The 55,862-nt window shown below is 33.2% G+C and carries 44 protein-coding genes and 5 tRNA genes (1 of these 49 only partly in view); 42 read left to right on the forward strand and 7 right to left on the reverse strand.

Annotated features, from left to right (window positions below; genetic code table 11):
• Both B8965_RS04815 and B8965_RS04820 read left to right on the forward strand, forming a co-directional pair.
• Positions 1–396 carry the final stretch of a mechanosensitive ion channel family protein gene (locus tag B8965_RS04815; protein WP_084052724.1) on the forward strand. It extends 495 nt beyond the left edge of the window, so only the last 396 of its 891 coding nucleotides appear in the window; its start codon lies beyond the left edge, outside the window; the stop codon is at positions 394–396.
• A 1-nt stretch (position 397) separates the two neighbouring features.
• A complete protein-coding gene (locus B8965_RS04820) occupies positions 398–583 on the forward strand; it encodes a DUF951 domain-containing protein (RefSeq protein WP_084052725.1) in 186 nt (61 codons plus the stop codon).
• Between the two features lie 107 nt (positions 584–690).
• Here the strand turns inward: B8965_RS04820 and B8965_RS04825 are convergent, their stop codons facing one another.
• Positions 691–1,401, reverse strand: coding sequence for a PilZ domain-containing protein (locus B8965_RS04825; RefSeq protein WP_084052726.1), 711 nt, complete (start codon positions 1,399–1,401; stop codon positions 691–693).
• Positions 1,402–1,645: 244 nt separating this feature from the next.
• Between B8965_RS04825 and rpsF the strand changes: the two genes are divergently transcribed.
• The 8 genes from rpsF (at position 1,646) to B8965_RS04865 (ending at position 10,569) form a co-directional block, all read left to right on the forward strand.
• The gene (gene rpsF / locus B8965_RS04830) at positions 1,646–1,936 is read left to right on the forward strand and encodes a 30S ribosomal protein S6 (RefSeq protein WP_084052727.1); all 291 of its coding nucleotides are present in this window, start codon (positions 1,646–1,648) and stop codon (positions 1,934–1,936) included.
• Between the two features lie 34 nt (positions 1,937–1,970).
• The gene (locus tag B8965_RS04835; RefSeq protein WP_084052728.1) at positions 1,971–2,390 is read left to right on the forward strand and encodes a single-stranded DNA-binding protein; all 420 of its coding nucleotides are present in this window, start codon (positions 1,971–1,973) and stop codon (positions 2,388–2,390) included.
• Positions 2,391–2,409: 19 nt separating this feature from the next.
• On the forward strand, positions 2,410–2,643 hold the full coding sequence (rpsR, locus tag B8965_RS04840; protein ID WP_084052729.1) for a 30S ribosomal protein S18: 234 nt from the start codon (positions 2,410–2,412) through the stop codon (positions 2,641–2,643).
• A 75-nt stretch (positions 2,644–2,718) separates the two neighbouring features.
• A complete protein-coding gene (locus B8965_RS04845; protein ID WP_084052730.1) occupies positions 2,719–3,702 on the forward strand; it encodes a YybS family protein in 984 nt (327 codons plus the stop codon).
• A 43-nt stretch (positions 3,703–3,745) separates the two neighbouring features.
• Entirely contained in the window at positions 3,746–4,192 is a 447-nt protein-coding gene (rplI, locus tag B8965_RS04850; protein WP_084052731.1) for a 50S ribosomal protein L9, read from the forward strand.
• A gap of 24 nt (positions 4,193–4,216) precedes the next feature.
• Positions 4,217–5,554 (forward strand): replicative DNA helicase, encoded by a 1,338-nt coding sequence (gene dnaB, locus B8965_RS04855; protein ID WP_084052732.1) that lies wholly within the window; start codon positions 4,217–4,219, stop codon positions 5,552–5,554.
• Between the two features lie 177 nt (positions 5,555–5,731).
• The gene (locus B8965_RS04860) at positions 5,732–7,138 is read left to right on the forward strand and encodes an NAD(P)/FAD-dependent oxidoreductase (RefSeq protein ID WP_084052733.1); all 1,407 of its coding nucleotides are present in this window, start codon (positions 5,732–5,734) and stop codon (positions 7,136–7,138) included.
• 374 nt (positions 7,139–7,512) lie between these two features.
• Positions 7,513–10,569: a stalk domain-containing protein gene (locus B8965_RS04865; protein WP_084052734.1), complete on the forward strand. Its 3,057-nt coding sequence runs from the start codon at positions 7,513–7,515 to the stop codon at positions 10,567–10,569.
• 97 nt (positions 10,570–10,666) lie between these two features.
• On the opposite strand, the gene B8965_RS04870 is transcribed toward B8965_RS04865, so the two are convergent.
• Positions 10,667–11,416: an AAA family ATPase gene (locus B8965_RS04870; protein WP_084052735.1), complete on the reverse strand. Its 750-nt coding sequence runs from the start codon at positions 11,414–11,416 to the stop codon at positions 10,667–10,669.
• 265 nt (positions 11,417–11,681) lie between these two features.
• Here B8965_RS04870 and larE point away from each other — a divergent pair, with 265 nt between their 5' ends.
• The 23 genes from larE to B8965_RS04985 all read left to right on the forward strand — a co-directional run bounded on the left by larE (position 11,682) and on the right by B8965_RS04985 (position 29,391).
• Positions 11,682–12,482 carry an ATP-dependent sacrificial sulfur transferase LarE gene (larE, locus tag B8965_RS04875; protein WP_143334221.1) on the forward strand — a complete coding sequence of 267 codons (801 nt, stop codon included), beginning with the start codon at positions 11,682–11,684 and terminating at the stop codon, positions 12,480–12,482.
• Positions 12,482–13,231 (forward strand): nickel pincer cofactor biosynthesis protein LarB, encoded by a 750-nt coding sequence (gene larB / locus B8965_RS04880; RefSeq protein WP_084052737.1) that lies wholly within the window; start codon positions 12,482–12,484, stop codon positions 13,229–13,231. Before larE ends, larB begins: the two co-directional genes overlap by 1 nt.
• 25 nt (positions 13,232–13,256) lie before the next feature.
• On the forward strand, positions 13,257–14,444 hold the full coding sequence (gene larC, locus B8965_RS04885) for a nickel pincer cofactor biosynthesis protein LarC (protein WP_084052738.1): 1,188 nt from the start codon (positions 13,257–13,259) through the stop codon (positions 14,442–14,444).
• Positions 14,445–14,561: 117 nt separating this feature from the next.
• Positions 14,562–14,637 (forward strand) — tRNA-Lys (locus B8965_RS04890).
• A 4-nt stretch (positions 14,638–14,641) separates the two neighbouring features.
• Positions 14,642–14,718 (forward strand) — tRNA-Glu (locus B8965_RS04895).
• A gap of 55 nt (positions 14,719–14,773) precedes the next feature.
• A tRNA-Val gene (locus B8965_RS04900) sits at positions 14,774–14,849 on the forward strand.
• Between the two features lie 3 nt (positions 14,850–14,852).
• A tRNA-Asp gene (locus B8965_RS04905) sits at positions 14,853–14,928 on the forward strand.
• Positions 14,929–14,933: 5 nt separating this feature from the next.
• A tRNA-Phe gene (locus B8965_RS04910) sits at positions 14,934–15,009 on the forward strand.
• A 282-nt stretch (positions 15,010–15,291) separates the two neighbouring features.
• Positions 15,292–16,845: a carboxypeptidase-like regulatory domain-containing protein gene (locus tag B8965_RS04915; protein ID WP_084052739.1), complete on the forward strand. Its 1,554-nt coding sequence runs from the start codon at positions 15,292–15,294 to the stop codon at positions 16,843–16,845.
• Between the two features lie 116 nt (positions 16,846–16,961).
• A complete protein-coding gene (locus B8965_RS04920; RefSeq protein WP_084052740.1) occupies positions 16,962–17,846 on the forward strand; it encodes a hypothetical protein in 885 nt (294 codons plus the stop codon).
• Positions 17,847–17,997: 151 nt separating this feature from the next.
• Complete coding sequence (gene scfA / locus B8965_RS04925; RefSeq protein WP_084052741.1) at positions 17,998–18,144, forward strand: six-cysteine ranthipeptide SCIFF; 147 nt, start codon at positions 17,998–18,000, stop codon at positions 18,142–18,144.
• Positions 18,145–18,249: 105 nt separating this feature from the next.
• Positions 18,250–19,629 carry a thioether cross-link-forming SCIFF peptide maturase gene (scfB, locus tag B8965_RS04930; protein ID WP_242941930.1) on the forward strand — a complete coding sequence of 460 codons (1,380 nt, stop codon included), beginning with the start codon at positions 18,250–18,252 and terminating at the stop codon, positions 19,627–19,629.
• Between the two features lie 155 nt (positions 19,630–19,784).
• The gene (locus tag B8965_RS04935) at positions 19,785–21,179 is read left to right on the forward strand and encodes a peptidoglycan DD-metalloendopeptidase family protein (protein WP_084052742.1); all 1,395 of its coding nucleotides are present in this window, start codon (positions 19,785–19,787) and stop codon (positions 21,177–21,179) included.
• Between the two features lie 100 nt (positions 21,180–21,279).
• The gene (trxB, locus tag B8965_RS04940; protein WP_084052743.1) at positions 21,280–22,197 is read left to right on the forward strand and encodes a thioredoxin-disulfide reductase; all 918 of its coding nucleotides are present in this window, start codon (positions 21,280–21,282) and stop codon (positions 22,195–22,197) included.
• Between the two features lie 150 nt (positions 22,198–22,347).
• Positions 22,348–22,623: a DUF6506 family protein gene (locus tag B8965_RS04945; RefSeq protein ID WP_084052744.1), complete on the forward strand. Its 276-nt coding sequence runs from the start codon at positions 22,348–22,350 to the stop codon at positions 22,621–22,623.
• 144 nt (positions 22,624–22,767) lie between these two features.
• The gene (locus B8965_RS04950) at positions 22,768–23,628 is read left to right on the forward strand and encodes a peptidase MA family metallohydrolase (protein WP_084052745.1); all 861 of its coding nucleotides are present in this window, start codon (positions 22,768–22,770) and stop codon (positions 23,626–23,628) included.
• A gap of 48 nt (positions 23,629–23,676) precedes the next feature.
• Positions 23,677–24,003 carry a BON domain-containing protein gene (locus B8965_RS04955; protein ID WP_084052746.1) on the forward strand — a complete coding sequence of 109 codons (327 nt, stop codon included), beginning with the start codon at positions 23,677–23,679 and terminating at the stop codon, positions 24,001–24,003.
• Between the two features lie 102 nt (positions 24,004–24,105).
• Positions 24,106–25,242 carry a S1C family serine protease gene (locus B8965_RS04960; protein ID WP_242941931.1) on the forward strand — a complete coding sequence of 379 codons (1,137 nt, stop codon included), beginning with the start codon at positions 24,106–24,108 and terminating at the stop codon, positions 25,240–25,242.
• 84 nt (positions 25,243–25,326) lie between these two features.
• A complete protein-coding gene (locus B8965_RS04965; protein WP_084052747.1) occupies positions 25,327–25,785 on the forward strand; it encodes an iron-sulfur cluster assembly protein in 459 nt (152 codons plus the stop codon).
• A 223-nt stretch (positions 25,786–26,008) separates the two neighbouring features.
• On the forward strand, positions 26,009–26,689 hold the full coding sequence (locus B8965_RS04970) for a peroxiredoxin (RefSeq protein WP_084052748.1): 681 nt from the start codon (positions 26,009–26,011) through the stop codon (positions 26,687–26,689).
• 252 nt (positions 26,690–26,941) lie between these two features.
• A complete protein-coding gene (locus B8965_RS04975) occupies positions 26,942–28,135 on the forward strand; it encodes a pyridoxal phosphate-dependent aminotransferase (protein WP_084052749.1) in 1,194 nt (397 codons plus the stop codon).
• Positions 28,128–28,553: a universal stress protein gene (locus B8965_RS04980; protein ID WP_084052750.1), complete on the forward strand. Its 426-nt coding sequence runs from the start codon at positions 28,128–28,130 to the stop codon at positions 28,551–28,553. The genes B8965_RS04975 and B8965_RS04980 overlap by 8 nt, the downstream gene beginning before the upstream one ends.
• 115 nt (positions 28,554–28,668) lie before the next feature.
• Positions 28,669–29,391 (forward strand): sulfite exporter TauE/SafE family protein, encoded by a 723-nt coding sequence (locus B8965_RS04985; protein ID WP_084052751.1) that lies wholly within the window; start codon positions 28,669–28,671, stop codon positions 29,389–29,391.
• A gap of 45 nt (positions 29,392–29,436) precedes the next feature.
• Here the strand turns inward: B8965_RS04985 and B8965_RS04990 are convergent, their stop codons facing one another.
• Positions 29,437–30,885 carry a hypothetical protein gene (locus B8965_RS04990; protein WP_084052752.1) on the reverse strand — a complete coding sequence of 483 codons (1,449 nt, stop codon included), beginning with the start codon at positions 30,883–30,885 and terminating at the stop codon, positions 29,437–29,439.
• Positions 30,886–31,047: 162 nt separating this feature from the next.
• On the opposite strand from B8965_RS04990, the gene B8965_RS04995 reads away from it, so the two are divergent.
• From B8965_RS04995 to B8965_RS05025, 7 genes are all read left to right on the forward strand, one after another.
• Positions 31,048–34,707: an S-layer homology domain-containing protein gene (locus B8965_RS04995; protein WP_084052753.1), complete on the forward strand. Its 3,660-nt coding sequence runs from the start codon at positions 31,048–31,050 to the stop codon at positions 34,705–34,707.
• Between the two features lie 273 nt (positions 34,708–34,980).
• Positions 34,981–35,703, forward strand: coding sequence for a sulfite exporter TauE/SafE family protein (locus tag B8965_RS05000; RefSeq protein WP_084052754.1), 723 nt, complete (start codon positions 34,981–34,983; stop codon positions 35,701–35,703).
• 85 nt (positions 35,704–35,788) lie between these two features.
• Positions 35,789–36,268 carry a 23S rRNA (pseudouridine(1915)-N(3))-methyltransferase RlmH gene (gene rlmH / locus B8965_RS05005; RefSeq protein WP_084052755.1) on the forward strand — a complete coding sequence of 160 codons (480 nt, stop codon included), beginning with the start codon at positions 35,789–35,791 and terminating at the stop codon, positions 36,266–36,268.
• 132 nt (positions 36,269–36,400) lie between these two features.
• Complete coding sequence (locus tag B8965_RS05010) at positions 36,401–37,834, forward strand: LuxR family transcriptional regulator (protein ID WP_084052756.1); 1,434 nt, start codon at positions 36,401–36,403, stop codon at positions 37,832–37,834.
• Between the two features lie 240 nt (positions 37,835–38,074).
• A complete protein-coding gene (locus B8965_RS05015) occupies positions 38,075–43,828 on the forward strand; it encodes an S-layer homology domain-containing protein (RefSeq protein WP_084052757.1) in 5,754 nt (1,917 codons plus the stop codon).
• A gap of 230 nt (positions 43,829–44,058) precedes the next feature.
• Positions 44,059–44,997 carry a PDC sensor domain-containing protein gene (locus B8965_RS05020; RefSeq protein WP_084052758.1) on the forward strand — a complete coding sequence of 313 codons (939 nt, stop codon included), beginning with the start codon at positions 44,059–44,061 and terminating at the stop codon, positions 44,995–44,997.
• Between the two features lie 92 nt (positions 44,998–45,089).
• A complete protein-coding gene (locus B8965_RS05025; protein ID WP_084052759.1) occupies positions 45,090–46,088 on the forward strand; it encodes a methyl-accepting chemotaxis protein in 999 nt (332 codons plus the stop codon).
• Between the two features lie 156 nt (positions 46,089–46,244).
• On the opposite strand, the gene B8965_RS05030 is transcribed toward B8965_RS05025, so the two are convergent.
• Positions 46,245–48,251: a methyl-accepting chemotaxis protein gene (locus B8965_RS05030; protein WP_084052760.1), complete on the reverse strand. Its 2,007-nt coding sequence runs from the start codon at positions 48,249–48,251 to the stop codon at positions 46,245–46,247.
• A gap of 250 nt (positions 48,252–48,501) precedes the next feature.
• Between B8965_RS05030 and B8965_RS05035 the strand changes: the two genes are divergently transcribed.
• Positions 48,502–50,238, forward strand: a complete 1,737-nt coding sequence (locus B8965_RS05035; protein WP_084052761.1) for a methyl-accepting chemotaxis protein — start codon at positions 48,502–48,504, stop codon at positions 50,236–50,238.
• A gap of 188 nt (positions 50,239–50,426) precedes the next feature.
• Here the strand turns inward: B8965_RS05035 and B8965_RS05040 are convergent, their stop codons facing one another.
• Entirely contained in the window at positions 50,427–51,866 is a 1,440-nt protein-coding gene (locus B8965_RS05040) for an NAD-dependent succinate-semialdehyde dehydrogenase (RefSeq protein WP_084052762.1), read from the reverse strand.
• A gap of 293 nt (positions 51,867–52,159) precedes the next feature.
• Here B8965_RS05040 and B8965_RS05045 point away from each other — a divergent pair, with 293 nt between their 5' ends.
• Positions 52,160–53,173, forward strand: a complete 1,014-nt coding sequence (locus tag B8965_RS05045; protein ID WP_084052763.1) for a stalk domain-containing protein — start codon at positions 52,160–52,162, stop codon at positions 53,171–53,173.
• 105 nt (positions 53,174–53,278) lie between these two features.
• Here the strand turns inward: B8965_RS05045 and B8965_RS05050 are convergent, their stop codons facing one another.
• Both B8965_RS05050 and B8965_RS05055 read right to left on the reverse strand, forming a co-directional pair.
• Positions 53,279–55,153 carry a putative bifunctional diguanylate cyclase/phosphodiesterase gene (locus tag B8965_RS05050; protein WP_084052764.1) on the reverse strand — a complete coding sequence of 625 codons (1,875 nt, stop codon included), beginning with the start codon at positions 55,151–55,153 and terminating at the stop codon, positions 53,279–53,281.
• A gap of 265 nt (positions 55,154–55,418) precedes the next feature.
• On the reverse strand, positions 55,419–55,862 hold a 444-nt coding region (locus tag B8965_RS05055), incomplete at its 5' end, for an IS3 family transposase (RefSeq protein ID WP_143334222.1).

A 55,862-nucleotide genomic window follows, 5' to 3' on the forward strand; every position in this document is an offset into this window, starting at 1 on the left:
TTATATATAATTCCTAATGGTAACATTGGACAAGTGACAAATTATAATCGTGGAAGTATGAGGGCAATAGTTGAAATTGGAATAAGTTATAAAGATAATCTTAAGCATGCAATACAGGTTATTGAAATAGCATGTGAGAAGGTATATCAAGAAATGATTGATATTATTGATGAAAAACCATTTGTCCATGGTGTAACAAAGTTAGATTCAAACTTCGTAACTGTAAGGGTCACTGGAACGACTAAAGATATGAGCCATTGGATGCTAGAAAGAAATTTAAGGCTTAGAATTAGAGAAGAATTTGATAGCCAGGGGCTAGGGGCACCTTTTCAGCATATTGTCTATATAAATGCTGATGACCATAAAAAGGATCAAGAAAGTCTAGGAGGTATGTAATATGCCCATGGATCTAAAAGTAGGAGATATAGTGCAGACAAAAAAAACTCATCCGTGTGGAAGTAAAGAATGGGAAATACTTAGAACAGGGGCTGACTTTAGAATTAAATGTACAGGCTGTGAAAGGCAAGTATGGATAAGTAGAGTAAAGCTAGAAAAGTCTATTAAAAAGGTTATAAGTGAGTAAGGGTGTAAGTGAGTGTATGGAAAATAGCTGCCCTCAAACACAAACAAAGGCTAAATTGTAAACTATACCTCAGGAAAATCTGGGTATTAATTTATAATCTAGCCTTTTTAATTTTCGCTTTTTTCGGCCTTTTCAATAGAATGATAATAAACCCCATCACCCAAATAAAACCATCTGATGAAGTATTCCTCTTCCTCAACGGGTAAATTTAAATCTAAAAAATGCGTAAGATCCTTTGCTTTTTTTAACTGACAAAAGGGGCAAGGATCTGGGCGATCCCAGACGTTTTTATAGCAGGTCCCTTCTAAAAGACATCCTTGCTTCTGGGCTGCAAAATTAAAATCTACAATTTTTCTATCCTCGGTAACTAAAAATACGGGTTGAGGGAGGGCTTTAATTAATCGAATTAAAGGTTTTAAATTCCTACGCATATTAATTTTATGAATTTTCATTTTTTGATTTTGCTGAATTTTTTGAGCTTGATAGTTATTTAGGGCTGTTCTCAATCTTTCTTCTTCTAACGGAGTTAAGCCAATAAAGTTAATACCATAAAACAATCTATTATATTGGTTTTCTTTCCAGACAAACTGTCCGTGAACTTGATAGCTGTGATTTTCAAATTCAAAAACAATTTTTGCAATTATCTGATTTTCCATAGGAACATCTAACAGAGATTCAGCCTTGATACCTCCGCAGCTTAAGTTTAGTATCTTTATAGGAATACATTTATCTAGATTAAGTTTTGTCTGCCCTATGGAAATTAAGATTGCTTTAGCTTCTAAGGGTTCTAAAAAGTCAATTCTAAAGTCTTTGCGCATAATTATTTCTCCTTATACAATACTTAAAAATAGTACCATTATAGAATGATAAATAAAGCAGTATAGTGTTAAATATACCATGAATGGTAATAATAGTATATAAAGGCAATACAATATGTTTCATAGAAAAAGATTTTCCTGTTTACCTAGACAGTAGTATATCCTTCTGATATAATTACATATTGTATATCCCTGCTCCATTAGAAATGGAGCCGCTAGTCCAGGGGGAGGAGGTGAAGTATAGATGCGTCCATATGAACTTATGTATATCGTTAGACCTGATATAGAGGAAGAAAAACTTACACAAGTTATTGAGAAATTCTCTAACCTTATCGTTAAAGAAGGTGGCGAAGTCACTAAAACAGATAAATGGGGAAAACGTAAGTTAGCTTATGTTATCAATGATAAATGGAGCGAAGGTTTCTATACTCTAGTTCATTTTAATGGACAACCAGAGGTTGTCAATGAATTAGATCGTGTAATGAAACTTACTGAAGATGTTGTCCGTCATATGATTACTCGTATAGAAGAATAAGCACTTCAAGTTCTATGAAGGAGGAGTGTTCGTTATGAATAAAATTATTTTAATAGGTCGTTTGACTAAAGATCCTGAACTGCGTTTTACACCTTCTGGAAAAGGTGTTGCTACATTTACCTTGGCTGTTAACAGACCCTTTGCTAATCAGCAAGGTGAAAGAGAAGCTGATTTTATTCAAATAGTAGTTTGGGGTAAACCAGCAGAAAACTGTGCTAATTTTATTGGCAAAGGATCACAAGTAGCAATTGATGGTCGCTTACAAGTGCGTACCTATGATAATAAAGAAGGTCAAAAACGTTGGGTTACTGAAGTTGTAGCAAATAGTGTAGAATTTTTAGATAGCCGAGGAAAAAGAGAGTCAAATAGAGATAATAATGAGAATAATAATAATCAAGAGGACTCCTCTTTTGGAACTGTAATAGATTTTTCTGAGGATGATATTCCATTTTAAAAGGTAGAGGAGGGAAATCATGGCTAAAAGAGAATTTGGAAGACGCGCGAAAAAAAGAATTTGCAGCTTTTGTGTAGGTAAATCACAAGCTGTTGATTATAAAGATTTAAATAAATTAGGCAAATATGTTACTGATCGTGGAAAGATTTTACCACGTCGTATTTCTGGTAACTGCGCTAAACATCAACGTGAATTAACAATTGCTATCAAAAAAGCAAGATATATGGCTTTATTACCATACACTACAGAATAAAATGAGGGGGCACTTAGTTGCCTCCTTTTATTATAGAAAATTTCACTTTAAACCAATTAAGGAGGAAAACCGATAATGCAGCAATCTTTGACCAAGGGCTTAGGCGAAGGAGCTTTAATGGCCGCACTGACAGCTATTTTTGCTTTGGCTGGCATATACATACCGATAATAAATTTAATAACCATTTTAATAGTGGCGGTTCCTATCACATTGGTAATAGTACGCAATGATTTTAGAATTGGTTTTATTTCTTCATTAGTAGCAGGATTTTTAGTGGCTATGTTGGCAGGACCTATTATGGCCGTTACTTTTTACATTCAATTTATGAGTATGGCATTAGCATATGGGTACTTATTTAAAAAGAAAACCAAGGCAGGAAAAATAATTATTGCAGGCACAGCAGTTTCTGTGATTTCTACCCTTTTATTATTAATGATAAGTTTTGCCATAATTAATACTGATTTTGAAACGCAAAAAGATTTTATGCTACAAACAGTAGATGAGACAATGATTATGTATGAAAAGTATGGGTTATTAGATCAAATTACAGAACAAGGTATTAGTAAAGAAGAATTTAAAAAGGCTATGGTTGATTCCGTGAATTTATTTATTACTGTTTTACCTGCTATCTTAATTTTAGCAAGTATCTTTAGTTCGGTTATTAATTTTATTGTAACGAGAAGCATTCTAAGAAGATTTGGTCATGAAGTAGATAAATTACCTCCTTTTAGCCAGTGGCGCTTACCGTGGTATGCTGTGTGGGGGGTTATATTTGGCTGGGGTTCTTATCTTATTGGTGATTATTTTGGTATAAGTGCAGGTATAATGATAGGAAAAAATATTTTGATTGCCTATAGTTTTGTTTTATTTGTCTTAGGATTATCAGTAATTTCTTTCTTTTGGAAAAAGATAAAGGTTAATTTTATAGGTAGATTAATATTTTTATTTCTCTTAATATTTTTAGCAAGGTCTATCATTTTATTGGCAATTGCAATAGGTTTATTTGATTTAGTTTTAGATTATCGTAAGAGAATCAAAATAAATAAGGCTGAAAAATAATCCAATTTGTTTTAAAATAGAAATAATGAAAGGGGAGATAGTTATGAAAGTAATTTTACAAGCAGATGTTAAAGCATTAGGTAAAAAAGGCGAGGTTATTGAAGCAAAAGAAGGTTATGCACGTAACTATTTATTGCCTAAAGGATTAGCAGTAGAGGCAACAACCCAGAATTTAAAAGAAGTAGAAAGATTAAAAAAACTTAAAGATCAAAAGGAAGAAAAAGAATTAGCCGAAGCCAATGAATTAGCTGAAAAAATTAGTAATATCAAAGTAGTTTTAAAAGTAAAAAGCGGTGAAGGTGGAAGATTATTTGGTGCAGTTACGAGTAAAGAAATAGCAGAAGATATTTTAAAAAATCATAACATAAAAATTGATAAAAGAAAAATAGAGTTAAAAGATAATATTAAAACATTAGGAACTTATAATATCAAGATAAAGGTTCATACTAAGGTTACGGCAGACTTATCGGTACAAGTAATAGCAGAGTAGGATTTTAACAAAGTAGGGGATAAAATGGATAATGCTGCATTTGAAAGAATACCACCACAAAATCTAGAAGCAGAACGTGCTGTCTTAGCTTCAATGATGTTAGAAAAGGATGCGATTTATGAAGCTATCCAAATGATTAAGCCGAAGGACTTTTATAAAGAAGCTCATAGCATTATCTTTTCAGCTATCATTGATTTAACCGAAAAAGGTGAACCAGTTGATTTAATCACTTTAACAGAACAACTAAGACAAGAAAGCAATTTAGAAAAAATAGGTGGCGTGGGTTACATAGCAGAAGTGGCAAATTCAGTAGGTACAGCAGCTAGTATTGTTCATTATGCTCGTTTAGTTAGAGATAAATCATTACTGCGTACTTTAATTAGAACAGCAACTAATATAGCAACACGGGGTTATGAACCAGGTGAGGAGCCTGAGGAATTACTAGATGATGCTGAAAGAATGGTATTAGAGGTATCGCAAAATCGGATACGTAGTGGACTAGTACCCATTACAGATGTAATTGAAAATACTATTGAAAAGTTAGAACTTTTACAGCAGCAAAAAAGCGACATTACAGGATTATCTTCAGGATTTAGAGATTTAGATGCAATGACCTCTGGTTGGCATAGTTCGGATTTAGTTATTGTTGCAGCAAGACCGGCTATGGGTAAAACATCTTTTTGTTTAAATATTGCTCAGCATGCTGGGATTAAAGAAAATGTACCAGTGGCAATTTTCAGTCTAGAGATGTCTAGAGAACAGTTAGTTCTACGGATGCTGTCTTCATTAGCAATGCTTGATCAACAAAAATTAAGGACAGGCAGAATGATAGATAAAGATTGGATTAGTTTAACAAATGCCATTGGTCCCTTAGCAGAAGCGCCAATTTATATTGATGATACTCCAGGTATTTCTGTAATGGAAATAAGGGCAAAGACAAGAAGATTAAAGGCAGAAAAGGGATTAGGATTAATAGTTATTGACTACTTACAATTAATGTCAAGTGGACGTCGTTCGGAAAGTAGACAACAAGAAATATCTGAAATATCTCGAAATTTAAAAGCTTTAGCTAGGGAATTAGAGGTACCAATTATAGCTCTTTCTCAGTTAAGTAGGGCTGTAGAACAAACGCAAGATAAAAGACCTGGTCTAAGTCATTTAAGGGAATCAGGAGCACTAGAGCAGGATGCTGATATCGTTATGTTTATTTTTAGAGAAGAATATTATAATCCTGAATCAGACAAAAAGGCGATTGCAGAAATAATTATTGCAAAACATAGAAATGGTCCAGTGGGTAGCGTGGAACTAGCCTTTCTTAAGGAATTTACAAAGTTTGCTGACTTAGCAAAAATGGCGGAGTAATGCAGGGCAATTAATTGCTCTGCATTTTTTTGAGGAAAATGAGGCATTAAAAGACAAAAACACGAATATTATCTAAATAATAATAAATATAATTCGTTTATATCTTGACCTTAAGGATATTAACTGATAAAATAGTTGAGGCTTATGTCAAGGAAAAATATTGAGGGGGTCTATTTAATGAATAAGAATTATGATGTACTAATTATAGGAGCTGGACCTGCTGGGATTTTTACTGCGTTAGAATTAAATAAATTAGATAAAAATAAAAAAATTCTGATTATCGATAAAGGTAGCAGAATTGATAAAAGATTATGTCCGGAAAAAAAATTAGGATATTGCGTAAAATGTAAAGTTTGTCACATCACTTCTGGCTGGAGTGGAGCAGGAGCCTTTTCTGATGGAAAGCTTAGTTTATCTCCTGAAGTAGGTGGAAGAATTTCCGAATATATGACCGAAGAAGAAGCGCAAAGCTATATCAATTATGCAGATGAATTTTATACTGAGTTTGGCGCTCGTAATGAAGTATTTGGCTTAGATAACCCGAGAGTTGAAGAAATAGCGTATGAATGTTCTAAACATAATATTAGATTAGTACCATGTCCTGTACGTCACTTAGGAACAGAGCATGCTTTTACAGTATTAAAAGGAATGCATGATTATTTAGTAGCAGAAGAAAATGTTGAGTTTATGGAATTAACCAGTGCTGAAGACTTGATCGTTGAAGATGGTGAAGTAAAAGGTGCGATTTTAAATATTAAAAATGAAAAAAGATCAGTATTTGCTGAAAATGTTGTTGTAGCTCCAGGTCGTGGGGGAGCTGAATGGCTTAAAGATCAGGCGGATAAACTTAAATTAGTAACTGAAAATAATGAAATTGACATCGGAGTAAGGGTAGAAGTTCCAAATTCTGTAATGGATCACTTAACAAAAGATTTATACGAAGCAAAATTATTTTATTACTCAGATACTTTTGATAATAAAGTTAGAACATTTTGCATGAATCCAGGGGGAGTAGTTTCAGGAGAAGCTTATGGAGATTTATCAGTGGTAAATGGTCATAGCTATGCCGACCCTAAACTTAAAACTAAAAATACTAACTTTGCTTTATTAGTGTCTACTCGTTTCACTGAGCCATTTAATCAACCGATTGAATACGGAAATTATGTAGCACGCCTAGCTAATATGCTAACAGGTGGCGGCATCATGGTGCAAAGGTTTGGAGACCTCGTTAAAGGAAGAAGAACAGATATAGATCGCCTGAAAAAATCAACAACTATTCCTACTTTAAAAAGTGCAGTACCAGGGGATTTAAGTTATGTATTACCACAAAGATATTTAACCTCAATTATAGAAGCAATTCGTGCTTTTGATAAAATAGCACCAGGTATGGATAGTAAAAACACCTTATTATACGGTGTAGAAGTTAAATTTTATTCATCAAAGGTAAAGGTTAGTAATACCTTTGAAACCCCAATCAAAAACCTGTACGCAATTGGAGACGGTGCAGGAATCACAAGGGGATTAATGCAAGCATCTGTAACAGGAATCATTGTAGCGAGAGATATTAAGAAGAAAAGTAATTAAGAAGAAAATATCTATATCGTAAGTTGCAAAGGACATTATAATTAAAAAATAATTTATTATCATAAAGCTACATTAAAGGGTTGGCGTTTCAGAAATATCTGAAATACCAACCTTTTTTATATTTGGATGGTGGCTAATTATATTATTTAAAAGTTTGACAGCCAGATTTAGGGTGAATTAATCTTGGGAAAAGGGATGTTAAAAGTATTAAAAAACAACAATGTCGAAATATGAAGGATTTTAGATAAAGGTTATAGCTGAATTAACCAGAATATCGTTGATATATGATTATTTTGAAAGGGAGAGAGGATATGACTTAATAAGAGTTTCTTTAATTTTGATTATAATTTTTACGTATTAAGGAGGGATTCATTTTGAACCAAAGAAAATTATTTGCCATCATAACATTAATAGGATTTATGATGACATTATTACCAGTAACTGTATTTGCAGGTTCGGATAATTTTGCGTCTTTAGGATGGTCTCAAATTTATTCAGAAGATGATTATATAAATGCTGATAACATAGATTTAGCTGGATTTACAATTGAATTGAAGGATTTTAATGGAAAACCAACATCAAAGGTTACTACAGGTTCAACACTTGTAATTTGGGCAGAACGTGTTAATGAACAAGTATCTGATGTAGATGAATTCACAGACAAGGATGGAAACAAATTATCAAACAAGTTTAATAAAGCAATAATTGTAGTTACCCCACAGAAGTCAACGATAGTATATTTAAGATCTGATAAGGCTGGTGTAGTAAATGTAAAAGCAGCGATTGTTGAGGAGAATAAGTTAGACTCAGAAACAGTATGTCAAAAAGACATAGTTGAAAACAGAGCTGTTCAAATTAGTGATACAGCTAGAGCTGAATTTGAAGGGTCGGAGATTATTCTAGACCCTAGCCTAGGATGTTCACAAATATACTCAAAAGATTATCGCCTAGAAGCTGATGGAGAAGATAATGCTGAGTTGATCATAACTTTAAGAGACCGTTATTGTAATACGGTTGCTAATGCATGGGCATATATAGCATCAGACAGAGGTGCAGTTGATGTAATCGTAGAAAATGGTGATTATAGCGAAAAAATGATTGATTCAGAAAATGGTGTTAAAGCCTTTAAATCTAATGAGGATGGAATTATTGAATTTAAAGTATCTTCTAAGGTTGGAGGGAGAGCAAGAATAGTAGCAGGATTTAATGAAGATATCTACAATAACTTTATCAATGGAGATTATTCACAGATCATTCGTGATAGCTGCATATTAAACTTTATTGCAAAGGCTACCTTTACCATGGGGTCAAATATTGTCAAACTAAATAATGGAACAGAAATAAGTTCAGATGTAGCACCTTTAAACGACAGAGGAACAGTTTATACTAGTTTAGACACATTTAGTAAAGTGTTTGATCTTAAAGCTGAGAGGGATGACAAAAGTAAAAAAATCACTTTAAGTAATAATTTTATAAAGGGTACTTTAAAGCTGTATACTAATTATGTAGAAGTTAATGATGGTCAATCTCAAAGATATATGAATGCTGCTCCATTTGTTAAAGATGAAATAATTTTTTTACCTATAAGAGACTTAGCTAATATTTTTGAGAAAGAAGCTAAAATTGTTCATGGTGCAAAGTTCACTGTAGGTTCAAAAATAGTGGAGTTAAATGACGGTACAATATTAGAATCTGAGGTAGCTCCTTTTTATAAGGAAAGTGAAGTTTTTGTACCAGTTAGATTAATAGCGCAAGTATATGGACTATTTATGGATGTTGAAGAATATCCTTCAGTAACCATGATATCTTTTAATGATTATTTTAATCCATATGATAATAATAAATTACAAATGTTTATGGGAAGTACGGAATATATATTTAATGGCATTTATGGTAATCTCAATCGTGCTCCATTTATTAAAGATGGAGAGATGTTCGTACCACTAAAGTTTGTGGTAGAGAAATATGGGCATGAGGCAATAATTAATGATTTAAACTCAAATAATAATCTGAATTCATTACTAGTAGAAGGATTTACCCTTGATCCAGAATTTAATCCAGAAATAACTGAATATAAACTGAAGGTTGATAATTCAGTAAGTAATATTAAATTAACCGCACAGGCTGAGTTCAACATGGCAAGGATGAAACTTAACGGAGAAATCTTAAATAATCAAGAAGCAAAGGAAATAAGCTTACAAGAAGGCGATAATATCTTTAGTATAGATGTAATAGCTGAGGATGACTCTAAAAAAACGTATAAAGTTATCATCAATAGAAAAGAAAATGGCAATTCTTCTGGAGGGGGATCCTCTTCAGGTGGAGGAAGCTCATCATCAGGAGGTGGGGGTAGTTCTTCTTCATCAAGTGGTGGAGGGGGAAGCGCTACTACATCAGATAAGGATGAAAATACAAATAACAATAATAGCACAAAGGATAATACGGTAAAAGAAAGTATTGCAAAAGACACTGTTGTAAAAACAGAAGCAGATAAAACTTTAAAAGAATCATTATTAAAAACAGGACAAGCTAATATTTCTCTAAAAGATAAAAACACTCCAAAGGTAGAAATTTCTGTGGAAAACATTAAAAATCTTACCACAAAAAAAGAAAAGCTAACCATAGAAAATAAGGGATTAAAAGTAGTATTTCCCCCAAAGGCTTTAGCATTAGAAAAAGGTGATCTTCAGGATGCCTCTGTAGAATTAGGTGCTAGACAAGTTTCTGAGGTAGAGAAAGAAAGCATAATATCAAAAGCACAGTTGGGTCAAAAGACTGGATTATTTGAAATAGGAGCAAGTATCGTAGATTTAACAGCAGGATTAAGGTCTTCTAGTAATGAGGGAAATGAAGCTAAAAAAATTGATAAGTTCACCGAACCGGTAGCTGTAACTATTGATTTATCAGAGGTGAAAATTACTAAGGAAGATATCCCAAAATTAACTGGAATCAGATATGAAAAAAATCAGCAGGGCAATATCATACCAGTCAAACTAGGAGGAACATATAGTTCAGTTTCAAAACAATTTACCTTTTATACAGATAGTTTCAGTTTATATGGTGTACTTAAAGACTCTAGTTTAACTAAGATTAATTTAGGCGTAAATCAATTAAATTCATTAGTTAATGGTCAAATAAAGTCATTAGACAGTCCACCAATAATTAAAAATGATAGGGTAATGGTTCCTTTAAGATTCATAGGAGAAAGTTTTGGGGCAAAGATAGAATGGGATGAAATAGAAAGAATAGTTACATATAACTTAGATGGAATAGAACTTAAAATAATGGTTGATAATAAAGCTAAAGGTCAAGATGTAGCTGCTACTATAGTGAACGGGCGTACTTTAGTTCCAATTCGTTATGTTTCTGAAAATTTAGGGGCTAATGTATTATGGATTTCTTCAACTCAAAGCGTAGAAATAGTTAAATAATAAAATTAAGAGGTATAAATAAGGTTGGCGTTTCAGTAATATCTGAAATAGGCTGAAATACCAACCTTTACTTCTATCCTATTAAAATTACACTTTTCTAATCCATCAAAATATCTAACATTTTAGAGGTATTATTTAAAAAATCCCTCATCACTTGATAATGTTCAGTTTGTTCATATTGCACTTGATTAAAGCCGTCTTTTATTTCATAAATAATCGAATTTGGATATGATATAATAATTGGTGAGTGGGTAGCGATTATAAATTGACTACCCTCTTTAACTAAATCATGTAATCTAGCTAACATAGCCATCTGCCTTGTGGGGGATAAAGCTGCCTCAGGTTCGTCTAAAATATATATTCCCTTTCCTTTAAATTTATTTAGAAATAATGCTAAAAAGGATTCTCCATGTGATTGCTCATGAAGAGAACACCCACCATAAAAATCAATAATCTTGCGTCCTTGTCCATCTTTATCTAATTCATCAATATTGGTTGCTAAATTATAAAAACTTTCTGCCCTAAGGAAAAAGCCATCTTGAGGTTTCTTAATACCTTTAGTTAGTTTAATATAATTATGTAAGTCTGAATGAGTATCCTTAGTTGAAAAGGTAAAGTTTTTTGTGCCACCCTCAGGATTAAAACCATATACTGTTGCAATTGCCTCTAAAATAGTTGATTTTCCAGTTCCATTTTCGCCCACGATAAATGTAACATTAGGATGAAATTTTAATTTAAATAAGTTATTAACAGCAGAAAGACAAAAGGGATATTCACTAAAATTAGAAATTCTATCTCTTTGTAATTCTACACTTCTAATGTATTGACTAATATTTTCTATGTTCATTACTATGCTCCTAAAATAAAATTTAATCTTTAAATTCATACTCTTTCTTTTTATTATATAAAACTCCTGCCAAAAAATTATTTCTAAGTATATAAAAAATTGACCAGTAATGAACAGCTTAAAGTATATATCCTTGTTAAAATTACTCTTTTCTTAATTCTTCAATTTCTTCCTTCTTTAAACCAGTATTTTTATATTAAATTTCGAGTTAAAAATGGTATTATTAGTAGTAGGATTAATTTTATACCTGTTAGGGCGTGAAAAGGTGTTTACTAAGCTAGAAAAACTAAAAAATTGGTTTGAGGATAAAGAAAGGGTTGCTCTTGCCTTTTCAGGGGGCGTGGATAGTGCTCTTTTATTAAAGGTGGGGGAAATGACCTTAGGTTCAGGATTATCAGCTATTACTATTCATTCTCCATTAAATAAGGAAGAAGAATTAAAAGTGGCACAAAGGCTAGCTGAAAATTTAAAAGTAGAGCAAATAGTGGTTAATTTAAATGACCTTGAAATTGCTGAGGTAGCTAGTAATCATAGTGAGCGCTGTTATTATTGTAAAAAAAATCGGTTTGAAAAATTAATTTCACTTATAAAAGAGAAGAATATAAAATGGATTATTGAAGGGTCTAATTTAGATGATTTAAAAGATTATCGTCCCGGATTAAGAGCTGTAAAAGAATTAGGAATTAGAAGTCCGTTACAGGAAATAGGGTTTACGAAAAAGGAAATTAGAAATTTAGCACGCTATTTAGATGTGCCTGTATGGAACAAGCCTTCTGAGCCTTGCCTGGCTACGCGTTTTCCCGTGGGTACAAATTTAAATTTAGATAATTTAAAAAGGATAGAACAGTGCGAAGAATATGTAAAAAGGTTATTAGACATAAAAATACTGCGCATACGGGATTATAATAACTTAGCGAGAATTGAAGTATTAGAAGAAGATATTAAGTTACTATTACAAAATAAAGTAGAAATTACGCGGGAACTAAAAAAGAAAGGGTTTAAATATATTACTTTAGATTTAAACGGCTATAAACAAGGGAGTATGAATAATACGGGAGGCTCATAATGGATGAAAAACAATTAACAAAATTTTTACTAGATTTTCAAAAAGGGAATATTGATATAGCAGAGGCGGTTAAAGAATTAAAAGATTTACCTTTTAAGGATATTGGTTTTGCTAAAGTTGATTATCATAGGGAGCTACGAAAAGATCGTCCTGAGGTAGTTTTATGTGAAGGTAAAAGTTTAGACCAAATAGAAGGAATAATTAAGCTATTAGGAGAAAAAAGCAAAAATGTACTTGCAACTAGAGCAAGCAGAGAAGTTTATGAAAAGATTAAAAATCTTTATCCTACAGCAAAATATTATGAACAAGCCAGAATTATCATAATAAATGAAGAAAAGAAAATTAAAAATGAAAAGACTATCCTGGTAATTACAGCAGGAACATCTGATATAAGAGTAGCAGAAGAAGCAGTGGTTACAGCAGAGGCTTTTGGAAATAAAGTTGATAGATTATATGATGTAGGGGTAGCGGGACTTCATCGCCTACTTTATAATTTAGACAAGTTAAGACAGGCAAATGTATTAATAGTGGTAGCAGGAATGGAAGGAGCCCTAGCTAGTGTTGTGGGGGGGCTGGTTAATAGGCCTGTAATTGCCGTTCCAACTAGCGTGGGTTATGGCACTAATTTTGGCGGTCTGACAGCTTTACTTTCAATGCTTAATAGTTGCTCTGATGGAATTGGAGTAGTAAATATAGATAATGGATTTGGTGCAGCAAGCCTTGCTCATCAGATTAATAGTTCATCATAAAACTTACCTGGTGAGGGGGGAAAAAATGCGGACTGCATATTTTGATTGTTTTTCAGGAATTAGTGGAAATATGATTTTAGGTTCTTTTTTGGGTGCTGGTTTAGACTTTGCTGAATTTAAAGAAAGTTTAAAATCCCTACCTATCAGAGACTTTGAAATCGAAGTAATAGATGTAATTAAAAATGGTATTAGTGCTAAATACGTTGATGTTAAAGTATTAGAAAAACAACCACATAGATCTTTACATGACATTTCTGAAATTATTAATAAAAGTGAATTTTCACAAAAGGTTAAAGATTTAGCGCTAAAAATTTTCATGCGTTTAGCGAGGGCAGAAGCAAAAGTACATGGATGTCAGATAGAAAAGGTGCATTTCCATGAAGTAGGTGCTGTTGATGCGATTATAGATATTTTAGGAGCGGCTTATGGTTTTATTACTTTAAAATTAGATAAAGTATATTTTTCGCCTTTACATGTCGGAGGTGGAATGGTGAAATGTGCTCATGGTTTAATGCCTGTTCCTGCCCCTGCAACAGCCGAACTTTTGCTAGGTACGGTTACTTATAGTGGTCAAATAAAAAAAGAATTAGTTACACCTACAGGAGCAGCAATAATTACGACTATTGGGGAAAATATAGCAAATCAACCAATGATGAAAATTAAGAATATTTCTTATGGAGCAGGTACTTGGAATTTAGAAATTCCTAATGTAGTAAGGTTAGTTTTAGGTGAAAAAGTAAATAAAGAGATAAACAATGATAAAATGAAAGACGATGATCAAATATTAGTACTCGAAACTAATATAGATGATATGAACTCTGAGTTTTTTGGATATACCATGGATAAGCTCTATGAAGAGGGTGCGCTTGAGGTTTATTTAACTCCTATTCAAATGAAAAAAGGTCGCCCTGGTACTTTGTTATCAGTAATTTGTGATTTAAAAAATAAGCAAAAATTAATAGAAATAATTTTACACGAAACCACTACTTTAGGCGTAAGAATTTATCCTGTAGAACGATTTAAATTATTAAGAGAACATAAAAAAGTCAAGCTTCCTTATGGAGAAGTACGAATTAAAATTAGTAGGTTAGAAAATAAAATTATTAATATTAAACCCGAATTTGAAGACTGCAAATTAATTGCGCAAAAAGAAGGCATACCTCTTAAATTAATTTGGCAAAAGGCTTATAAACTTGCAAGTCAATTTGATTAAATTTGCTATTTTATCTGCTTAAATGACAAAAAGAAAAAATATTTTAAAAAAGTACAAACTAGTGTTGACTTTAAGAATAAATACCTGTAATATATACAACTGTGAGACGGAACAAATGAGCCATTAGCTCAGTTGGCAGAGCACCTGACTTTTAATCAGGGTGTCCCGCGTTCGAGTCGCGGATGGCTCACCATTTAGGCCCGTTGGAGAAGTGGCTGAACTCACTAGCCTTTCACGCTAGCACTCAGGGGTTCGAATCCCCTACGGGTCACCATTATAAAGTGGGGGGTTAAAAGTTTTATACTTTTGGCTCTGTCCATTTTAATTTAGGGCGATTAGCTCAGCTGGGAGAGCACCTGCCTTACAAGCAGGGGGTCGGCAGTTCGATCCTGTCATCGCCCACCATTAGGAGCTGTAGTGTAGCGGTTATCACGTCGGCCTGTCACGCCGAAGATCGCGGGTTCGATTCCCGTCAGCTCCGCCATTTACGCCTCGATAGCTCAGTCGGTAGAGCAGAGGACTGAAAATCCTCGTGTCGGTGGTTCGATTCCGCCTCGAGGCACCACAAGCTAGTTACTTCGGTAACTAGCTTTTTTTATGTTCATATTATAAAATAGTTAATGCATAAATCAAATCATTAAGATAAAATTAAGTGATTCAAGTATGGACAATATTTTTAATTACAGACTATTAAATTAGTACATAAATTAAGTAAGGGCAACATAAACAAAGTATTTACGTATTTAGGATAGTATAGTCAAATTATGGTTCATACAAGTGGGAAATATAAATAAGATACAAATATAAATACAAATGGAAATGGAAATAAGGAAGGTGGGACAGTTTTATGGACAATAATAAGAAAATTACAAAAAGGATAATAATTTCCTTGATAATTTTAGGTATTACTTATGCTAGCTTACCGACAATTTTATATAGTGCAGCTAATTATTATGAGGGGCAAAAGGAAAGTAAAAACATAGCAGAAGGGTTATATAAAAAAATCACTAAATATTTTCCCCATAGCTCTAAGGCTCCTAATTCTTTAGAGGCTTTAATAATTTCGAATAATGTCCAGGGAGAAAGTATTTTCATTACTAATCATTTTACCTCATCTAATCCTAATACTTACATACCGACAGCTAAAGGGGTAGAATATTATAAACTTCTAGTCCAAAAATATCCTAACTCCCAGCAAGCAAAAGCTGTTCCGTTAAAAATTGGTCAATATTATGAAAGTATCGGATATTATGGTGAAGCAGAGAAATATTTCTTACAAGGATTAACAGAAGATAGAGAAAGTTTTGTGGCCTCTGAAAGTAATTACCATTTAATAAAATTATATTTAAAAAGTAAAAGTCCTCAAAAGGCACTAGAGTATATCGAGATTTATCGTAAAAATTATCCTGAAAGTTTAAAGGCTGAAATGTATCTTTTGGCAGGAGATGCTTATCAAACCTTGGGGGATTTTAAAAGGGCAGAGAAATCATATAAAAATATTTTAAAATTAGAGCAAGGTCAAGATGATTCGGATTTAATGGATGAGAAAGCAACAAACAGCTTCTATAAAGAAAAGATGGAAGAAAAATTATTTCAAAACCAAAGAAAGTTAGCAAATATTAATCAAGAAAAGGCTATAATTCAAGGTTTTTTAGGTAAAGACGGAGAGGCATTGAAGAATGTTGCCATCTTTTTAATAGATGAAAATAGAGAAAAGGTAAATTTTTGCACAAGTGATATTGAAGATTACCCTGTCACATATGTAAATGATAAAGGGCATTATGAATTTAGAGATATTATTCCCGGGAAATATAGCATTGGTTTAGGGATATCCAAAAAAGATTTAGCAGGGTATACCCTTGTGCCAGAACAACAAATCTATGAAGTTACTGCTGCGCAGACTTTAAACGTTGATTTAAAACTTGTTCCTCTTTTACAGGTAAAACAACCAGAGATTAAAGAGGAAAGTGAGAATATTACTTTGCAGTGGGAACAGGTAAAAGATGCCCATCATTATACCTTAATTGCTGGTTGGGTCAAAAGAAATAAAGATGGCGTAAGTTTTAATAGTGCTGAGTTGCGCGAAAATATTCCTACAAATGAAATAGTTTTAGCTAAAGATGAACTTCTAGAGTTTAATTGCCCCCAGCAAAAGCTTGATGAGAAAAATATAGATCTAGCAGAGGGTAAACAAAAAGCAAAGGCTAAGATTAAAGAAAATCAAAATGAATCAGAAAAGGAAAAGGAAAGATACCCTTCCTTACTTCATAAAGATGGCCAGCATGAGTTTGCATGGAGTATTAAGGCCTATGATCGGGATAATAATTTAATCACCGATAGCTCTGGATTTGAACTTTTTATTAATCAAAGCTTGAACACTTTTTTTATTCCAGAGAAATAAACTAGAAGGAACTTTTAGATTTAAAGTAAAATTGTCCCCTAATAGAAAACTAATTTGATAATTATATAAGCAATTGAGATTACAAGTAAAAGCTATTAAGTAAAAAGGGAGGAAATATGAAATTATCCAAAGGGTATAATATAGTGTTAGGAATTTTGCTAGTAACTAATATAATGACCTTAAATACACTAGGTAATCTGGAAAATAATATTAGTAATAGACTTAATAATGGAATTAATAGTATTCACAATGAAGTAACATCTATACAAGATCAGGTAGAACAAATTAGAAGAGAAAACGCCTGGATTAGTAATTTCTATGATGAGGTTCTTGGTCAAGGTAGCCAGGATTATAATTTAAAAGTAAGAGTAAGTTGGACCTTTAACCATTTAGAAAAAAATACCCAGGTTTATTTGTTAGTAAAAGGAGATCAAAAAGAAAATTGGAAAAGATTTACGGCGCAAAACACAGCTGGTCTTAATTATGCTGTAGATTTAGATTTAAATAGTGCGGATAATTATGAAACTCAAGTTTTAGTGGTTAGCCCCACTGGAGAAAAAAGTAAACCTGAAGGTACTATCAGATTGAAGGAAATGTTTCAAAATCGTTATGATATTAATACACACACAAATAGGAAAGGTGAAAAAGTATCCTGGAATATTGATGTCATGGAATTTGGAGACCTTAAATTGCAGGAAGAATATAAAGATTTAAAGGTAATCAAAGATTTTGAAATTAAATCTATTAAGGCTAAACTTTATAAAGAAGGCAAACTATTTAAAACGGAAGAATTTAAAAAAGAAATTTATGATACTGACTTTATTAAATGGACTTTTGACGGAGAAACCAAAGAAAATTTAACAGGTAAGGTTATTATTGAATTTAAAAATGGTCAAACTCGTGAAGAATTCTTCCCGCAAATTGGGCAAGGAAAAGAGGGTTATTTTCCAGCTAATGAAGTTGAAGTAGAAGTCGTAGAAGAAAGCGCAAGACTAGATTAATAAATATCAACTAAAATTTAAATAAACTTAACTTATTAGCAAGAGCCACGCTTAAAGAGAGAATGTTAGAGGATTATTTTAAAAAACTTGTTCAGCATATCCTAGAAGTGATATAATATCATGTATTAAAGAAGTAAAGGAGGTCGTTAACATGAAAAAAGCACATATCAAAACTATTAATCCACAAAATTTACAACGTACAATTAAAACAGGTGGTTGCGGAGAATGTCAAACTTCTTGCCAATCAGCTTGCAAAACTTCTTGTACTGTTGGAAATCAAGCTTGCCAAAACAATTAGAAAAGGCCCATTAATTGGGTCTTATTTTTTTGATATAATTATCGAGTTCTAAACTTAAAATCAGCATAAATATCAGGTTCTAAACTTAAAAAAGGGGCGGTAAAAGTGGACTTAAATTTCAATAATATTCATAAATTTACTTTTGACGATTTAAATATATTGATCGACATTAACACAGGAATTCTCCATGTTATAGATGAAACAACTTTTGATTTATTAGACAAGGTAGAAGGGTTAGGATCATTTGAGGCAGCACAAGATAGTTTGAAAAACAAATATACCGAAAGCGAGTTAACTGAAAGCACTACTGAACTACAGGATTTAATTTCAAAAGGAATGCTCTTTACTCCTGAAAAAGAAATTTTAGAATATAAGCCGACTAGTAATCCTATCGTGAAAGCGCTATGTCTGCATATTGCTCATGACTGTAATTTAAGATGTACTTATTGCTTTGCAGGCCAAGGTCCTTATGGAGGAGATCGCTCGTTAATGAGTGAGGAAGTAGGTAAAAAGTCTATTGATTTTCTGTTACAGGCATCAGGACCTAGAAAACATGTTGAAATAGACTTTTTTGGTGGGGAACCTTTACTAAATTTAGATGTTGTTAAGAAATTAGTGGAATATGGGAAAGAAAAGGCTGCCGAAGCAGGTAAACAGATGAAATTTACCATTACAAGTAATTGCGTTTTATTAACTGATGATGTCCAAAAGTATTTAAATGATAATGATATTAGCTGCGTTTTAAGCATTGATGGTCGTAAAGAGATTAATGATAAAATGAGACCATTTGCAGGGGGACAAGGCTCTTATGATATTATTAAAGATAAAATTGTTAATTTTACGAAAAGTAGACAAGGTAAAGAATTTTTCGTGCGCGGAACTTTTACTCGTAACAATTTAGATTTTGTAGAAGATGTAAAGCATTTAGTTGAAGAAGGTATAGATATTTTATCTTTAGAACCAGTGGTGTCTGATGAAAATGTAGATTATGCATTTAAAGAAGAAGATATTCCTACTTTAAAAGAAGAATATGAAAAGTTAACTCGTTACTATTTGGATTGTTATGAAAAAGGTAAAGGGTTTAATTTCTTTCACTTTAATGTAGATTTAAACCAAGGTCCATGCCTACCAAAGAGACTTTCAGGTTGTGGTGCAGGACATGAATATTTAGCGGTAAGCCCAACAGGTGATTTATATCCTTGCCATCAATTTGTAGAAAGAGAAGAATTTAAAGTAGGGCATGTAGATACAGGTGTAACTAGACCAGAAATAGGCAAGGAGTTTCAAAATGCTCATGTTTTAAATAAGCCAGAATGTAGGGAATGTTGGGCACGTTTTTATTGTAGTGGGGGCTGTCATAATAATAATCTTCAATTTAGAGAATCTTTGTTAAAACCATATAAAACAACATGTGAACTACAAAAGAAAAGGACAGAATGTGCATTATATCTACAAGTAACAAAATATTTAAATAATAATGTATAATTTGGGTAAAATTAGGAAATATTAACGATAAATACTATTTAATAGTTGAAAGTATTGAAATAGTCCAATGATTATGATACAATGCCTTTGTTATTAGTGTAAATGGTTATGCTTTAGAAAGGCAGGTGGAGTGCTGCAGTTAATCTGTAGTTTATATGACTCAATTAATTGAAAAGATGAAAAAGAGTAGAAAATTACAAATCATAATTGGTTGTTTAGTGTTGCTGTTAATGGTCACCTCTATCTCTGCAGCTTCAGGGAAGGCTTATCAAGTTGTAGTTGATGGAGAAAAGATTGGTTATGTCGGAAAAAAAGAGTTATGTGATAAAGTTATAAATGAATTACAAGCAGAACAAACGGAAGAAACCAAAGAGGTTATCAAAGGAATTGCTAATAAAGTAGAGCTTAATGATGGTAAATGTGATAAAAAAGATTATCTAACTGAAGAAAAGCTTAAAACTATCTTAAAAAATCGCCTTGATTGGAAATTAGACGCAGTTGCAATAAAAATAAATGACAAGCCTAAGGTTTTTCTTAAAGATGAAAAGGACGCTCAAGCAGTTCTTGATCTAGTTAAGAAAAAGTATACTCCTGTGTCTGATAATACAGATGTAGTAGAAGTTAATTTTGAAGAAAAAATAGACATCGAAAAATGTGAGACAAAAAAATCTAGCTTACTAGATCCTAAAAAAGCTCTTGAATATATAGTTTTAGGAAGTAATAGTATTGAAACATACCAAGTATCTGAAGGAGATACTGTTTGGGATATTGCCCATGCTAATAACATGACAGTGGGAGAATTAGAAGAAGCTAATCCAGGAGTTCCAATCGAAAAATTATCTATTGGACAAGAATTAAATTTAGTGAAAACTAAACCTTTATTAAATACCGTAACTAAATTTAAATTAAAGGCAGAAGAAACTATAGCATGTGAAACACAGTACATAGATTCTGCAAAGTTATATAAAGGACAAACAAAGGTTACTGAAGAAGGTACAAATGGAAAGAAAGAAGTAACTTATCAAATTGTAAGTAAAAATGGTGCAGAAGTACAAAAAGAATTAGTTGAAGAAAAGGTTATCGAAAACCCTAAAAATAAAGTAATCACTAAAGGAACTAGAGTTAAATCTAGAGGAAATTATATGGTTGCTTCAAGAAGTAATGGTGGAAGCGTAGTAGGTAGCGGAAACTTAAATTGGCCGCTAAGAGGTAACATCACTTCTGGTTATGGTAGTAGATCTTTAGGATATCATACAGGAATTGATATTGGTGGTAATACTGGACAAGCCATTCGTGCTTCAGATTCTGGCAGAGTGACATCAGCTGGTTGGAGAGGAAGCTATGGTTACTGTATAGATATTTCTCACGGGAATGGAACCTCTACACGTTATGCTCACCTTTCTAAAATCTTAGTTAGTCCTGGACAAGGTGTAAGTGCTGGACAAACTATAGGACAAGTTGGTAGTACAGGTAGAAGTACAGGTCCACATCTTCATTTTGAAGTATTAGTAAATGGAAATCATACAAATCCTCTTAGATCTTTGAATTAATTATTGCACAGGAAATAATCCTGTGCTTTTTTTTATAAGCTACATATGATATACTATACCCTATAAGGGTATGACAAAGTAAAACTAAGGAGGAATTCTGATGTATGATGTAATTGTGATTGGCGGAGGTCCAGCTGGGCTCACTGCTAGTATATATGCCGTTAGAGCTGGTTTAGATACTTTATTAATTGAATTAGGGGCTCCAGGGGGGCAAGCAGGAACTACTGACATGATTGAAAATTATCCAGGATTCCCAGATGGAGTTTCTGGACCAGAGTTAATGATGAGTTTTCATAAACAAGCTGAAAATCTTGGCGTTAAATTTAAATTTAAAAAAGTATCACAATTAGAATTAAAAGGTCCAGTTAAAAAAGTTTATGCCGGTGATGAAGTATATGAATCAAAGACCGTTATTATTTCTTCAGGAGCACACCCAAGAGTATTAGGTGTTGAAGGAGAAGGTAAACTAAGAGGTAAGGGCGTTTCATACTGCGCGACTTGTGATGGTTTCTTTTTTAGAGGAAAAGAGGTTTTAGTAATTGGGGGAGGCGATACAGCTCTCCAAGAAGCTCTTTATCTATCTAAGTTTTGTAGTAAAGTTACAATCGTTCATCGTAGAGATCGCCTAAGAGGGGCTCAAATGTTACAAAAGAGAATAGATAAAAATGAAAAAATAGATGTAGTTTGGGATAGTGTAGTAGAGAGAATTGAAGGTGAAAACAGCGTAGAAAAGGTAGTTTTAAGAAATGTAATTACCAAGGAAACTAAAGATATAAATGCAGCGGGCGTATTTATCTTTGTAGGATATTCACCAAATGTAGATTATTTACCAAAAGGTTTAAGATATGATAAACAAGGTTATCTAATTACGGATACTGAGATGAAAACTAATATACCAGGTGTATTTGCAGTTGGAGATATTAGACAAAAAGGATTAAGACAGGTATCTACAGCAGTAGGAGATGGTGCAGAGGTAATTGTGGCACTAGAAAGATATCTAGCTGAACAGGAGGATTAGAATAAATGAATCCTAGAAGAAATGATAGAAGAAAAAAGGCTGTAACAATTTTAGTAGTTTTAATTTCAGTAGGCTTATTATTACCTTCCTTCGCAGGAATTGTGTCAGTTATTAGTCAATAATATACAAAATTTGAAAGGGGAAATAGAAATGGATCAATTTCAATATGCATTTATTGTAAAAGCACCTGGATATAGCTTAGGAAATCAAAAAACTTCAGTAGAGTCACCAGAATTTAAAACAACTGTAGTAGGGGTAAGGGATTTGGATGAAGCCTGCCTAGCTGCTCAAGATTTAGTGAAAAATGGCGTTAAAGTAATTGATCTTTGTTGTGGTTTTAATGAAGAAGATGCCAAAGAAGTGTATAATAAAGTTGATGGCGCAGTAAAAGTTTCAGTAGCAGCTGTAAGCTTTAATAAAAAGTAATTATTTATTCGCAGTTGATCCTGCGATTTTTTTTTGCCTATTTTGCCATTACTTACATAAACTTTAATAGTATAAATCATGTTATACTGTTAATTACTCTCGTGACTCTTATTCTGATAAGATAAATTAAAGGGAGGTGTATTTATGCGCATGATAATAGAGCATAAATTAATAATCTTGCCACTATTAATACTCTTCTTATTCTTCTTTATGTTTAGTCCTAGTTTTACAAAAGTAAAAGTCTTAGGATATCAATCCATTCGAAATTTTTATATCTATCAATTTGATACAAAGACAAATGATTATGAAGAAATAACAAGCAATCACTTTAAGGTTAAATATAAAGGAAATCCCGATAATGCAGAACTCGTTTTAGAAACTTCTGAAGAGATCTTTAAAGAAGTTACTGGTAAATTAAACTTTACCCCTAAAAGCCAGACCCCTATTATTATTTATCCAACAATGCAGGATTTTAACGCTAGCTTTGGCTGGGAAGGAGACAAAAGTCCTATGGGTGTGTATTGGATGGGGAGTATAGGTATATTATCTCCTGAAACTTGGATAGAGAAAGAAGATAAAGAACAAATATTTAAGGATATGGGCCCAATAGCTCATGAATATACACACTATATTGTAGATTATAAAACTAATGGCAATTATACACGTTGGTTTACAGAAGGCTTAGCTCAGTATATTGAAGAAGATGTAACAGGATATACCTTACCAGAGCCTTGTGCCCAAGATAAAAAGCATATTTATTCTTTTAGCTGTTTAGATAAAAATTATGATAACCAAGAAAATCAAGATTTAGCCTATTGGCAATCTTTAATGGGTATTAGATATTTAGTGGATAGTCATGATGAAACGATAATTAACCAGTTATTAGATGAGTTAGCCCTAGGAAATAATTTTGCATCTTCTTTTAAGAAGGTAACAGGCGAAAGTTTAACTTCATTTGAATCAAACTTAAAAAAATATATCAAACAACAAGAAATATGTAATTAATATCCCCCTTTTGGTAATACTAAAAAAAAGTGCCAAAGGGGTGAGTAAATGAATAAGAAAAAAACGAACGCAAAAAATAAGGCATTAGATACAGATCAAGAAACGGCAAATGAATTAATAGCAGAAGTAAAAAAGGAACCCTTAATTCCTACTTCAAGTAAAAATAATGAAGAAATAGCCTCAAAATTAGAATATGATCTAAGTAGAAATCCACATATCGTTTCCTCTTTATTAAAAGTATCAGTAGCAGATGGAAATGCATATGTTAAAGGAAAAGTGCATAGCTTAAATAGTAAACAAAGTATAGATGAAGTAATAAAAGGTTATCCAGAAATAAAAAATATAGTAAATGAAACAATCATAGCACTTAGTTAAAATATTTACCTCTCTATAATGAGGTAATATTTTTTTGGCATAATATTCATGACATTTCCTCAGAATATAGTTATAATTATAAGTAAAATTTGTATTTAGGGGGTGTATATTATTAGTTACTTTAATGAAGATCAAAACTTTAAGCAAAGGGGTTTATTTGGTTATTTTGTTATTGCTGTAATAGCTGCATTCTTAGGTGGATTAGTAGCTTTATATCTTGCACCAAGCATTTTGGGTAATAATTCGAACGGATATCAATTGCCACAAAATCAGCAAACAAATCCTGCTATCCCAGAATCTAAGGAAGATTTAAGTACAGTAGAAGCAGTAGCAGAAAACGTAGGTCCTACAGTTGTAGGGATAAGTAATAGAGGCGTTGTCAGAGATTTCTTTGGACGTACCAGTGTAGCAGAAAAAGGAAGTGGGTCAGGAGTAATAATTGATACAAAAGGATACATAGTAACAAATCATCATGTGATAGAAGACGCCCAAGAATTAGTAGTTAGTTTAGCTAATGGTGACAAGGTTAAAGCAGAATTAGTAGGTAGTGATCCTCGCACTGATTTAGCAGTTTTAAAAATTGAAGCTAAAAATTTAGCTATAGCACCTTTAGGCGACTCTGATAAATTAAAAACTGGAGAATTAGCTGTAGCTATTGGTAATCCATTAGGCATAGAATTTGCTAGATCTGTGACAGTCGGTGTAATTAGTGCAACTGATAGGTCGCTTACAATTGGTGATCGACAGTTTAAATTAGTCCAAACAGATGCAGCCATTAACCCTGGAAATAGTGGAGGAGCACTTGTTAATAAACATGGTCAAGTCATCGGAATTAATAGTGCAAAATTAGCGCTTACAGGTGTAGAAGGCATGGGTTTTGCGATACCAATTAATAGCGCAAAGCCTATTATTGAAGAATTAATTGCACAAGGCTATGTGAGTAGACCATATCTTGGTATACTAGGAACAATTGTCGATGAAGTAACAGCTAAAAGATATGAGGTGCCAGTGGGAATATTAGTTCAACAGTTCTCCCCTGAAAATGGTCCCGCTGCTAAAGCTGGTATCAAAGAAATGGATATTATCACTGCAGCTAATGATAAACCTATCAAGGACTTTAATGACCTTAATAATGTTTTAGAAAAATTAAAACCAGGCGATGAAGTTAAGATTAGTATAGACCGAGAAGGTAAAAAGATGAATCTTACTGTTGTTTTAGAAGAGATGCCAAAGAAATAGTAATATTAAATTTCACGCTCCATATTATGTATTAGGCAGGCAAATAATTATTTAGCCAAAATACAATAAGGGGCGTGAATATTTATGGATGAAAAAGACTATGGTAAAAGTGACTGGAAAGGCGAAATTAAAGACAAGGAAAAGTTGACGCAATTAGTAGAAGAGGTTACTGCTTGTAATACTCCACCTACTGATTTTGGATCTTGTATATCAGGTTCAGCGCGAATAAAAATAGATCCATGTAAATGTGTGGGTGTAGCGGAAGTAAACTATGATGCAACTGAAAATGGAAAATTACTTTATGTAACTATAAAAGCAACCAATTTATGTCCAGGGAGGACATTAAATGTAGGGGTGGTTGTCTTTGATAAGGGAACACCAAATATAAAGGCTTTTAAAACAGTTCAATTCACACCAAGTATATGCAATCCTTGTAGTTCTGCTACCCTAGGGCCTATCTGTATCTTAGTACATGATGATAATTGCAGAAAAGTAGAGTATGATATCAATATAATCGCGAACTATGCAGGGATGTGTTTTTAAATTAAAAGAGACGACAGAAAAGTAGAGTATAATATTAATATAATCGCAAACTATGCAGGTTCGTGCATACCACAACCTAGATAAATTTTATTCTTCTCGTACTGTGATGTTATCATCACAGTTTTTTTTGTCCTTTTAAAAAAGGATATTGCAACAAAAAGGAGAAACTTTAGAGTATCAGTCTTAGTGAGCTTAAAAAAATAATTTAAGGGGGATTAAGATTATGGAAGAATTAAAGGTTAATAAAATGCCTTTACTAGGCGATGATGCACCAAGCTTTAAAGCGGTATCAACACAAGGTGAAATTAACTTTCCAGAAGATTACAAAGGAAAATGGGTAATTCTATTTTCCCACCCTGCAGATTTTACACCTGTTTGTACAACAGAATTTATGACTTTTGCTAAAATGGCCGATGAGTTTAGAGCCTTTAATACTGAGCTAATAGGCTTATCAATCGATTCACTTTACTCACATATTGCCTGGTTACGTAAAATTAAAGAACTTGAGTGGAAGGACATGAAAAATGTAGAAGTAATGTTTCCATTAATTGAAGATATTAAAATGGAAGTAGCTAATAAGTATGGCATGGTGCAACCAGGTCAATCAACTACACAAGCTGTAAGAGCTGTATTTGTAATCGACCCTCAAGCTAAAATCCGTACTATTTTATACTATCCACTTTCTTTAGGTAGAAATTTTGATGAGCTATTACGTATCGTTATTGCCCTACAAAAGGCAGATAGCGACCAATGTGCTACTCCAGCTGATTGGAGACCAGGTGATGATGTAATTATTCCACCAGCAGGATCTTGTGGTGTTGCCAAAGAAAGAATGGAAAATAAAGATGATGGATCCTATTGTTTAGATTGGTTCATGTGTTTTAAAAAGGATAAAATTCAATAAGATATTAGTTTTAAGAAGATAATATCATTAAAATAAATATAAAAATAATGTTAAAGAAGTAGTATAGTTAAAATAAAATTAAAAAAATAATACAAGAAGGCCTCGCTGATTTTAAAGGGTATGCTCCCAGTCTATTAGACAGAGAGTATATGAAATCAGTTGGGGCCTTTTTAAATTTTTCCTTTTAATAAAATCTCTATAATACTATGATATAATCAAAAATAACTAATAATTCCAAAAGGGAGTGTTAAAATGAAATTAGCAGATAAAATGTATTCACTAGGAACAGAAACAGCCTTTGATGTTTTAGCAGAAGTCGTTAAATTACAAGAACAAGGGAAAAACATTATTAGTTTTGCTATCGGTGAGCCCGATTTTGATAGTCCAGAAAATATTAAACAAGCCGGAATAGAAGCAATTAAAAATAATCACACTCATTATAATCCATCCGCGGGCTTGCTAGAAGTTCGTAAGGCTCTTGCGAAATATATAGAAAGGACACGAGGGATAGAGGTTAGCCCTTTAGAAGTAGTTATCACACCAGGAGCTAAGCCTATTATATTTTATGGATTACTAGCTACTATTAATCCAGGAGATGAAGTAATTTACCCTAACCCCGGTTTTCCAATTTATGAATCCATGATTAATTATGTAGGCGGGGTGGCCGTGCCTTTAGCCCTTAGAGAAGAAAAAGAATTCTCTTTTAGACCAGAAGAATTAGAAACAAAGATAAACGCTAAAACTAAAATGATTATTCTTAATTCTCCCCACAATCCGACTGGTGGAATGTTAAGTACTGAGGATTTACAGCAAATAGCTAGAATAGCAATAGAAAATGATTTATGGGTAATGGCTGATGAAGTTTATTCACGCATTATTTATGACCAAGCCTTTGAGAGCATTATTTCCATACCTGGAATGAAAGAAAGAACTATATTAATAGAAGGAATGTCTAAAACATATGCCATGACAGGCTGGAGAATTGGGTATGGAGTAGCCCCTGAAATAGTTGTAAATGCTATTGCAAGATTATGCACTAATAGTATCTCGTGTACCGCAACTTTTACCCAGCTTGCCGCACTTGAAGCAGTAACAGGGCCCCAAGAAGATACAACCAAAATGGTGCAAGAATTTAAAGAACGTAAAGATCTAATCGTAAAAGGATTAAATGAGATTGAAGGAATTAGTTGCCTTAACCCTAAAGGGGCATTTTATGTTTACCCTAATGTCACCAAGGCTTGTCAAAATAAAGGATTTAAAAATGCAAAGGAATTACAAGAATTTTTACTCCATGAATCTGGTGTAGCAGTCTTGCCACAAACATCATTTGGCATGCGCAATGAAGGAGAAACAGAGGAATATATTCGTCTTTCCTTTGCTACGTCTAAAGAAAACATTATTGAAGGACTTAAAAGAATAAAAAAGGGGCTAGAAAGAAATGAATAACATCTTATTATATGTTGATGAAGAATGTTTTTCGAAAGGGGCATTAGATTATACCTTGAAAATAGCGCAGCAGTTTAAAGCTAAAATAACTATCCTGTATGTACAAGAATCAGAAGCCCCCTTAACACTTGTAGGAACGGAAGTAATTAAAAAAACCAGGGGTAAATTTCAAGATAAAGAAAACAATGAAATCTTACAAAAGGCAAAAAAGTACTTTAGTGATAGCAATTTAGAACTTAAGACCTTAACCTCCATAGGTAATCGATCAGCAATAATTATAAATATTGCTGAGATAGAAAAATGCGATGCAATCGTTATCCCTACTCCAAAGGTATCACAAGTGAAAAACTTATTGAAAAACAATGTAGCAAATAGAGTAGTAAATTATGCAAAAATTCCCGTGACCGTAGTTAGGTAAGTAGGATGACCCAAAGGAGAAACGTACTACAAAGAAAAGAATAATATTAAGGTTTTATTGTATAATAATATAAGTGTATTTTATATATGACAAGAAAAATAGAAGGGAGTACATCATGGATTCTTATATCTTGTTTTTTAGTATTGTTTTAATAGCATCAATTCTACAAACTAGTACTGGATTTGGATTTTCCATTATGGCTACTCCCTTTCTTCTGCTATTATTTATGCCGAAGGAAGCGATTCAAGTAAATTTAATTCTTTCTATTTTTATTTCAGTTGCCTTAATTACTACTATTAAGAATGATATTGATTTTGAAATCTTAAAAAGATTTATTATTGGCAGCTCTTTTGGGATACCACTTGGAATAGTTTTCTTTTTATTATTAGATATTAATACGTTAAAGTTAGGTGTTAGCATAATTATTTTAATTTTAACAGTATTATTAATTCGTAAATTCAGAATTAACCAAACCGATAAACGTGATTTTGCTGTAGGAGCTATCTCAGGTACACTAACTGCAGCTATTGGAATGCCAGGACCCCCAGTTTTATTATACTTTTCTGGAACAGATACAGAGAAAGAAAAATTAAGGGCTACCACTTTAGCTTTTTACATATTCGTTTACTCAGCAAGCTTAGTAATTCAAATTATCTTTGCAAAGACCAGTAAAACAGTGTGGCTGTCAAGCACCTATGCTATCCCTGTTGTAATTATGGGTTTATATTTAGGGCAGCTCTTATTTAAGAAAATTAACCAAGAAACATTTCGTATTTTTACATACTTAATTCTTTTATCTACTGGCTCATATTTATTATTTGAAAGCTGGAAATGGTAAGCTACAAATTAAATCAGGTGATGCATGAAGCTGGCTTAGTAATCATTATACTAATGCTATTAATTCTTGTAACTTTGCTATAACATACCTTTTATCTCGGTTTATCCTAGGGATTGATTCCCATATTTGCTGATGTTCATGATAAGAAGCATGGACAACAGTTGGTTCAGTAGATACAACGATAAATTTCCCTTTATTGGGTTGCCAGGTAAACACACAGTTTTCTTCCTGTACCCATAAATTGATGGGGTGAGGATTAGAAGTGATAAGTCCAACTTTGTAATTGTTGTTGATTTCTAGTTGAGCAATGATTCCTTGTATATGACGTAGAAACATATCTTTGGTTACAGTGATTTCAACACCTGCAATAGATGATAAATCATCATAAATAATATTTTCTGAATGAACAGCTGTTTCTATAACTGATTTATTAAAAATATGCTTAATCGAATGAATGTTTAGAGTATTATGAATGGAGTTAAGACTTTCATAATATTTTAGACATTTTTTTAAAGTTTCATCATCTAAATTATTACTAGAGAGTATTTCTTCAAATAATTTTGGTGTAATTGTTGAGAATATAGGTAAATTTGAAACAAGGATAGCATTATTAGTTGTATTTACTTGTGCAATGCTTTTTAACATCTGTAGACTATCATTGAGAGGATATACCTTAACTAAAGGCTGACAATTTGATAAGAGCATCTTAAACATCCACTGATAATGGTTTAAGGTGTTTGTGTCATTATATAAAGCAGTATAGCGGTTATTAGGAGTTTCAGAGTTCATTCCTGTAACCACAAGATTATTTTTTATAATAAACAATGTTCCTTGAAAAAGAGTATCAGTATATTTGGGATAATAAAAGGACTCAATATTTCCCGTAAAATAAAGAGGTAACCAGAGGTTTATAATCGATGATAAGTTTTCAGTATATCGATCAATCCAATGAATTATTTGAATTTTATGATTTTTATGAAGAATTTCAACCAGTTTTTGTTGCCAAATTTTTAAAAAGGTAGAATCCTCAGTTAGCCATGTCATATTTTCTTGACTTATAAGCATCAAGTTGTGTTGTTTTTTAGAATTTAATATATAATCAAAAAATTTAAAGACAGCTAATCTGCGACCACTATTTCCTTTATAGACATTAAAATTAGTACAATATGATTCCTTATTTTTGGTCACTAAAGGTGTTGATTCTGTTAACCAGCGCGAAAGGGCAACCGATAGTTGGGTTTCTGAGCCTAAATTTAATTTTGGATCATGCTCTTTTAGAAGATCCTTTAAAATATCCTGTCCTGTCGACCTATCGATTAAAATAAAATAGTTAACCATATTCTTCAAATGAATCGAGCGTAAGGGCAATGGACGTTGATTATTTCTCCATTTACTAACTAAAGAATAATCAACATTTAGTGCCCCAGCTAGCTCACGTCCAGTTATATTCATTTTATCCATGAGTATGGATAACTTTGAATTTTTATCCCTCATTAAGGCACCCCCATCGTATAGCTTTTTACAAGTATATTAGTAATATAGCGAAGATGTCTACTATTTGTCAATTAGCAAAGGATGACAAAATAGTGGATTTACTATATATGGTGGCGAATAAAGAGTTATAAATATTTTTATAATTTAAAAGGAGGGGTAAATTTGAAAAGTAAAATTAAACGTAATGTCTCTTTTTTGCTTGTAATTATGATGATGCTATCCATCACTGTAACTGGATATGCTCAGGATACTAAGGAGATTGATTATGAAAATCACTGGGCAGGAGATGTGATTAATCAATGGATAGAAAAAGGACTTGCTAAGGGGTATCCTGATAGCACCTTTCGTCCAAATAATGCTGTAACGAGAGCAGAGTTTATGGCATTAGTTAATAAATCTTTTGGATTTACAGCTGTAAAGCCCATTGATTTTATGGATGTTAAGGAAAAGGATTGGTTTTTTAGTACCGTAAAAGTAGCCAGTACAGCAGGTTATATTGCAGGTTATCCAGATAAAACAATACGCCCAAATCAGCCAATTAGTAGGCAAGAGGCAGCAGTAATTATAGCTAGAATAACTAAATTAAGTCCTAATGCTGGAATGGTTGAACAGTTATCGGATAAAGAAAATATTCCTGAGTGGAGCAAAAACCTTGTAGGAGCAGTTGTAGCTAAGGGATATATGAATGGTTACCCAGATAAAAGCTTTAAACCTTTAAATGATATTACAAGAGCAGAAGCAGTAGTAGCTCTAAATAATACGATGAAAGCCAAAGCAGACGTTACTATTTATGATCAAAAAGGAACTTATGGTCCAAAGGATGGGCTAGAAGTTGTTGCAGGAGATTGCGTTGTAAAAGCAGATGGAGTAATCCTACAAAACCTGCAGATTAAAGGTAATTTAATTATTGCTAAAGAAGTTGGCAATGGGAATGCAACTCTAAATAATATTGCAGTAGCAGGAGAAACAATTGTTCGTGGTGGTGGAGAAAATAGTATTCATATTAATGGCGGACAATATAATAAGATTAAAATAGAAAAAACAAGTAGTGGTAAAGTACGTGTTGTTGCAAATGATGCTAAAGGAATGGATATCGTAATAGCTAATGAAGCAACAGGAGACGATATTATTCTAGAAGGAAACTTTGATAGTGTTGAAGTAGAAGCAAAGGATGTAAAAATAAAGACACAAGGTGAAACACAAATAAAAGAAATTAAAGTAAGCGTAAATGCAACAGGAAATGAAATAAACTTATCTAATAATACAAAAGTTGAAAAAATGCTCTTAAATGCAGGGGCAAAAATAAAAGGTCAAGGAACAATTGTAAAAGCAGAAATTAATGCTGGTAATGTTACCTTTGAAAAACAACCTCAAGAACAAAAGGTTGCTGATACTGTGAAAGAGCAGCCTAAAGTAACCAATACATCATCTGGTGGCGGAGGTAGTAGTAGCGGAGGAAGTGGTGGTAGTCCCACTCCAGATCCTGCTAAGGCTCCAACTATTACAAAAGTAGAAACCACTCAAGATGAAATAACAGTACATTTTTCAGAAGAAATTAAAAAAATAGAATCCCCTAATTTAATTGAATTTGCTGCAGGAAGTTATAAATTTGATATCTATCAAAAACCAGGAATAGCAACACAAATACCTTTAAAAAACTATGGAGTAGTGGGTCAAACAGCTAATTCTCTAAAGTTAGTTCGTTTAGATATCTGGGGAGATTTAAGTGCTATAAATTGTGATTTTCGATTATTTACTGGAGATGGAGAAAATATAATAATTATAGCCCAAAGTGAGGATTTTAAATTTAAAGCTTTTGCAGGTGCTAAAGCAGAGGTAGAGACCATTATTATCGAACCAAATGAAATGTTTATTTCGGTAGAGGATAAAACAGGAGAAGGGCATTTAATTACAGGGCTTACAAAAACAGATTTTTATTTATTTGATGCTAATGGTAATAAGGTAGACTTTAACCTTAAAAAAGGTTCAGAAGTTGATCCATATTTACCAGATCATGAATATCAAATAACTGCTTTACAAGGAGAATTTATAGGTGATTATTTCCTAAGATTTGCAAAGGAAGGATATCAACCTTGTGTTAAAAAAATAGAAGTTAAAATAAGTGAAACAGTGTATGATACCGCAGGAACTTATGGACCAAATGAAGGTATAGAAGAAGTCAAGGGAAATGTCATTATGAAAGCTGAAGGTGTTATCTTACAAAACCTTCATATTAAAGGTAATTTAATTATTGCCGAAGAAGTAGGAAGTGGAAATGTAACATTAAACAAGGTAACTGTGGATGGAGACACCATTGTTCGTGGTGGTGGAGAAAATAGTATTCATATCAATGGCGGACAATATAATAAGATTAAAATAGAAAAAACAAGTAGTGGTAAAGTACGTATTGTCGCAACTGATGCTAAAGGAATGGATATTATCGTAACAGAAGAAGCGGCAGGGGATGCAATTATCCTCGAAGGAAGCTTTGAGAGCATAGAGGTAGAAGCTGATAATGTAGAGGTAAAAACTCAAGGAACAACCGTAATTAAAAAGTTAAAAGTTAGTCTAAATGCGGAAAATAATAAAATCACCTTAGACTCTACAACAACTGTAGACAATTTAATTTTAGATGCAAAGACTGAAGTAAAAGGGCAAGGAACAGTAGCTAAAGCAGAAGTAAATGCAGATAGTGTTACTTTTGAAAAGGCTCCCGCAGAGCAAATTGTAGGGGAAAATGTTACCGAACAACCCCAAGTAGTAGTACCAGAAGTAGGACCTTTTACTCCAGGTGAAGGAGGAAATTTACCAAACTTTACTCCTTTTACAGCTGAAGAAGATAAAATAGGTGGATTATACATTACCTATAATCAACAAATATTGCCGTTTATTTTTGGAAATACTAGACCATATCGTACTAACGTAGATATGAATTTCTTACCACCATCAGAATTTGGTGCAGATAGTTATACTCTTCAAGTTTCCGATGATAATGGTGTAAGTTGGTCAAATTATCAGAGCAATGATGAAGATTTAACAACAACAACTACTCAAGATAATTTTAGCCTAGAGAGTGTAGATAAAGATTATCAATATCGTCTACTAGTAAATGGTGGACCTAAGGATGGCTATACTTCTAATGTAGTCGAGGCTAAATTGACTTATGTGAAAACACAATTTTCTGCTTGGGGCTTAGATGAAGGTATGCATATATCTGGTATAATGGCCCCAAATATGGGAAGAGGACTAGAAGCCAGCTTTATAGTTCGGGATTTAGAGACAAGTGAAAACATAGAAAATGCAGCAGATTATTTAACTTATCAATGGTATAGATTAAATCCTGTAAGCTTTGAAATGACCCCAATTTCTGGAGCAACTAGTTTACAATATATCACTACTGAAGAGGATGCAGGATATTATCTTCTGATTAGGGCTACTGGAGATGAAATTAATGTAGGTGGTTATGCACAAATTATTTCTACCTGGGGAAATTTATTACCTAATAAAGCATATGTGAGCAATGTTACTACTGAAGGGTTTACCTTAAACCTCTATAAAGGCATAGATCAGCTTAAGATAGAAGATTTAAATCTTAGAGATCTAAATTGGAATGATGTCACAATTACTTCTGTAACCCCAGGAGATAATAATGCTGTTTTCCATATTGCTGCTACTATTGACGAAAATAGTACACCTTTATACTTAAGTATAAATTCTGACTTTTGGAGAATCGTTTCGGAGATTGAAGGTGGACATATGGAGAGTCCAGGCGTAGAAGTGAGTTTATCTACTACAACACCAAGTGAAGAGCCAAGAGACTAAGCAGCCGAAAATTTAGTTTAAAACTAATAATTGACTTGAAATTAAGACTAAATAATAAACTAAATAAATAATCCTTGGAGCGTGATATGCTCTCCTTTAGGTAGACAGATTAAAAAATAAAAATCTGACTACTTGAGGGGGAGTTTTTTTTGTGAGAAGAGTTTAGGTCTTGGCGCGATTAGAACATAAATAAGGGCATACTATTAAAGTTTTAATGTATAATAATATAAGAGTATATTATATATGGCAAAAAATAATAGAAGGGAGAACATCATGGATTCTTATATCTTGTTTTTTAGCATTGTTTTAATAGCATCAATCTTACAAACTAGTACTGGATTTGGGTTTTCCATTATGGCTACTCCCTTTCTCCTGCTATTATTTATGCCTAAAGAAGCGATTCAGGTAAACTTAATTCTTTCTATTTTTATTTCAGTTGCCTTAATTACTACTATTAAGAATGACATTGATTTTGAAATCTTAAAAAGATTTATTATTGGGAGCTCTTTTGGCATACCATTTGGAATTATTTTCTTCCTATTCTTAGACATGAATACTCTAAAGTTAGGTGTTAGTATAATTATTTTAATTTTAACAGTATTATTAATTCGTAACTTTAGAATTAACCAAACCGATAAACGTGACTTTGCTGTAGGTGCTATCTCAGGGACTCTAACTGCAGCCATTGGAATGCCTGGTCCCCCAGTTTTATTATACTTTTCTGGAACAGAAACAGAAAAAGAGAAATTAAGGGCTACCACCTTAGCCTTTTATATATTCGTTTACTCAGCAAGCTTAGTAATCCAAATTATCTTTGCAAAAACTAGTAAAACTGTCTGGATCTCTAGTACATATGCTATCCCAGTTGTAATTATGGGTTTATATTTAGGTCAGCTCTTATTTAAGAAAATTAACCAAGAAACCTTTCGTATTTTTACATACTTCATTCTTTTATCTACTGGCTCGTATTTATTATTTGAAAGCTGGAAATGGTAAGAAGCGAGTAAATAACTTTTATATAGATACAATCGGTCTTTATATAACGCCTTAAAACATTATCTTAGTAGAAGGAGCACTCCAAATGAATATAAAAATAATAGCTGTAGGAAAAATAAAAGAAAAGTTTTTAGATGCAGGAATTAAAGAATATTTAAAACGTCTAACCTCTTATGCTAAGGTTGAAATAATTGAAGTAAAAGATGAAAAAGAACCTGAAAATTGCTCACCTGCTGATGAAAAATTAATCAAAGAAAAAGAAGCTCAAAAGATAGAAAAACATATCAAAGATGATAGCTATATAATCGTCCTCGCCATTGATGGTAAAATGTTTTCCTCTGAAGAGTTAGCTACTAAATTAAACGAACTTGCCTTAAATGGAAAAAGTGACCTAACTTTTATCATCGGTGGATCTCAAGGATTAGATGAAAAAATACTGGGACAAGCTAACTTAAAATTATCCTTCTCTAAAATGACCTTTCCTCATCAATTAATGCGCTTAATCATGTTAGAGCAAATATATCGTGGGTTTAAGATAATTAAGGGTGAACCTTATCATAAATAAAATAATTGTTTATAAGGATAAAGAAAATTTAGTTTAACGTGATATAATGTTTGTAGAAATTATAAATGTTTTAGAATATATTTATAGATAAAGTTTTATCCTAGAACTAAAGATAGAGGAGTATTATAAAGTATGACTATGATTATAGAAAAAAATCGAGTAGATCAAAGAAATTTTTCGATTATAATCTTTTCCTTATTTTTTGGGTGGTTATTATCTGTTCCTTTTGAGGGGCAGGTTTTATATACTTTGATTTCTGATGCTCAAATTGAAGGAAAAACACATAATACAATCGCAGTCTTTGCTCACTTTATAGGTTTGTTTATAACAGGATTTTTAGTTAAAAGACAAATATTAGCAAAAGTAATAATGATAGTTTCTACTATTATATGTATAATCGGAAGTTTGATATTTTTCTTGCCTTTTTCCATGCTTTGGTATGTTTCTTTGTTTTTTATATCATTTTTTTCGGGTCTTTTTGTGGCTAGTTGGGGATTTTATTTTAAGGTATATTCTAAGCCGGACCAGCGTTTTAAAATAGCAGCAGAAGTACTTATTTATTCAAATATACTTATGATATTAATTAATGTAGTTTCTGTACATACCTCAGCATTAATTGCATTAAAATTATCTATTATAACACTTATTGCAATATTATTTATAACTATACGATTAGAAGTATTTTCAAATGAACAATTAAATGAAAAAATCAACTTGGAAGCAAAAAATGTGCAAAATGATCTACTCAGTATTACAAAACCATTAGTTTTTTTATGTCTATTTATTTTTATTATTACATTAAATTCAGGATTGATGTATCAGGTTGTTAATCCTAAGTTTGCTCATTTAACAGTAATAACAAGTTACTACTGGGCTGTTCCATATATTGTAGCTTTACTTATTTTAAGAAATTTACCAGGAAATATTAATAAATCATATATATTATATATTGCTTTAATTATGATAGGACTCTCATTTATATTATTTATGTGGCTAGATAAATCTATTTTTAGCTATCTAGTTATTAATACTTTAATGTTAGGTGCCTTGGGAGTTTGTGATTTATTTTGGTGGAGTATTTTGGCAAGGTTTTTTGATTACCATGATAATCCTGCTAAAGTATTAGGAATAGGTTTATCTATGAATGTATTAGGAATTCTTGTCGGAGGTTTTATTGGAAATAGTATTTTTTCGCAAGAGAATGATGTTATTAAAGTTTCTCTTATTGCTTTATTAATTATTTTTATAGTTATGATTTTTTTACCAATACTTAATATATATCTTACAAAACTATTAAAAAATCATGTATTTTTATTTAATTTTGTTAATTTAGAGGATAGTAAACAAGAAAAGGTTATCGTTGATGTTTGGGATAATAAAAATTTAACAGCAAAAGAAATAGAAGTAATTAAATTAATACTTCGGGGATATACCTATAAAGCTATATCAGAACAATTATTTATTAGTGAAAATACAACTAAATTTCATGTGAAAAATATTTATCAGAAGATGAATGTTAATACTAAAATGGAATTAATTAAAATGTTTACTGAAAATGAAAAATAGATGTAAAAAGGGAAACCTAGGAAATTATTCTTAGGTTTTTTTATTTTCTCTGATAAATATAGTCCTACCCTTTTTGTGTAGGATGTTTTTTATAAAACTACCCTTTTTATGTGTAGGTGAATTTATTAAATAAATATATAGTTAATAAATAATAAACATTTAAAGAAGGAGGGGGCTAAAAGAAGGGGTAAATTTCCAAAAAAAAGGTAAGTTATCTTAATAATAAGAGGAGGGAATAAAGTGGACCTAAAAATTAGAAATTTTAAAAGAGCTTTATCAGTAGCTATTATATTTTTCATGATATTAACAATGATACCACTAGAAGCTTCTGCATTTACGTTATCAGATATAAGTAATCATTGGGCAAAAAATACTATTAATCAATGGATCGATAAGAATTTGGTAAATGGATATCCAGATGGTACTTTTAGACCTGATAAAAGTATTACAAGAGCTGAATTTATGGCACTAGTGAATAAATCTTTTGGTTTTACAAATGAGGTTAATATAGATTATGTTGATGTACCAAAAGATGCTTGGTATCAAAGTACAGTAGCAAGAGCAAAGGCAGCTGGGTATATTGGAGGTTATCCAGATGCTTCGATGAGGCCTGAAAATTTAATTAGTAGACAAGAAGCGGCTAGTATTGTTGCTAAAATTAAGGGATTGAATCATGACTTAAATGCAGCTAATATCTTTAGCGATAGTAATGATATAGCGAACTGGAGTAAAGGAGCCGTAGGAGCAACAGTAGAATCTGGTTATATTGGAGGTTATCCAGATAAAACCTTCAAACCACTAGGTAATATAACTAGAGCAGAATCTTTAGTAGTATTAAATAGAGCAGCTTTTAATGATGGCAATATAAAAGAGATAAAAGTATTTGATAAAAAAGGTACATATGGTTTAGAGAATGAAGTAGAAGTTATTAATAGTAATGTAAGTGTAAAAGCTGATGGCGTTATTCTTCAAAATTTGCACATCAAAGGAAATTTAATTATTGCTGATGAAGTAGGAGATGGAGATGTTACATTAAATAATATTACTGTCGATGGAGATACCTTTGTACGTGGTGGAGGTAAAGATAGTATCCATATTAATGGAGGAAGCTATAACAAAATTATAGTAGAAGAAACCCCAGGTAAAAAAATCCGCATTGTATCAAAAAATGCAAAAAACATTAACGTAGTTATATCTAAGTATGCAGCAAATGAGAGTATAATTCTTGAAGGAACATTTGAAAATGTTCAAATAGAAGCAGATAATGCTGAAATTAAAACACAAAATGATACTATAATCAAAAAAATGATTGTGGCATCTAAAGTAAAAGGTAGCAAGATTACCATTAATAAAAATACTAGAGTAGAAGAAATGGTGATAGAAGCAGGTATAAAAATCAAAGGTCAAGGTATCATTGCTAAAGCAGTAGTAAAAGCAGATAATGTTATATATGAAAAGGCACCTCAACAGCAAAGTATAGATTCAAAAGTCAAAATAGAACCAGTAGTATCACAAGTCGCAGCAGGTAGTGGAGTAAGTGGTGGAGGAAGTAGCGGTGGTAGCAGTACAGATTTTGTAAGTGCTATTAATATCGCAACAACACCTGATATTTCAGGAGGCGTAGATAATGATGCTGTGGTTACAGTAACATTAACAACAGCGACATCTGGCGCAGATATTTATTACACTATAGATGGAACAAATCCGGCAACAAGTGCATCAAAAGTCTTATATGATACTGCTAATAAGCCTATGATAAAAACGGAAAACATAGCAGGTGAAACTATTACTATAAAAGCTATCGGAATTAAGACTGGCTATACTAATTCGGCAGTGGCTGAAAAGGAAATAGTGTTTAACGCAGCAAGTATATCCATAACTGCAATAAGAGTTAGTAGCAATCCAGCTAAGATTACTTACTATGAAGGGGAATCCCTTGATCTTACAGGATTACAAGTTGAGTTAACATACAGTGATACTTCGAAGGAAAATGTAGTATTGGGTGAATTTGCTGCCAAAGGAATTACCACAAACCCTGTAAACGGAAGCTCTTTAACCGTAGCTGAACACAACGATAAACCCATAGTGGTAATCTGTAATGGTAAGTTAGCTGAAAGCGGTGACAAGTTAAGAGTCTTGGCAGCAGCAATGCCAGTAACCAGCATAAGTTTAAATAAATCATCACTTGAGCTGGTTGCCGGAGGAAATGAAACTTTAACAGCAACAGTAGTACCTGCTAATGCAACTAATAAAAGTGTTACTTGGTCTTCAGATAATTCCGCTGTAGCAACAGTAGATCAAACAGGGAAAGTAACAGCAGTGGCAGCAGGAACTGCAACTATTACGGTTACCACGGTAGAGGGGAGTTTTACTGCTGAATGCGTTGTAACTGTAACTCCTTCAGAATTTGCCGGAGGTGATGGCGCACCTGGCAATCCTTACCAGATTGAAACTGCGGAGCAATTAAATAATGTTAGAAATCACCTTGATAAATACTATATCTTAACGGATGACATTGATTTGTTATCGTATGCTAGTTGGGTTCCTATCGGGAATGTTTACGCAAGCCCGTTCTATGGCAGTTTTGATGGAAATGGCCACACAATTAGCAATCTGAAAATAACATCATCTGATGGTTTAAGAATGTTTGGCTTGTTTGGGTATGTAATAGATGCTACCATAAAAAACCTGCAAATCAGGGATGCTTATGTGGTACCTTCTCATTCATATGAACAACAGGTGGGAATACTGGCTGGTTATACCGCAAGGACAACGATTTCTAACTGCTCAACCTCAGGAATCGTAGGGGGTTCTGCTACTTATATGACGGCTTTTCATATTGGAGGGTTAGTGGGACAAATTACTAATGAAACTGTTGTTGATAGTAGTTTTTCTAGGGCTAATGTTATTAGTTCAGGTAGCGGTTTAATAGATGATGCCCAGCCAGATACCATTATTAAAAATTCTTATTCGTCAGGAACAGTTAGTGATGGAGCAGGTTTTGTTCGCAGTATTTCTGGAACAGTAGAGAACTGCTATACGATTGCAACTGTTAGTTATGGAAATCTATTTGCATCATATATAAGTGATAATAATAATGTTACAGGTTGCTATTATCAAAACATAGCAGGGGGACCGGAAGCGGTAGGCAGTGGTTCTGTTACAGGTATAATAGGAGTAGACGAAGTAGACATGAAAAAACAAAGCACATTCATGGGCTGGGATTTTGTTAATATCTGGGGAATAAACCCTGATAAAAATGAAGGATATCCATTCCTAAGGTGGCAAGGCTATGAGCCTATTCTAGATGTAACAAAACCAGTAACTGGGGTAAGTTTAAATAAATTATCACTTGAGTTGGTTGTAGGAGGAAATGAAACTTTAATAGCAACAGTAGCACCTGCTGATGCAAGTAATAAAGGTGTTGTTTGGTCTTCAGATAATTCTAATGTAGCAACAGTAGACTCAAACGGAGAAGTAACAGCAGTATCGGGGGGAACGGTAAATATTACAGTTGCCACAGTAGATGGTGGAAAAACAGCGACTTGTGTGGTTCATGTAAAGAGTACAGATGCAACATTAAGCGACTTAACTGTAAATGGAACCACAGTAGAAGGCTTTGCAGCTGCAACACTAGCATATAATATTGAGTTTGCAATAGGAACAACAGAAGTTCCTATTGTAGAAGCGACAGTAAATAATACAGGTAAAGCTAATGCAATAGTAACCCACGCAGAAAGTTTACCAGGAACCACAACAGTAGTAGTAACAGCTGAAGATGGAACTACTACAATGACATATACAATAAATTTCACAGTAGAAAAAGAACCTTTATCCGTAACGGTAACAAAAGCTGTAAACGCACCAATTGCGATTCCTGAGATCCCAACTATACAGTATCTGTCGAATCAGAATCAAGTTACTGTAGAACAAATAGGTAACTCCGTTACTATTTCAGGTTCATTGGGTGCACTGGTGTCTTATGCTCAGCCGGGTCAAGAAGACAACCATAAATATGTTGTGCTTTTAGTGGAGACTGGTGAGGCAAGCGTTGAGGGCATATCTTATAATGGTGTAGAGATGGATATTACTGCCGAGAGATATTATAATGGAAAATTTGGAGGTATTGAGGAAGGAACCTTTGTTCAATGGATCAAGGCGGATGAAGTAGTTAATACACCAATGATCTTTAACCTCTCCAAGGCAGGAAAGACTGATACAGAAATAACTATTAGTTTTAAAGATATTCCATTAACTTTAGAAGGCATAGCAATCACAACACCAGCAAAAACAGAATATAAAGTTGGTGAAACGCTTGATATTACCGGTATGGTAGTAACAGGGACATATAGTGATTCTAGCACTAAAGAAGAAACAATCACAGTAGATAATGTAACAGGATTTGACAGTTCAGCAGTAATAGCGGAACAAACACTGACCATAACGGTTGGTGGCAAGACGACGAGTTATACTATCTCAGTAGTTAAAGCAGATGGACCAGCATTAACTGGTGTTACAGCAGATGATAATGAAAACACCTTAACAGGAATCACCGAAGCTATGGAGTTTTCAACAAATGGAACAGACTGGACAAAATATAATGGATCCAACCTGCCTGATTTAACAGGTACAGTAGCATTACAGGTGAGGGTAGCAGCAACGGAAACACATACAGCAGGAGCAACTACAACCTTTAACTTTACAGTAGGAGCAAGTGTATCAAGCATAATAGCAACTAATGGAACTGTAACAATCACTTTGGCTGAAAAGCCAAAAGAAGCACCGGTAGAAGGTGACTTCACAGCAACAGCTACTATTGATGGTGGAAGTGCAGAATCATTGGCTTTAACAAATTTCGTTTACGATGGTAATGTGACTGTAACTTATACCTTTAATCCGATCGCTCAAACTGAATCGGAGCAAAGTGTATTAGTAGCAGTAACACTAGCCGGAAATGAAACAGTAGCACCAGCATATACTGTAGAGGCTTTGGTATTAGGGATAATAGGAAACCTACTTGATGCTGATAGTGGTGCTAACCTTACGGGAGTGCTTTATACAAGAGACAGCAGCATCTATTATAACCAAGTAGACACTACTGGCACATGGGGAACAGAAACATTAATCGGCACAAGCACAGAGGGTAGCCTGGATGTTGATAGTACAGGTAATCCTCACGTAGCCTACACTACAGCCGGCAAAATCGGTTATAGGATGTATGACGGAAGCAATTGGACAGATGAAGTGTTGATTGAAAGCAATAATGCTGGTTCCTGCTCTAAACCGGATATTGCGGTAGATGGTAGTGGATATGCTCATATAACTTATACCGATACAATGGGCAATACCGGTGACGACTATGATAAACCAGATATTATGTATGCTACTAACAAATCGGGTTCTTTCGTTAAGGAATTAACTTTTAACGGAAATGGAACTTATAATTTTAGCAACAAGGTTGATTATACTTACTATAATAATGGTAAGCCCTATGGTTCTGTTATTGTTGTTACAGGTAGTGGAGATTATTATATTGTATCGCAAAAATCCCATCGGGAGAATACAGGACAAGTTTATAACACGTATTCATTAGTTGTTAAATCTAACCTTGCTGAAGGAAGTATAGAAGGATTATCTTCTGATGTCTACAACATCTACGACCTAACCTCCGGTGGGGGTAAAGTAGTAGCTCTTTATGGTCATAGTGGCTCCAAAACCGCCGAATTAACGATAAACGGGGCAACTATCACATTTGACAACGCAACAACACTTCCTGGCGGATCAGTTAACTCTGTTGCTACTGATGGTAGCGATATCGTAGTCGGCGGGGTAATCGATGGCAAGTTGCAAACTTTCTACAATGGAGCAGTAAGTGTTTATAATGATAATATAGTTAAGAATGGAACAAAAGTGTCGGTAGAGTATGTCAATACTAAATTCTATGCTATCTACACTGATAACTATGATGGAAGAATTAAGGTGGTGGAAATCTAAACACCTTAATACGGACTGACTTTTTGTCTAACCCTCAAATAAGACTCGGAAGTAACTAAAACCCCATGGGAAAAGCAAATAATTTTGCTCTCTCATGAGGGTTTTTTCTTATTAAGATATAAATTTTATGGATCAATGGAAATAATATACCTAATATCTCCATATTTGACATGCTTTTTATGACACCAATAAGGATAATATTGATATATATTGTCACAATATGAAACTTTATGGGTTTTGTTGACCTTTATTCTAACAGTTACGACCAGGCAGTTAATCTTTCAAAAGAGGTATCGAAGGGTTACGCAAATAAAATTTCTGGAGAAATTGATGTAGCAAATGCAACACTTAATGGTATTTATAACTCAATTTTATTTGCCAAAGAAAGCGGGACATTAAATAGAGAACAAGTTATAAATCTATTAAAAACATCTTTAGAAAAAACGCCTTCTTTAGTAGCGGTTTATACATTATGGGAACCTAATGCATTTGACGGAAAAGACAATGATTATGTTAATAAAGAAGGGCACGATGTAACAGGAAGACTTCTTCCATATGTGTCAAAATCCAATGACCAAACTTCTGTTATACCACTTGTAGATTATGATAAAGAGGGAGCAGGGGATTATTATTTAATACCTAAAAAAACTAAAAAAACATCATTAATTGAACCGTATATGTACAAAGTTAATGGCAAGGATATATTAATAACTTCTCTTACAATGCCTATTATAGATAATAATGGAAACTTCATCGGAATTGTTGGGGCAGATATATCCCTTGATGCAATACAAGGTATTGTAAATAATGCTAAACCTATGGGGGGATACGCAGAAATAATTACAGGTAATGGAACAATTGTAGCAAATGGTGCAAACCAAGACTTAGTAACAGAAAATTTTATTTCACTTGATAAATCTAATGAAGATATTGTAAATAAAATTGCAAATCATGAAGAATTTATTAAAACATCAAAATCATCATCTACAGGAGATATAAGTCTTAGAGTTTATGAACCTATTTTAGCTAATGGAGTAGACGCTAATTGGTCTTTCGGTTCTACTATTCCAAATAAAAATGTATATGAACAGTATAATAAATTACTAAAAATCACATTACCTATATTAATCATTGTTGTACTGATTATAATTGCAGTTATGTTTTTTTAATAAAAAGATCTATTAAACCAGTAGTTTTAGTATCAGATCACTTAACATTTTTATCAGATGCAGATTTTACAAAAGAGCTTCCACCTGAATTAATGGAGATGGAAGATGAAATAGGAACCTTATCAAATTCAGTCTGTAAGATGCAGGAATCCATTAAGGATATAATTAAAAATGTTAAAATGGAATCAGAAAATGTTAGTGGTGCAATAGCTACAGCAGGAGGTTTAATCGTTACTCTTAATTCACATATAGAGGATGTTTCAGCGACAACAGAACAATTATCAGCAGGTATGGAAGAAACAGCAGCCTCATCAGAGGAAATGAGCGCCTCATCATCAGAAATTGAAAGCGCAGTAGAATCTGTTGCATCTAAAGCAGAACAAGGTTCAATTGCTTCAAAGGAAATTAGCAATCGTGCAGAGGAATTAAAATTAAACGCATTATCCTCTCAAAAAAGTGTAAATGAAATATGTACATCTACAAATGAGAAATTAAAGGCTGCCTTAAAGCAGTCAAAAGCAGTAGAAGATATAAATGTGTTATCTAACGCTATATTAGATATTACAGCACAAACAAATTTACTTGCACTTAATGCAGCCATTGAAGCAGCAAGGGCAGGTGAAGCTGGAAGAGGTTTCTCAGTAGTAGCTGATGAAATAAGGAAATTAGCAGAGGAATCTAAGAATACAGCAAGTGAAATTCAAAATATAACTGGTACAGTAATATCATCAGTTCAGAATCTTGCCACAAGCTCTGAAGATATATTGGAATTTATTAATAATCAGGTAATGAAAGATTACGATATATTAGTTCAAACTGGGGAGCAATATAGTAAGGATGCTGAATTTATAGACAACTTGGTTTCTGATTTTAGTACAACCTGTAAGGAACTTTTATCATCTATCCAAAGTATTATGCAAGCTATAAACGGTGTTGCATTAGCAGCTAATGATGGAGCATCTGGCACAACAAATATTGCTCATAAGTCAACTATTGCTGTTGAAAAGTCTAATGAAGTTTCACAACAAACAAAAAGAGTTGAGGAAATTTCACAGAAACTTATTGATATGGTTTCTTCATTTAAAGTATAGAAAATTTATATTAATTTAAAATTGTATTGATTAAACAGTATCATAAGTAAATTTTTTTGACATAAAATTGATAGAAGCGATAAACAAACTATATGTATATAGCATGTTTATCGCTTTTATTTTTAGAGTTTCTATCAAATTATGATTTTTCTGTATTTAAATTTTAAACCGTGCCATAATATTAGTTAATTCATTAGACATATTTTTAAGCTTATCAGAGGCTTCGTTAATTTCTCCCATGGCAGCTGAGGTATCTTCGGTTCCTTTAGCGATTTGAGTAGCTCCTTCTGCACTTTGTTCAATGGTTTGAGCCACATCATTAATAGAAGTAGTTACTTCATTAACTGCATTTAATACTTCTTCACTCATTTGGGTAGTGTAATTTGTTAAATCAAAGAAAACATGAGCATCATTCTTGTATTGCTGGGCTGTTTCAGCAAATTTCTGATAATCTCTATCTACATCAGTGGCTAAGAAGCGTAATAACTCATTAGCATCATCAATCAAAGCATAGATATTAGTCTGTACTTGCCTCGTTAAGTTTTGAATATTTGTTACAGTTTCTTTAGAATCAGTGGCAAGTTTACGTACTTCATCAGCAACAACGGCAAAGCCTCGACCTTGTTCTCCTGCTCTAGCTGCTTCAATGGCTGCATTTAAGGCTAAAAGGTTAGTTTGTTCAGAGATAGCTGCAATTTGATTAGCCATATTAGAAATTTCATTGACGATTTTAGCCTTTTCGATACCATTTTTAAGTCTTTTATCTAAATCTACATGAATATCAGTGGCCTTTTGTTGATTTGCAATAACTTCACTTTCAATATTTGTTGCTTTGTCCTCAATTTCTTTAGCTGTCTGATTACCAGTTTTCATATTTTCTAGTAGCTGAGCAGCAGAAGCATCCATTTGCTGACTAGAGGCTGATATTTGTTCACTTGAAGCAGATACTTCTTCTAAGCTAGCAGAAATTTCTTCCGTAGAGGCTGATACCTCTTGCATATTAGCTGCTGAATTTTGGGAGATAACGGATAATTCTGTACTTGATAGAGCTAAGTTTTCCGCAGAATTATTAATTGCCCCAATTGCTTTACGGAAATTATCGCTTAAAATGTTAAAGGCCTTAGTAAGATCACCAATCTCATCTTCACGATTTAAATATTTTTCTGGTACATTATGCGTTAAATCACCGGAAGCCATTATCATGGCATGTTTACTTGATTCCACGATAGGTTTTGAAATTAATCTGCCCAGAATTAGCGCGGCTCCAATACCGAAAATAACATAGAACAAGGCAGTCAAAGTTATGATTATACGGAGACTAGTTAAACCTTGTAAAAACTCTTTTTCATTAGCTACCACACCAATAGTCCAGCCTGTTTTCGGTAAAACATCTAGACCTAAATGCATAATATTATCATTATATTTATAGCTAGTTACGCCAGCCTTTCCAAGACCAATCTTATCAATAGCTAAGGCCCAATCTTTTAGTTCATTCTCTCCATTAAGTCCTGTATTTACCCCTTTTTGTTCTAAAATATAGTCGACTTTTGGATGAGCCATAAAATTACCTGTACTACTAAGTAAATAAGCATATCCACTTTTCCCAAAGCCCATTTCAGCAATAAGTGTATTTAAAGCATCCCCAGGTTGACGCGCAACTAATACTCCACCCACATTGCCCGTAGCGTCATAAATTGGGGCAGCATACATTAAAACTGCGGAATTAGTTACTCTACTAATAATTATATCAGAAACATTTCCTTCACCTTTAAAGGCTTTGATAACATAATCTCTATCTCCTAAATTAGCCTCTGAACCATCAGAATAAAGGGTTGTCCCATCAGGATAAACTACCCCCATCCCTAGGTATCCTCGACTTTTTAGCCTTTCTAGTTCTTCTTGTAATAAGGGCTGTTGATCTTGCCAATTCATCGTTTTCATCAATTTACGATTAGCAATCGTTTCTAGGGTTTCTATATTGCCAATTATAGTGGAATCCACACTTTTAGCATCGGCTTCTGCTAAATGTGTTAATGATTTTTCAGCTTCCTCTATTGTGGCCTTAGCCGAATGATAATAAGCCGTCATTCCAAGGCCTAGCGAGGTAACAAGCACAATAACCCCAATATATAAGGCCATTTTCTGTCCTAATTTTAACTTCATTATGAAACCTCCTTTATGTATAAAATGATTTTAGGTTCATTGTATCATAATGCTTAAGGATATTTAGCATATTCTGAGTATTTTTGACTATAAACTTTTTTATTGTTTAAAATATATCCTAGCATATTACGCTAATTTTCAACGTAATTCTTTTAATTTTGAGATTTATGTTATTATTTCTAAACCTCTTTTATTTCTGCTGCATATTATAACTAAGAAGCGTAATTAAACAGAAGGAAGGGGTTTAGACATGTTTAAGAAAATCAAGTTAAAAAACTTAACGATAATTATTTCTTTCGTGATGGTTTTAGTGATTGGTTTAGCAGGAGTTGTTGCCATTACAGGGGCAAATACGATTAATGAAAATGTAGATGAAATTTATAATAATAGCTTAAAGGCTACGGAATTAGTGTTACAGGTCAAAGGCAATGTCCAAGATATTAGGGCAAACTTGAATTTATTAGTGTATGAAGAAAATCCAGAAAAGCAACAAGAATTAATTCAGGTAAATAATGATTTACTAGAACAAGATAATCAGATGTTAGCCGCATATGAAGCCATACCTTATGAATGGGTTGATGGAGAACGAGCTGCTTTTGATGCTTTAAAGGGAAATTTGGCAATTTGGCGTGAAATAATGGATAAGCAGATTATAGCAAATATGGAAGCAGGCAATGCACAATTAGCTAGAGAAGCGTTACCTGAATTAATTGAAGCCAGAAAACAGGTCATGGTGGAAATGGATAAATTAGTGGACTTAAGTATGAAAAAGGCGGAGCAAACATACCTTGCCAGTGAAAAAACTTATGCAGGGGTTGTTAAGCTAATAATTGTATTTTTAGTTTTAGGTCTAAGCGTAGGTTTAGGATTAGGGTTAATCGTGCGCAAGGCTATCTTAAAACCACTGGAAACTATCTCTAAAATCCTCAAAAGACTCGCTAGTTATGACTTACACTTTGATGAAGAAAATAAAGATGAAATGGCTTTACTAGAGTATAAAAATGAAATCGGTGACTTGGGAGAAAATCTAGCTACCGTACAAAAGGAATTAATCTTTATGGTTCAAGAATTAGGCACTAGTATCGAAGATTTAAGTGCTAAAAGTGAAGAATTATCCGCTTCCTCCGAAGAAATTTTGGCTCAATTAGAGGATGTTACTAAATCTAGTGAAGATATCAGTAAGGAAACACAAAATACAAGTGCTGCTACCGAGGAATTATTAGCTTCTGTGGAAGAAGTGACCTCAAGTATCGAAGGACTCGCAAGTAAGGCAGAAGAAGGTAGTAATAATGCCGTGAAATTTAAAGAACGAGCAAGTAAAGTAGAAAAGGACGGTCAAAATGCATTTGATAATGTAAAGGTTATTTATACAGAAAAAGAAGAAAAAATATTACAGGCTATGCAAAAGGTGAAGGTTGTGGAAGAAGTCAAGGTTATGGCAGAAACTATTGCTAATATCGCAGATCAAACCAATCTATTAGCTTTAAACGCTGCAATAGAGGCGGCTAGGGCTGGAGAAGCAGGTAAAGGATTTTCTGTAGTAGCTGATGAAATTAGAAAGTTAGCTGAACAATCAGGTACTGCTGTAGATAAAATTAAAGAAGTAATTGTCGAAGTTCAAGATGCCTTTGCTAATATTTCTGATAATAGTAATGAAATCTTAAACTTTATGAAAGGCGATATCACGATGCAATTAGAGAACTTTGTAAAAGCAGGTGGCCAGTATTATGAGGATGCTGATTATGTAAATAATCTCTCTGAACAGCTAGCGCAAATGACTGCAGAAATTAATACGACTATTAGTCAAGTAAGTACAGTTGTCCAAAATATAACTCATGGAGCTCAGGATGTAGCTGATAAATCAGGTGCAATCCTTGATAATGTAAGTGAAAATACTAATGGTATGTTACAAATAGCTGCGACTGCCCAAGATCAAGCAAATATGGCACAAAAATTAAATGAAATAGTCCAAAAGTTTAAGCTTTAAGTAAGAGAGATAGCACCAGATATTGCTCTTTGATTTTAAATACTGGTCTATCACAGCTTTATTCATAAATTAGGCAAGAATATAAATTAGTTTACCTCCCCAAAAAAAGGCTAGCCTTTAAGCAAAGTGTTCTTGAGATAGTTCACTTTGTAAGGCTAGCTTTTTATATAAAGGGGGATTCCTTAATATTATAGGCCAATTGAGATATATTTAATCTCTAAAAATTCTTTTATTCCAAAATGTCCACCTTCTCTTCCGATCCCACTTTCTTTAAACCCACCAAAAGGAGCCTGTGCAATGGACGGACGACCATCATTTAAGCCAACGATACCATACTCTAGACCTTCACTTACTCTAATTCCACGAGATAAGTTTTCAGTAAATAAATAAGCAGCTAAGCCATAATTAGTATCATTAGCAAAACGTAGTGCTTCTTCTTCGGTTTTAAAGGTTGCAACAGGCACAACTGGACCAAAGGTTTCATCAGACATAATATGCATATTATTTGTAATATTTGAAAGTACAGTAGGCTCATAAAAATATCCTGCATCTTCATGGTCGCTTTTATGACTTCCAGTTCCGCCAGTTTCGATCTTAGCACCCATGGCAACAGCAGACTGCACTTGCTCATCTACTTTTTGATAACCTTCTCTATTAACCATTGGTCCTAGATCCACATCTTCAGAGAAGCCATCGCCAACTTTTAATTCTTTCACTTTTGCTACTAGTTTTTCAATAAATTTATCTTTAATGCTTTCTTGGACATAAATTCGATTGGTTGCTACGCAAACTTGACCACAATTTCTAAACTTTGAAGCAATGCTACCTTCTACTGCTTTATCTAAGTCCGCATCTTCAAAAACAAGTAAAGGAGCATGACCACCTAGTTCCATGGAAACATTTTTTACAGTTTTAGCTGCATCTGCGATCAATTTCTTGCCGACTTCTGTTGATCCTGTAAAGGTAATCTTCCTCACTCTACTATCATTCATCAGTGCAGTTCCAATTTCATTAGCTGATCCCATAACCAGGTTTGCTACTCCTTTTGGTAATCCAGCTTGTTCTAATAATTCAAAAAGTTTGATTGCAGTTAAAGGTGTTTTAAAAGCAGGCTTTACAATTGCTGTGCATCCTGCTGCTAGGGCTGGGGCTATTTTTCTCGTAATCATAGCTGCTGGGAAATTCCATGGTGTTATAGCACCAATTACGCCTACAGGTTGCTTATGTACTAAAATCCTTTTATCAGAAGTTGCAGCTGGAATGGTTTCCCCATAAACCCTTTTAGCCTCTTCAGCATACCACTGGACAAAACTTGCGCCATAAAGTACTTCTCCAATGGCTTCTTTTACAGGTTTACCTTGCTCTAGAGTCATTATTTTACCAATTTCCTCTTTATTTTCTATTATCAAATTATACCATTTGTTTAAGACATCACTTCTCTGGCTTGCAGGTAGGCTAGACCAATCTTTAAAGGCATCATGAGCAGCAGTAATAGCTTCTTTAGTTTCGGCCTCTCCGCCTTTAGCCACCTGTCCAATTATTTCTCCTGTAGCTGGATTAATAACCTCGAAATATTCGTTGTTAAATGATTCTGTCCATTCTCCACCAATATACATTTTATAATTCATTTCTATCTAACCCCTCTCTAGTGTATTTGTCTTTATTATACCTTAATATGTATGCTAAAACTATTTCATTTAAGTAAATAAGTAAAAAAGTTCCAAAATATAATATCAAAATAAAGAGGGTTAAAATTAAACTTACTTCATAGAATGATGAGGTGGTCAATAAATAGCTAAAAAAAGAATGACCTAGATAATTAGAATGCGAAGTAAATTTTAGATTTCTGGAACATTTTACTTAAAGATACGTCTAACTAGATGTAGACAGATTTAACTGCAATTAAAAGGAGAGAATAAGGATGAATTTTAAAAGAACAGTAACTGGTTTCTTGTCAGTAGCTGTATTAACTGTTTCGTTAGGTACAGCGCAGGCTGCTATGATTCCAAGAGACGTAGATTTGGCTAAGCCTCTATTACCAATTAAGCAAAATGTAGGGGCGTCAGGAATTGATGATGCACAAATTAAGGCTGCATATGGCTCTTTTACGGGAACTGTGAAAGCAGTAGAAGATTTTGAAGCTATCAAGGGAGCAAAAATTGTTGCCGTAGAAAGCCAAACTGGGGGACCTGCAAATTTCATTATCAAAGAAGATACATATATAGTAGATAATTTTGATCTAAATGTAGGGGTAGAGGTTACAGGTTTTTACGATGCAAATGCACCAATGATTATGATTTATCCTCCGCAATATAATGTGGAGGTATTAGCAGAGCAAGAGCTAGGTCAATTTGTGAAGGTAGATTTGTTTGACCAAAATTTAGTTAGTTCTGATAATCAGCTTAAATTAAATATTTCTGAGAAAACAGAAGTAGTAACAAAAGATGGTAAACCATACCCAGGTACATTAGCAGATAAAAAATTAGCGGTAGTGTATGATGTAACAACTAGAAGTATCCCAGCACAAACTAATCCAATTAAAGTAATTGTTTTAGATGCAGAGGTAAAGGCGGAAATAGGTGATGTAGCAAAAATGGAGATAGTAGTAGATGAGCAAAAGCTAGCAGCACCAAAGGCTTATCTAAATGAAACTAAAACTATCATGGTTCCATTGCGTGATATCGCAGAAGCTTTAGGCTTCCCAGTGAGCTGGAATAATGATACGCAAAGTATAATTATAGGTAATGGTATCTCTTTAAAAATAGGAGATAAAAACTATATTTATTATAAAACTGCTCCAATTAAATTAGATACTGCTCCTGAATTAAAAGAAGGAACTACCTATGTACCATTAAATTTCTTTACCGAAGTAATGAAGATGAATAAGGCTGAAGTTTCTAATGATAAAATTTCCATTGAAAATGAAGTAATATAAAAAAGCAATAGATTAGTACTTGCAAATAAGCATAACATAAGCAACTTTAGGAGAGTATGAACACCCTGCAATTTGATGGGCGAACTCCTGAAGTTGCTTTTTATATTAATTTTTCATTTCTAGTAAAACCTTCTCTGCTTCTAATACTGGCAAGGGCTTAAAGAAATAGTATCCTTGCACCTGGTGACAATCTCTAGCAGCGAGGAAAAGTAGTTGTTCGTGAGTTTCTACTCCTTCAGCAATTAAATCAAGATTTAAACCTTGAGAAAGCATAATAATCATATTAATAATAGCTTCATCTGTAGGATTATTTAACATGCCATGAACAAAGGGCATTGCAATTTTCATTTTATCAATCGGCAATTGTTTCAAAAAATTTAAAGAGGAAAAATCTGTGCCGAAGTCATCAATAGTAATCGTGATTCCTAATTTTTTAAAATCTTTCAAGACGTTTACTACATAGTCTGTTTCTTTCATGGCCATATTTTCCGTTATCTCTAATTCGAGATAGCTAGAATCAAGCTGCGTTTCTGTTAAAACTTCTGATACTTGCTGGACGAGATTAGGGTTTTCAAGTTGAGCTAAAGATAAATTTACGGCAATTTTCACAGGGGGTAGCCCCTTATCTTGCCATGCTTTAGTTTGTGCGCAGGCTGTTTTTAATACCCAAATCCCAATGTGTCTAATCAGAGCAGTTTGTTCAGCTAAGGGAATAAATTTTCCAGGAGGAATAAAACCTAGCTCTGGGTGATTCCAGCGTAATAAGGCTTCAAATCCTGTTATCTTATCAGACCTTATATCTACTTGGGGCTGATAATGAAGCAAAAATTCATCATTTTCTAGGGCCGTATATAAGTAATTTGTTAATCTTAAATTTTCCTCAAGAAGGGCTCTTAAGGAAGGTGTACACATTATATATTGATTTCGACCTCGTTTTTTAGCTTGATGCATCGCTACATGTGCATTTTTGAGAATTGTTTCAGGATCATCTCCATCATCAGGATAAAGCGAAACTCCAATACTTGCCGTAATATAAAAATCTTGATTATTTAACCTCGAAGGTTTTACAAAACAATTAGTAATTTTATCTGCAATTTTATGCACTTCTCCAAGGTCTTTGATATTTGGACTCATAATAACAAATTCATCACCCCCAACTCGGCTAACGAGGTAGTTATGACCTATTATCTCTTTTAAATGAGCACCTACTTTTTTCAGTAATTCATCTCCGTAGGAATGGCCAATCGTTTCATTAACCATTTTAAAATAATCTAAATCTAAATAAAAAAGGGCGATGAATGTTCCTTTTTCTTTAGCCTCTGCTAGTTCAGACTCCATCTTTTTAAACAGAAAAAGCCTATTAGCAAGACCCGTTAAATGATCATGATAAGCAAGGGTTTGGATATACTTAACATATTTCGAATTATTTTCTATTCTAGCTACATAAATATTATTTACAGCAATAGCAATAGATCCTGCTAACAGGACAAGCCCTATTCGGACAATGTAATCAGATGCATAGATATTGACAAGTGCTGAGGGCTTGACGAGCCAAATATAAATTTGTGTTAAAAGGCCAGAGATCACGGTATAAATAATCATGATATTACTTGTAAAGCTTAGCGCAATAATAATTAGAATAAAGGGTAGTGCCCAGATTGTGACACTAGCAAACTGGACAAATTGTAAAATAATAATTGGTAGAGAGAAAAATATAATTAAGGATAGTAGGTGAGTAATAATTTTTGTATTTAGATTTAAATTAATCACAATTTGGACAAGAACGCTTAAAAATATTAAAAAAAGGCTAAATGATAGAGCCTTACTAATGCTCACACCTTCAAAGATATACTGTGAAACAAGGTATAAAAGAGAACCACACACAAAAGAAATTGAAAGGACTTTAGCAATAAATTTATTAGCCATAACATTTATATTTTTTAAATAAGTACCACTTATTTCTAGCAAGTTTTTATGCATTAGATAATTACCCCCTAATTTTAGGAAAGATAAAGCTCAATGATTAAAGGTTTTTTGACTTAGATTAATCCTGGACTATAATATCTAAAACTGTCGAAAAATTAATTTTGTATTTAATAATATGTTATGGACTTAGAGAAAAGAGTGTGCTATGTCCTGCAATCAAGAATGATAAAGGCAAAAAAATAAACACCTCACGTTATTATGAGGTGACCCCTAAAAGTTAGACTTTATTAGCGAGACAGTTTCGGCTGCCTCGCTATTTTTATGCAGCCTGAAGACTAAGTCTGTATTGCACTGGACTTAGCCATCCAAGTTTCTCTTTAATTCTCTTTTCGTTATAGTAATTTATGTATCGTTCAATTTCCGACTTCAATTCCTCATAGCTGTAATAGACGACACCATAGTAAATCTCTTGTTTAAGCAGTCCAAAGAAGTTCTCCATAACGGAATTATCATAGCAGTTACCTTTTCTAGACATACTTTGAAAAATACGTTCTTCCTTAAGCCGGTTAGAGTATGCTCTCATCTGGTAAGCCCATCCTTGATCTGAATGGAATGTTCGGCGATAAGGACAATCTGAGGTTATTTTAATGGCCTTATCTAGTGCATCCATTACGCTCTTGGCCGTAGGACGCTTAGCAATACCATAACTAATAATTTCACCATTACACATATCCATAAAAGGATCTAAATAAAGACTTGTGCA

Origin of the sequence: Desulfonispora thiosulfatigenes DSM 11270 (assembly GCF_900176035.1) — a bacterium.
Lineage (GTDB): Bacteria > Bacillota > Peptococcia > Peptococcales > Desulfonisporaceae > Desulfonispora > Desulfonispora thiosulfatigenes.

Bases quoted from the DNA above. Each gene is read 5' to 3' on its own strand.
- B8965_RS04820 (WP_084052725.1), top strand. From the start codon at position 398: ATGCCCATGGATCTAAAAGTAGGAGATATAGTGCAGACAAAAAAAACT.
- B8965_RS04825 (WP_084052726.1), bottom strand. From the start codon at position 1,401: ATGCGCAAAGACTTTAGAATTGACTTTTTAGAACCCTTAGAAGCTAAA.
- rpsF (WP_084052727.1), top strand. From the start codon at position 1,646: ATGCGTCCATATGAACTTATGTATATCGTTAGACCTGATATAGAGGAA.
- B8965_RS04835 (WP_084052728.1), top strand. From the start codon at position 1,971: ATGAATAAAATTATTTTAATAGGTCGTTTGACTAAAGATCCTGAACTG.
- rpsR (WP_084052729.1), top strand. From the start codon at position 2,410: ATGGCTAAAAGAGAATTTGGAAGACGCGCGAAAAAAAGAATTTGCAGC.
- B8965_RS04845 (WP_084052730.1), top strand. From the start codon at position 2,719: ATGCAGCAATCTTTGACCAAGGGCTTAGGCGAAGGAGCTTTAATGGCC.
- rplI (WP_084052731.1), top strand. From the start codon at position 3,746: ATGAAAGTAATTTTACAAGCAGATGTTAAAGCATTAGGTAAAAAAGGC.
- dnaB (WP_084052732.1), top strand. From the start codon at position 4,217: ATGGATAATGCTGCATTTGAAAGAATACCACCACAAAATCTAGAAGCA.
- B8965_RS04860 (WP_084052733.1), top strand. From the start codon at position 5,732: ATGAATAAGAATTATGATGTACTAATTATAGGAGCTGGACCTGCTGGG.
- B8965_RS04870 (WP_084052735.1), bottom strand. From the start codon at position 11,416: ATGAACATAGAAAATATTAGTCAATACATTAGAAGTGTAGAATTACAA.
- larB (WP_084052737.1), top strand. From the start codon at position 12,482: ATGGATGAAAAACAATTAACAAAATTTTTACTAGATTTTCAAAAAGGG.
- larC (WP_084052738.1), top strand. From the start codon at position 13,257: ATGCGGACTGCATATTTTGATTGTTTTTCAGGAATTAGTGGAAATATG.
- B8965_RS04915 (WP_084052739.1), top strand. From the start codon at position 15,292: ATGGACAATAATAAGAAAATTACAAAAAGGATAATAATTTCCTTGATA.
- B8965_RS04920 (WP_084052740.1), top strand. From the start codon at position 16,962: ATGAAATTATCCAAAGGGTATAATATAGTGTTAGGAATTTTGCTAGTA.
- scfA (WP_084052741.1), top strand. From the start codon at position 17,998: ATGAAAAAAGCACATATCAAAACTATTAATCCACAAAATTTACAACGT.
- B8965_RS04935 (WP_084052742.1), top strand. From the start codon at position 19,785: ATGACTCAATTAATTGAAAAGATGAAAAAGAGTAGAAAATTACAAATC.
- trxB (WP_084052743.1), top strand. From the start codon at position 21,280: ATGTATGATGTAATTGTGATTGGCGGAGGTCCAGCTGGGCTCACTGCT.
- B8965_RS04945 (WP_084052744.1), top strand. From the start codon at position 22,348: ATGGATCAATTTCAATATGCATTTATTGTAAAAGCACCTGGATATAGC.
- B8965_RS04950 (WP_084052745.1), top strand. From the start codon at position 22,768: ATGCGCATGATAATAGAGCATAAATTAATAATCTTGCCACTATTAATA.
- B8965_RS04955 (WP_084052746.1), top strand. From the start codon at position 23,677: ATGAATAAGAAAAAAACGAACGCAAAAAATAAGGCATTAGATACAGAT.
- B8965_RS04965 (WP_084052747.1), top strand. From the start codon at position 25,327: ATGGATGAAAAAGACTATGGTAAAAGTGACTGGAAAGGCGAAATTAAA.
- B8965_RS04970 (WP_084052748.1), top strand. From the start codon at position 26,009: ATGGAAGAATTAAAGGTTAATAAAATGCCTTTACTAGGCGATGATGCA.
- B8965_RS04975 (WP_084052749.1), top strand. From the start codon at position 26,942: ATGAAATTAGCAGATAAAATGTATTCACTAGGAACAGAAACAGCCTTT.
- B8965_RS04980 (WP_084052750.1), top strand. From the start codon at position 28,128: ATGAATAACATCTTATTATATGTTGATGAAGAATGTTTTTCGAAAGGG.
- B8965_RS04985 (WP_084052751.1), top strand. From the start codon at position 28,669: ATGGATTCTTATATCTTGTTTTTTAGTATTGTTTTAATAGCATCAATT.
- B8965_RS04990 (WP_084052752.1), bottom strand. From the start codon at position 30,885: ATGAGGGATAAAAATTCAAAGTTATCCATACTCATGGATAAAATGAAT.
- B8965_RS05000 (WP_084052754.1), top strand. From the start codon at position 34,981: ATGGATTCTTATATCTTGTTTTTTAGCATTGTTTTAATAGCATCAATC.
- rlmH (WP_084052755.1), top strand. From the start codon at position 35,789: ATGAATATAAAAATAATAGCTGTAGGAAAAATAAAAGAAAAGTTTTTA.
- B8965_RS05010 (WP_084052756.1), top strand. From the start codon at position 36,401: ATGACTATGATTATAGAAAAAAATCGAGTAGATCAAAGAAATTTTTCG.
- B8965_RS05020 (WP_084052758.1), top strand. From the start codon at position 44,059: ATGGGTTTTGTTGACCTTTATTCTAACAGTTACGACCAGGCAGTTAAT.
- B8965_RS05025 (WP_084052759.1), top strand. From the start codon at position 45,090: ATGGAGATGGAAGATGAAATAGGAACCTTATCAAATTCAGTCTGTAAG.
- B8965_RS05030 (WP_084052760.1), bottom strand. From the start codon at position 48,251: ATGAAGTTAAAATTAGGACAGAAAATGGCCTTATATATTGGGGTTATT.
- B8965_RS05035 (WP_084052761.1), top strand. From the start codon at position 48,502: ATGTTTAAGAAAATCAAGTTAAAAAACTTAACGATAATTATTTCTTTC.
- B8965_RS05040 (WP_084052762.1), bottom strand. From the start codon at position 51,866: ATGAATTATAAAATGTATATTGGTGGAGAATGGACAGAATCATTTAAC.
- B8965_RS05045 (WP_084052763.1), top strand. From the start codon at position 52,160: ATGAATTTTAAAAGAACAGTAACTGGTTTCTTGTCAGTAGCTGTATTA.
- B8965_RS05050 (WP_084052764.1), bottom strand. From the start codon at position 55,153: ATGCATAAAAACTTGCTAGAAATAAGTGGTACTTATTTAAAAAATATA.